The organism is Ktedonobacter sp. SOSP1-52 (assembly GCF_016587395.1).
Window position 1 is genome coordinate 1 of the sequence record NZ_BNJH01000002.1, and the last position, 57671, is coordinate 57671.

Sequence of the window (57671 nt, forward strand, 5' to 3'; positions counted from 1 at the left end):
CATCCGTAGAAGACCGTTTTCGCTTTATCGAGCATCACCGGGAGCAATTTGAGGTTCGGATCATGTGTAGTGCTCGCGGTTTCGGTCGGCGGGTTCTACGCCTGGATGAAGCGCCCTCCCTCGCAGAGGGAGCGAGAAGATGGCGAAATCACCAAAGAGATCGTGAAAATCTATTTTCAGCATCAGGGGCGCTACGGCAGTCCACGCATTCATGAGCAACTGCGCGATGAAGGCATCCATGTGGGCCGCAAACGGGTTGTGCGTCTCATGAAGCAAGCCCAGCTTGCTGCCCATCACACGACCCATCGGGTGTTGACCACGCGTGCTGATCCTGCTGCCACGCCAGCCGAAAATGTGCTTGAGCGTGTCTTTGAGGCGGAGCGCCCGAACGAAAAATGGGTCGCCGATGTGACGTACATTGGGCTGGATGTATTTGGCAGCCGTCTTGGATCTCTACTCGCGGCGCATTGTTGGCTGGGCCATGGCAGCCAAGCAAGATGAAGCCTTGGTAGAGCAAGCCATGGTAATGGCGATCACTCATCGCAAGCCAGAGGCCGGATTGCTTCACCATTCAGATCGTGGCTGTCAGTATACCAGCCATGCCTATCAGACGTTTCTGCAAGACCACGGGATTCGTGTGAGCATGAGTCGCAAAGGCAACTGCTGGGATAACGCCGTGATGGAACGGTTCTTCGGAACGCTCAAGCGAGAATGTACATCACGAGCACACTTTGCAACCCATGAAGAGGCCCGTACTGCCCTCTTTGAATACATTGAGGCATACTACAATCGGGTGCGCAAACATTCCACCCTGGGCTATCTCAGCCCCATTCAGTTTGAACTAATCAAAAGTTGACTTTTCACTTTATTTGAACTAATCAAAAGTTGACTTTTCACTTTAGATGATCATTCAAAGTGGGACAATAACACAAGACATCAAGGTGTTCTAACGACGGGGGCATCACTGGCACCACCCCTCCTGCCTCCCAGCGCCGCATCGGGGCCTCTCCTATCCCCTCCTGCACCTGCGTGTGATAGCGCAGAGCGCAACCAGGTCCGAAATATCGCGTCAAATTCCTCTAGCGTCAGACACGCCCCTGGTCTGCTCTGCCTGTCACTCTCCGCCTGCAACCGCCAATCCACCCCTCGCGTGCATATCCGGGCAGATCCACTAACAACTCTTGTTCCACCGTCCGAAAAAAAACGCTCGATTTTTCCTCGCCCTCGGGGTCGCCCCTGCTGGGAATAAAGCAACTCAATCTTCAGATCAACCGCCAGGGCTTGCACATGATTCGACGTAAAGTCACTGCCATGATCACTCTACAGGCTCTCGGGGATCCCGCAGATGGGCCAACGCTCATCACACGCGCGACCAAATCGCTCCCCGTAACGCCAACGCCGTTTGCGCGGCTGATAACCCTCCCCAACGAGAGCCGATATCCGGTAATACAACGACTCTAGTCGTCAAGCACGATCGTCAGATACGGTTTGCACGCTCTTCCACGCTCGTTCACCAGCCAGATAGGCAATCGACAATGATCCACCTGCCACAGCTCATTGGCTCGACTCGCGCGCAAAACGAACCAGCACCTCAAACTGCTCTCGATACGCCTTCGCTCCCTCATGTGCCAGCGTCTCCAAGGCTGGCGACAACCTCCTCACGATTCGATACACGCGGATCATAGCTCGGCTCCTTCCATCCCTGCTCCCTGGCCACACGACACACCTTTCGATACACACTCGTCAGCTGCGGACGTGGTCGGCTCAGATATAACCCCTCGATCAGCTCGATCTCCTCCTTTGACAAATCACGACTGTGCCCACGATCTGCTCGTTCCTCTCGCGCCAGGCCCACCAATCCCTGCTCTCGGTAGCGCTTGATCCACCGCTGCACCGTCGAGGACGACACTCCATGCGCTCGCGCCACCTCCGCTTGCGACACCCCTTCTTCCACGCATGGCCGAATCTTCGCAAACCGCTCCAATGCGCGGCTCCCGTTGCCTTTCACTCAACTGCGCACTCGTCTTCGCCTGAGTTCTCATCGGCTTCCTTTCCCTTTCCTTTCTCTCCTGGGTGCTGGCACAAGATAAAAAAAAAGAGCCATTCCTGTCAATGGCTCTAGGACTTCCTAGCATCTCCCTCGCAAAAAATTCATTCAATTATTTCGCAAATCTCATACCATATCTTCCCCTCGGTAGGACTTCATGATATTGTTGGCGAATGAGCAGAAGCTATGCAACAGCTACTTGCTTGACAGAAGCGAGCAGCTCTGCAAAACGAGAGGTTGGCGTGGTTGCCAGCTTCGCTTCTGCAATCCAATGACAAGCCCGAAGCATGTTGATGGAGGTCGCTGTTAGAAACGCCTGGAGATTGAGTTTTTTCATGCCAATGTATCGGGATCTGCGTATCTCACAGGTACGTACACTTTGAGCAACGGTTCCTTCAATGCCTGCTCGCGCTGCATACAACGCCCGGAATTCAGCGGTTTTCTGACGTTTTCGAGCCTGCTGAAGTGCCACATAGCTGGCTTCATCTGGTCGCAAAATGAGCACTTTGGCTGCGGTTGACGAGCACTTCTCATGAAGTGTGCAAACCCGACAAAGGGGAAGGGGAAACCGGATACGCAGACTTGGCTTTCCATGTCGATCAGGGATATGTCCCCAATCTCGGCTTGTCTGCCCAGCCGGACACAGGACCTGTTTGGCCTTCCAATCAATGTGGAAGTGGCTATGATCAAAACGCCCAGCTTCTTTTGAGGCCCAACTGGTATCAGGAAGAACCGGCCCAACCAGATCAACCTGGTGGCGATGCTGACTCGTGGCAAGCAGTTCGGCGTCCACATAGCCTTTATCGACCAGGTGCTGGCTGGGGAGAAGTTGCTTGCCAGCCAAGCGTTCATGAAGATTTTCCATGACGTCTCCATCTGGGAGCGTGGATGCTGTCGTGGTAACTTCGAGCACAAAATGAGGCTGATCAGCGTCACATCCTTCGGTAAAATGCACTTTGTAGCCAACCCATCCTGTCTGCTTCTTCTTGCTGTATCGCGCCTCCACATCATATGGCGATTGGATCAAGAGCGCTGCTGGGGGAAGCTCCTGATCTTTTCTCCAAGGCGTTCCCTGCTCACTCGCGTGATACTGCTGGATCCAAATCCTTCGCAGAATCTCTACTGCTGGGAGTTCTTGTAACCAGGCATGGGTTGTGCTGCCCCAGATGCTCTCCAGGAGCATTCGGCCGTCAGCTCCAATCTGCTCTGCGAGCTCTTGACGCGCTTTCTCGTCCTTTGGTAAACGAAAGTCGCTAAAGCGCGATCTGTATCGTTTTTCCCATTCAGGTTGAACACGCTCAAGAAGCCAATCGGGAGCTACTTCTGCCAGGATATTGAGGACATGGCGCATGGCTTCTCCAACACCTTCAAGACGGTTCACAGCTCGAATAGCTGCCAGAACATGCGTTGAATCCGTGCGTTGTTTGCCTCGCGCTTTGATCCAGCCTCGTTCTCGGAATTGAGATAACATGAGATCAAAAAGACGGCGCTCAGCTTGATTAGCCAGGAGACGACCACGAAATTCACTCAACACGGAAAAATCAAATCCTGGATCCTTGATTTCCAAGCGGAAGCGCGTATTTCCAATCAATGCGCGTTTTCACTGCATCCGCTGCTTGCCGATCCGTTAACCCCTCTGCGTATTGCATCACCATCGCCAAAGCGAGCCGCCAAGGGGATTCCGCTGGTTGTCCTTTTGCTGGAAACAGGTCCAAGAAATCTTCATCCTGAAAAAACGTTCCTAATGCATCTCGCATATGAATACATGTATTTCCCTTGGGCAAAATGGCGCGTGCTATCTGTACGGTTTCTTCTGGGATTGGCGGGATCGCTTGTGGATGTAGTGACATGGGTTCTCTCCTGAATGCTTGTCTTTTTTGTGCTCCTTTAGTATCTCATATTTTGCTCCATATCAATTCGCCAACAATATCTTAGTGGGGAGCTACCTTCCCCTCTCTCACGATGCGTTTTCTTTGCTTCTCTTTTTTGCACGCTTTTTGCTCGATGCTCTCTGTCTTTCCCTCCCCTACCCTCCTCCTTCACTCCCTGATCTGCCTCTCCCCTTTAACGACTATAAGAAATGGTCCGCCCAAATACGTCGCACATAGTCCCTTCTTTTTACATACAAATTTACAAGTTGAGAAAAAGGACGAAAGAGAGCCCCCCATGACAGAGCAACAGCCCTTCAAATGGCGTCACTTCGAGGCCGAAATCATCCTTGTCTGTGTGAGATGGTATTTGCGGTACGCCCTCAGTTACCGCGACCTCGAAGAACTCATGCGAGAACGAGGACTCTCCGTAGATCACACCACCATTTACCGTTGGGTGCAACGCTCTGCTCCTGAGCTTGAGAAGCGCTGTCGGTCTCATCTCAAAAGGATGACCGACTCGTGGCACGAAACGGCTGGTGAAACCGGGATTGGGCTTCTTTTCGTTTCAAACGGCCTGGAACACATTACAGGGCTATGAGAGTATGTACATGATTCGTAAGGGACAGATCCACGGGATAAAAAAAGGAACCTCACTGGACAGATTTCCTTCATTGCCAGCCTGTTTGGACTCATCGCCTAAGCACGACAAGAAACGAGACTGCACACCCATCGTCTTCCCTCGTGAATCTTTGCAACACAGCCATATTTTGCGACAAGCATTCTGCGACGCGTTGGCGCATGCACTTTCCTCACGCTTTCCCAGCCCGCTGCCAGCTCGCTGATGGCTTAGTGTACAAAAAGCACAAAATGATGCGATGACCCCAGGTAGGCAAGAAACACAAGCTATTTTCTAAGCTTTTGCCTGATTGAGGAAGACGCGGGGCTCATCGTTGGTCAGGAACTTGTACCAGCGATGGCGGAAGCGCACCTGGGGACCATCAGCGGGAACATGGGCTTCCATGCGGAGCGCATCGGGAATGGGGCGTGGATGCTGGCTCTCGACAACGCGCTGATCCTCTTTGAGAACACGACTGCTATAGCGTGAAAAGATTCTGTTCATGCCTGGAATCTTGGCAAAGTTGCGGCCCGCGAGGCCAAAGATTGCCGTGACCTCTTTATCAATGGGGGTAAAAGTCACATAGTTGATGAGCTTACTCTTTCCTGGGCGTGAAGGTGTCAGAATCCAGTGCTGAGGAAAGATATAATCCAGGCGCCCGCCTCCGTTGATAATGGTGATCTGGTCGCCCTTGACATCAAAATCGATGTCGACCTCAGGCCGCGAGTTTTTGCCGATAGTTTTGTTATGCACGATAGGTACATGCGCAACGTCGAGCACGCTCTCGACGACGCGGGTCAGATGGGCTTCCCATACGGCTTCATAAGGCGACATTATGATATCAGGGTCCTCACACTCGGGAAAGATGGTGAGTTCGGGGAGCGCTGCTATCTCTTGCTTGGGCATGGGATAGACCCAGACGAGGCCTACGCGCTCTTGCACTGGATAGGCTGTGGTATTGGCGAAAGATGGAATGAGGCGATTGGGGTGTGCGGGAACGTCTGTACACTCGCCATCGCGATTAAAGCGCCAGGCATGGTAGGCGCAACGCAGGCCATCAGACTCACAGGTACCCAGCGAGAGGTCCGCGCCGCGATGGGGACAGAAGGCATGTACCGCGCCCAGGTTTCCCTGCTTATCGCGGAAAAGCACAATCTCGCGCCCGATCACACGCCGCCTGATGGGCTTATTCTTGAGGTCCTTTGACCAGGCAACTGCATACCATTGACAGGGAAAGACGACCTCGTCCTCCGCGTTGCTCGCTCGATACTCCAAATTCAGGCTCATATTCACTCTTCTCTCTCTTCTTTTACTTATCGCTAGATAAGTAACTACTATTACAGTAGAGATGCCCTACCCCCCCATCCGGGTACTTTTATTTAACCTGTAGTGTCAAATTAATGATCGCGAGAATGGTGAAGATAACAGGCTGAATGACCATAGCTGCACCCAGGTTGCACACTGCGTTCGATATAGCCGCATCCGTCATGGCAATGATTTCGCCGGAGTAGGCCCACTCTTTGACCCGAGGAAAACGCGGCACAAGGAAGGCTATGACCGCCAGTAGCTTCCACACGCCCATAATTGGGGCAAAATGAGCGAGGCTGTCATAGCCCGCAAAGTAATTGATGAGTTTATCTCGAATAGAGCAAGAGAAAAGTGCTGTATCCCGCCTCCCTCTTGCTTTTGCAGATGATCCATGCTAGACTGACTCGTAGGAGAAAAGTCGTCACAGAACATTCCTTCTCTTACGAGTGAATTGAACTCTATCTTTCCACTTTCCGCGACCAGGGCTACAGTGTGAGTCATCGCAGTCGCGTGAAATCGGTCTTGAGTGGCTTCTGCCAGTGGCTCATAGAGGAGAAAGAGGCCATCCGCCGCAATCCCACTCGTGGTATCAAGATGCCAACTCAGCAGATTCTGGCTCCCCGGATTCTCGAACCTGATCAGAGGTTTGTCCTGCGCACCCTGGTAGACCAGGATGAAGACCTGCGAGGAAAAGCCATCTTTGCGCTTGGCTACTGGGCTGGATGCCGGGTGAGCGATGTAGCTCACCTGTTGATGGAGCATACGCATGTTGGACCCAAGATCGGGTGGCTGCGAGTGGGACACAAAGGGGCGAAGTTTCGCGAGATCGATCTCCTCAATGAGGTGCGTAAACCACTTCACGACTACTTGACTCATGGAGGTCGAGATCGGGAGAGTCCTTACGTCTTCACCTCCCAACGCTCGCCCCAATTGACCGAGGCAGGTATTCACCATTGGTTTCGTGCCCTCAAGCGAAACGCCACCAAAGAGCAATGGGAATTGATTGCGGATGTGACGTTTCATGATCTGCGCCACGACTTTGCCCATAGAGCCCGTGAGGCGGGATGGTCGCTAGAAGAGCTGGCCTACTACCTGGGCCATGTGACCGTGAAGGGGACGCCTGCCATTGCCACCACAGTACGCTATACTCAAGTCAGCCAAGCACATGTCAAGGAAAAGCTGAAACTCTTGAAGGGATAGCAAATTCTCATAGAGAAGAAACGACTGAAGAGAAGGAAATCATCACTACCGTTATGTCTCTCGATTTTGTCATCGCGGGTACCAAATTTGCTGCGCCAACTTCTTTGCATGCCCTCATTCGTCGGCAACGGTTACATGAGGTGCTCACGACGGGTCTTCAGTATCCTTTGACGCTGGTCTCGGCTCCTGCTGGCTATGGAAAAACCAGCCTCTTGTCTGAGTGGTTCTTGACCACTCGGGCTCACAGGTCCTGCGCCTGGGTCTCGCTGGATTCCTCTGATGATGAGGTCAATCGGTTCTGGCTGTGCGTGTTCCTGGCCCTGCACCGTTGTGCTCCTGATCTGATGACCCCTCTCCTCTCCCTGCTGCAGAAGCAACACATGCCTCCTGTGCAGGACCTGCTCTCCCTGCTGATCAATCGGCTGCTGGAAGAACCGGAGGCTCGCTACGTGCTCGTCATTGATGACTATCACCTGATAACTGCACCTGCTATCCATCGAAGTCTGGCCTCTCTGATCGAGCGGCTCCCCCACAGCTCTGCCTGTATCTTTCGACCCGTGTGGATCCCCCATTGCCTCTGCATCGGCTGCGGGCTCGTGGGCAGCTGCTGGAAGTGCGGGCGCACCACCTGCAATGCACGCCTTCTGAAGCCAGCGCCTTTCTCCAGGAGGTGATGGGACTTGTACTGACCAACGAAGAGGTCGAAGCGATCACGCAGCGTACCGAGGGCTGGTTGGTCGGATTGCAGCTGATCGCACTCTCGTTACAGGGTCAGGCCCGTCTCTCTGATGTGTTGACACGTGCCTCTGGCAACCAGCGCTACATTCTGGACTATCTCACCGAAGAAGTGCTCAGGCAACAACCAGAACGGCTCCAGACGTTTTTGTTGATCAGCAGCCTGCTGGACCAGTTCTGTGTTCCTCTCTGTGATGCGCTGTGGGAAGAGAGCCAGAGCCAACAGATGCTGGAGCACCTGCAACGTCTGCACCTGTTCGTGGTGGCATTGGACGCAGAAGGAACCTGGTACAGATATCATCACTTATTTGCAGAAGCCTTACGCCGTCGCCTCCATCAGTCCACTTCGCAGGAGCAGATCAAGGCCCTATATGGGAAGGCCAGCGCCTGGTACGCCGAGCAAGGGCTGCCGCATGAAGCCATGCACTATGCGGTGCGCAGCCGTGATTGGCACCATGTCATCGCGCTGCTTGGGCGCTTTATCCGCGACCTGCAGGGGCGACCAGGCGAGATCCACATGATGGAGCAGTGGATCGAGCAATTACCCGCTGACCTGTTTTCTCAGGACCCCCGCCTCGGACTGTTTGCTGCCTGGTTGTGGTACAGTTGGGGGGATTTTCGGGCCGCTGAGGAATGGTTGGACCGGACAGAAAGCGCGCTCGCTCAGATGCCAGAGGGGAACACACGTGGGCAGCTCTTCGCAGAAACACTCGCCTTCCGAGCCGCGATCAAAGGGGCCTATGGGAATGTGCAGGAGATCATCGCGCTGTCCGAACAAGCAAAGCAAGTGCTTGACGATGACAATAGCTATGTTCGTGCTCTTCTGCACGATGCTCAGGCGCTCGCATTTCTGGCTCGCGGCGAGGTCAGCGCGGCATGGCAAGCCCTCCAGGAGGCCATTGCTGCCTATAAGCAATCGGGTGTGATGGTCGTCGCATCCTGTTTGTCCTGTATCGCTTCGTCCTATCTGCTCATGCTGGGACAGTTGAAGCAAGCTGAGCAGGCACTCGCCCTCCTCGCATTGGAACACTGGGAGCTGCCGCTCGCACGGGGAGTGCTGGCTGCCTCTCAGGCGGCGCTGTTGTACGAACAGAATCAGCTGGAACAAGCGTTTGATCAGGCGCAACAAGCCGTGCATCTGCTGGAGCAAGCGGGTTCCATGCTGCTTGTTGATCGAGCCTATGTGGTCCTGATGCAGATCTTCCTGGCGCGCCAGCAGTTCGATGAAGCTTCAGAGACCCTGCAGCGCTTACTCACCCTTCCTGCCTACCGTGACAATCGCTATGCCCAGACCTGGCGCCTCGCCGGTCTGCAGGTTCGGCTCTGGCTGTCCACGGGCAAACAGGACATCGCCGTGCAGTGGAGGATGCGTGCTCAACAACAGGTGCCCCTCCAATCGGTGTTTGCTCAGGAGCGAGAGGCGGTAGCAGGGGCGCGGGTCCTGCTAGCCGAACGGAGAAGCGAAGAGGCGCACCAACTGCTCGCTCCCTGGCTGCCCTGGGCACGGGTAGCAGAGCGCCGGGTGCAGGTGTTAGAAATGTGCCTGCTGGAGGCGCTCGCCTATCAGCAGATGCAGCAAGAACAACAAGCGTTGCAGGCGCTCGAAGAGGCCCTCTTGATCGGGGAACCGGAAGGTTATCTGCGTCACTTTCTCGATGAAGGTCCCCAGCTTGTGCCTCTTCTGAAACGCAGCCTGGAGCAGCAGCGCAGGCCCTATGTGGATCGCTTGCTCGAAGCGTTTCTGCATGAAGAGAAAAGCATGCATGAGAAGAGCGGCTCGCCCTCTGCCGCTCACCATCAAGCGCTCATTGATCCGCTCACTCCTCGTGAACAAGAGGTGCTGGAGTGGCTTTCGCAGGGAGCCTCCAATCAGGAGATCTCGCAAGCCCTGGTGATCGCTCCAAACACCGTCAAGCGGCACGTACAGGCCATCTTAGCCAAGTTGGGTGTACGCAATCGCACGCAGGCCCTCGCACGCGCGCAACAGCTTGATCTCCTTCCCCACAAAGCCGACTGAAGCACCGATGCCTCCGTCATCGTGGAAGAGTCCAGCAGAAATAGTCCCAAAGGGTCATACTCCTCCCTCAGCAAAAATGACTCCAAATGATCACGCTTTTTTGTGAAACCCGCATTATACTGTCATTGTCGCCGACAAGAGGCAATGTTTCCTCGGCTGAAGCCGAAAGGAAATACAGAGGCAATAATGCATATGGACAAGGAGAAATCAATGACTTTCTCATCATCGAAGCGTGTCTGGTTGATTACGGGTTGTTCAAGCGGATTTGGACAGGCTTTTGCCCAGGCCGTGATTGCACATGGAGATCACCTGATCGCTACTGCCCGTCATGTCGAGCAGATCGAGGCTCTGACAGGTGCGCAGCCAGACCAAGTGCGAGCGCTCGAACTCGATGTCACGAACGCGCGACAGGCCCAGGAGACCGTGAAAGCCGCGCTGGACACTTTTGGGCATATTGATGTTCTTGTGAACAATGCTGGCTATGGACTCTTTGGGGCTTTTGAGGAACTCTCGGAGGCACAAATTCGCCAGCAAATGGAGGTGAATCTGTTGGGGGCAATGAACGTGACGCGGGCAGTCCTGCCGTCTCTGCGCGCTCAGGGTTGGGGACATCTGGTGCAAATAAGTTCACTGGGAGGGCTTGCTGGCTTCGCTGGAAACTCTGCCTATAGTGCCAGTAAGTTCGCTCTGGAAGGGTGGTCGGAGGTGATTTCCAGGGAACTCGCGCCATTTGGCATCAAAGTGACAATTGTTGAGCCTGGTGGTTTTCGTACCGAGTGGGCTGGTCGTTCTATGATCAAGGCGGCGCCGCTAGCAGCATATGATGTAGTGATGACAGAACGACGTGAGGGCATGGAGCAGGCGAATGGGAGGCAGCCTGGCGACCCTGCTCGTGCGGCCCAGGCTATCATCGCAGTGGTTGAGTCGGAGCACCCTCCCTTGCGGCTTCCTCTGGGGACCGACGCCGTCACGATCATTCGGCAGCATCTGCAGCAACAACTGAGCGATCTTGATCGCTGGGAGTCCTTATCGTGTTCTACCGATTTTCCTCGCCACTGAGAGGGTTCAGCACAAACCCCTCTTGCACCTGTCGCGCGAGGAGGGAAGAGAAGCACAAAGGAACGAGAGGAGGCAGAAGCAATACACAACCATATCATTGTCTCAGGGGTTCGCACCTCGTGATGGTCATCGTTGCAACGAGAGAAAGTGGAAATTGTTTCACACGATAAGGGACTTTTTGGAAAGGAAAAGAAGGAACCTATGCCACAGACAGATCAACCTTTGAACCAGGACATTATCAGAGATTTTCGTGAGAACAATGGGCACATCAGAGGCACATCCCCATTGAGTAAACCCTTTAAGGGCGTGCCGCTTTTGCTGCTTCATACCAGGGGCGCACACAGTGGATTGGAACGGGTAAACCCCGTGGCCTACCTTGCCGATGAAAACCGTTTGTTTGTCTTTGCCTCTGATGGTGGAGGACCAAAGCATCCTGCCTGGTTTTGCAATGTACTGGCGCATCCCGAGGAAGTGAGCGTCGAACTGGGAACAGAGACCTTTGCGGTACGGACAAAGATTCTTGAAGGCGAGGAACGAGAGACCTTTTTTCAGAAAATGTCCGCCCTCTTCCCTGTTTTCCTTGAGTACCAACAGAAAGCGTATCCGCGCTTGATCCCAGTGGTCGAGTTGATTCGCCAAACAGGAGAGCTACTATGAACCAATCACTCGAACTGCACGTCATTTTTGGAACCGGCCCGGTCGGGATCTCGCTCGCTGAAGAACTGCTTACTCGAGGCAAACGGGTCCGTCTCGTCAATCGAAGCGGAAAGGGGGAGATCCCTACTGGGGCAGAGCTGGTTGCTGGTGATGCCTCCAGACTCGACATTGTTCAGGAACGCAGCCGAGGAGCGGCGGTCATCTACAATGCCACCCATGCCCCTTACGAGCAATGGCCAGAGATTCTTCCCCGCTTACAGGAAAATATGATCGAGGGAGCGGCCTCTGCGGGAGCGAAGCTGGTGGTGATCGATACGCTCTACCTGTATGGAGAAACGCACGGGCAACCGATGACAGAAGCCACGTCTTACGCGGCAACGTCGCGCAAAGGTCGCCTGCGTGCGGAATTGGCCTGGGGCTACCTGCAAGCCCATCGCACAGGCAAGGTCCACGTGACCATCGGGCGGGCGGCTGATTTCTTTGGGCCGCGTGTCCTCAATTCGGCGCTGGGCCAGTATGTCTTTCCGACAGCACTCTCTGGTCAGCCAGCCTTGACGCTTGGCAATATTGATCTTCCTCATAGTTACAGCTATATGCCTGATATCGCGAAAGGCCTAGCTGTGCTCGGAGAACGAGAGGAAGCACTGGGACGAGAGTGGCACCTACCCGTACCACCCATCATCACAACACGCGAGGTCCTTCAACACATCGGCAAGGAGCTTGGGCTTGGGCAACTTCCTCAGATCTTCACTGTTTCAACAATAGAACAGGCCAAGGCAGCCAACATCTTTGATGAGACCTTTGCCTGCGAGTACGAAGAACTGTTCTATCAATATATAGAACCCCAGATCGTAGATAGCAGCACCATTGAGCAAGCCTTCGGTTTGCAGGCCACACCATGGGAGGAATCGCTTCGGAACACCATTCGCTGGTATCAAGAGCGAAATCGTTCATAACCCGGTAATCCCTTCCATACGGATCTGCTACTTGCATACACGGCTACCATCCTTGAAGAGGATCGGATACATGATGACGCTGCTTCATATATATGTACGTCCACTCGTAGGGTCCACCGGAATTTGAACATCGACACAGAATTGCATGTTTTGTCCTACGTAGGAGCTATAGCAATGCTTTACACGATAGTATTTGTTCTGCACATTCTCTCAGTGGTTGCTGTCTTTGCCAGCCTCGCCCTGGACTGGCTTGCTACCGCTGGTCTGCGCCGCGCCGAGCGCGCACATGACGCGCGACCCTGGGTCTGGGCGCTGCAGGTCTCTGCGGCCTTCGGCCCCTGGGCACGGATCGCAGTCCTGGGCTTCGGGCTCTTCCTGGCGTTCGACGCCTGGTCCTGGCAGGGCTGGATTATCGTGGCGCTGGCATCCTGGCTCGCACTGGTCTTGCTCGGTGGGGGGGCCTTCACCGGGCGGACCCTGCGGCAAATGGTTGCGCTGGTCAACACGGAGGAGGCTGACGCTGCCGCCCCCTTTGCGAGCCAGGTGCGTGTACCGTGGATGTGGGTACTAGTCTTGACGCGTCTGGGGCTCGCGGTCGGCCTTGTTTGCGATATGACTCTCAAGCCCTCGCCGGTCATTGGTGCGATCATGGTGCTTGTGGGTGCAGGAGTGGGACTGGCGCTGAGCCAGTGGCTCTCGGACGCATCATATCGAGCGCATGGTCGAGAGTCCTCTGACCCAAGGAATACTGATGGGCAAGTTCCAACCCAGTGATATGGAGAAGGATAGAGAAAAATGAGTGAAGCAATTGGATTTATCGGACTTGGCAACCTGGGTTTCCCAATGGCTAGCAATCTGCTCAATGCCGGGTATGGGTTCTGGGTGTACAACCGCACTAAGAGCAAAGCCTGGCCGCTGGTTGAGAAGGGCGCGCACCTGGCAGCCCGACCCGTTGACGCGGTAACGAGAGGGGGGATTGTCGCGACCATTGTGTGGGATGACGCGGCATTGGAAAGCGTCGTCATGAGCAACGGTTTTTTAGAGCAACTGGGACCAGGTGGGATACATCTTTCGATGAGCACGGTGCTGCCTGAGACGGCGAGGAAGCTGGCGGCACTGCACGCACAATGTGGCTCTAGCTATGTCGCGGCGCCTATCTTTGGTGGATCAGAGGCGGCTGTCGCTCGCCAACTCTGGATTCCCATTGCCGGTCCGCAACAAGCTAAAGAACGCGTCCGACCGCTGCTTGAGGCGATGGGGGGAATGGGCATCTTCGATTTTGGCGAAGAGGTTGGTGCGGCAAATATTGTCAAGCTCGTCGGAAATTTCATGATCATATCGGCTCGACACACGATGGGTGAAGCACTTGTGATGGCTGAGAAAAACGGAGTCGATCCAAAAGCGGTGATGGATATGCTGGCAGACCCATCATCCCCATTATTGCCTTCTCCCATCTATCGGAACTATGGCAAGAGGTTCGCCGAGCGATTTGTATCCTCTCACGGGAACTCGGTCTCGCTGAAGGATGCGGTCCTCTTCCAGAAGACAGCGCAACAGGTGGAGTCGCCCACGCCCATCGCCGGTCTTTTGCTCGATCTTTTGAGCGGCGCTGAAGGAAGAGGGTAGATATCATAGCAGGTTTTGTGGAATGAGTTTGAGTAAACCCATTCCACAAAACCTGCTATGATATCCGTACGCCACCATACCACCCCGACGGAAGCCACCATCCGAGGATGAACGTCGGTCGAGAGGCAGCTGGAGTGAACCCAATTTTGCGGTTGCCTAAGCGACAGGGTCGCCCCTGCCGCATTCCAGTGATCGCTCTGCAACACTGAAAAGAACGATGGAAAAAAGCAGATCATTATAGACAAGAAGACACCTTCTTGAAGAACGGAGGAGCGTCGTATGATGAGCGAACCCTTTACCATTCAAGTGGCTGAAGATATCCTGATTGATCTCAGGCAGAGGTTAGCCAGCACGCGCTGGCCTGATGAACTTCCTGATGCGGATTGGGACTATGGAACCCGCCTGTCGTATTTGCAGAAACTCGTCAGATACTGGCACGACAGCTATGATTGGCGAGCCCAGGAACGTTTGCTCAATACCTTCCCTCAATTAAAAACGGAAATTGACGGTATCCAGTTGCACTTTCTTCACGTGAAGGGGAAAGGAACCCACCCCCTCCCACTACTCATCTCACACGGCTGGCCTGGGTCCTTCTTCGAGATGTACAAGATTATTGGCCCTCTGACCGATCCTGAAAGATTTGGTGGAGATCCCGCTGATACCTTCGACGTCGTTGTGCCTTCGCTTCCTGGCTATGGCTTCTCGGGCCCGACGAACGTGCGCGGTGTCTCTGTCGCACGTATTGCAGAGGTCTTTGCCTCACTCATGCAAGACCTGGGCTACGAACGCTTTGCCGCGCAGGGGGGTGACTGGGGCAGCGCTATCAGCTCCGTGTTAGGGAGATCCTACCCCGACAAAGTCGTTGGCATTCACCTGAATTTTCTGTCATCGCGCTTAAACTATCAGCAGGAAGATGCCACAAACGAAGAAGAAAGGCGCTGGCGCGAACGGCTCGCACGATTTAGTACTGAAGGGTCCGGTTACTCTCGTATTCAAGGAACACGTCCCCAAACGCTGGCGTATGGCTTGAATGATTCCCCGGTCGGCCTGGCAGGCTGGATCATTGAGAAGTTTCGCGCCTGGAGCGATTGTCAAGGTGACATCGAGAGCGTCTTCACGAAAGATGAACTCCTCACCAATGTCATGATCTATTGGGTTACTCAGACCATCAACTCCTCGACTCGTCTCTACTACGAGACCTCTCACCAGGGCGAACTCCTTACTGGGCGAGTTGAGGTTCCAACCGCCGTTGCAGTTTTCCCGGAAGAAATCGCTATGCCACCACGTTCGCTTGCTCAACAACACTACAATATCCAACGTTGGACACAGATGAAAGCGGGAGGACACTTTGCCGCACTGGAGCAGCCACAGACATTGGTCGAGGACATACGAGCCTTCTTCCGCCCACTGAGAAACTAAACTATTCACCAGCAACAATAACGCTTCGGTCTGCCAGGCATGTGGCAGGTCGTAATCTACTAACAAAAGACCTTTACACCTGTGAAAGGATTGACTTGAATGTCTCTCAGCACCGCATTTGAACATCACACTGCTCAGGTCGGCGATGTCACTATTCATTACGTTCGCATGGGCGATGGCGCACCCTTGGTCTTGCTCCATGGTTGGCCTCAGACATGGTTTGCGTGGCGACACATGATTCCTATACTTGCACAACACTATACGGTGATTGCTCCTGACTTACGTGGCTTGGGTGATTCATAGAAGCCCGTAAATGGCTATGACAAGCGCACCATTGCTGAAGATGTGTATCAGCTTACTCTTCAGCTCGGCTTCGAGCACATACTGCTCGTTGGACACGATTGGGGTGGATCTATTGCCTATGCCTACGCTGCGGGACATCGTGATGGTGTTCAGCGACTCGCGATTGTTGAAAGTCTTGTCCGCAGCGGTGATCCTGTGCGTGATGCAGCTCTAGGAAATGATGCCTGGTTTGCGACGTTTCACCGTATTCCAAATTTGCCTGAAACGTTGATAAGTGGACGCGAACGCGTGTACCTCTCATGGTTTTACGAAAACCTTCCTGCCGTGAAAGGTGCAATTACTGAAGCTGACATCGACGAATACGTGCGCACCTACTCAGATCCTAGAGCCTTGCGTGCTGGATTTGAACTGTATCAAGCGCTTCCAACGGATCTCAAGAATAATGCCATGAGTGCCCAAAATCCGCTACACATTCCCGTGCTTGCACTTGGTGGCGACAAGAGTTTGGGACCCAAGACGCGCCAGGCGCTCGAAGTCCTCGCAACGGACGTACGCGGGGGTATCATAAAGAATTGCGGTCACTTTGTCCCAGAGGAGTATCCTGATCTCCTAGCTAGTCAGCTTCTAGATTTTTTTTGTAGAGGAGAAATAACATGAGCATCATGAACGCTATATGCGTTCATTCCTTCGGCAGACCAGAGGTTCTTTCCTACGAAGACGTTCCGCGACCCGAGGCTGGCCCTTCAGAGGTCCTTCTTCGCATTACCAGTGCAGGCATCAACCCCGTCGATTGGAAGAATTGAGCGCGTCTTTCCTCTACATCAGGAGCCTGCCAGGCCTGTGGCAGGAGTTAAGTTTCCTCGACTTTAGCGTGAAGACCAGAATGCCACAGCCCGGGGACGGTCGAAAGGCTTCAGACGTGCGAGCGTAACCGCGAGGGTCGCGGTTACGCTCGCACAGAGGTTATGTTGCAAGAAGTAAGCAGATCTGCTAAATTTGAGAGAAAAGAGCAAAAGAGGGCCTCGTTATGACAGATCAGCATCCATTCAAATGGCGTCACTTCCAATCCGACATGATTCTCCTGTGCGTACGATGGTACCTCCGCTCTGCTTTGAGCTACCGGGACTTGGAAGAAATGATGGCTGAGCGGGGGCTTTCGGTCGACCACACGACGATCTATCGTTGGGTCCAAAGCTATGCCCCGGAGCTGAATAAGCGATGCCAACGGCATCTCAAGCCTTCCAATGACTCCTGGCGGGTCGATGAAACGTACATCAAAGTCAAGAAGGAATGGATCTCTCTCTATCGAGCTGTTGACTCGCAGGGCAATACACTCGACTTCGTACTAAGTTCGACCAGGGATGGGGAAGCCGCCAAGCGCTTCTTGCTGAAAACACTTGCGGCCCCTCATTGCAGCGAACCACGCATCATCAACGTGGACAAAAACGCCGCCTATCCCAAAGCCTTTGCTGCGTTGAAAGCAGAAAGGTACCCTCCTGAACACTGCGCATTACGGCAGGTCAAGTATCTCAATAATCTGATTGAACAAGACCATCGCTTCATCAAACGGTTGGTGAAGCCGGGGATGGGTTTCTTCTCGTTCGAGACGGCCTGGCGAACACTGCAAGGATTCGAGATGATGAACATGCTGCGAAAAGGACAGCTACAAGGGGTAAACAAAGGAGATGTGAAAGGTCTGGTTGCCTTGGTTACCAGGCTCTTTGGAGAGGTTGCCTAAACAGAACAAAGGGAGACATTCTCTGCTCATCTTATTTTCTTCATCATTCTTGCAACACAACCGAGAAAAGGCTCCCCGGCTCTCTGGAGCAATCTTTTGCTGTGTTTTTCCACCGAAAGTGACCGAGACCCCTAAAAAGTGTTCAACATTCATCGAAATTACCACCATATCCCGGAAACGCCTGTTAAAGCGGTACGCCCTGGTTGCCCCTGTCTCGAGGGAATAGAGAGATTCAACCATGCGTACCGCCGAGGTGGTGCCTACTAGGAAACCGTCTTGACGTCTCTTAGCGCATCCTTCCAATATTTATCGTAGTAGAGGCCGTCCTTTTTGGATTTGGCGAGCTGCTTACTATCGATGCTGGTCGTAAAGCCGTTGAATTGCTGGCGCAGGTTAATGACGTTGATCAGGCCCTGCGTATCGAGCTCTTCATTCACGCTTTCGCCAGTTTGCGCGTTAAAGGCATCTACCAGGATATCGTTGGCGACCTGGGGTGAGACATTGAAAACACTGGCGATATCTCCGATGAGCGTATCGTGATTCGCCGGGTCAAGGGCGTAGCGCTGGGCGCGGATCATGGCACGAAGAAAGGCCTCGATTACCTCGGGATGCGCCTGTGCGTACGTACGTGTCGAAGCCAGGCTCGTACCCTGGTAGGGATTGACATAGTTTGAGAGCGTATCCAGAATCTTGAGGTGAGGCTGATAGGTGCTTAACACAGTAAAGGGGCTCGAAAGGAGCGTCGCGTAGACCGGGCCAGAGGTGTTCTGTCCGGCCAGGAGTTGCTGGTAACGCAGCGCGACACCGCCCACGGGCTGGAATGAATAATCGCCGTTTGCCAAGGAAAGTCCATGCTCAAGCAATATCTTCTCCAAGGCGTAGGCAAAACCACTATCTGGAGCATCAACTATGATGGATTTTCCGCGTAAGTCTTCAATGCTATTGATGCCATTACTGGTATTGGCGACGAGGTCAAGACCAGTGCCTCTATCAAACGACGAGAAAAGTTGTAGAGGTAGCTGCTGGTTGACGTAGCGATTCACCACGTTATCGCTGGCAGTGGAAATCAGGTCGTAGTTGCCAGCCAGCAGATCGTTAAACTGCTGCACCGAACCGGTGACCTGGTTATAGCAGATGCTTAAGCCCTCCTGAGCAAAGTAGCCCTGGCGCTGGGCGACGATAAAGGAAATACTTTGACTAAAGGCGCCATACTGAATGCCACTGCAGGGAGGTGTGCCAGTATCAGCATGGGCCGATTGTCCGGGGAATAGAAGGGTACCTCCAAGAAATGCCAGCGCGAAGCAGAGCGCCAGTTTCAAGCAGAGACGAGACACGTTTGTCTTGTGGCGTAGAGAAAAGTGTGGAGTCATCGATGTTTGTGCTACATCCTACTGCTTTTGTGACAAGAGTAGGACATATCCTTTCTGGTTAATTTTTTGTGCTACAGGAGATAAACGTGTGCTTAATGGATTTTTTTTCTATGAAAGTGGTATTGTCAACGTAGAGGAGTAATAGAAGAGCTTTTTAGAAAAGAAGAGCCAAGGGGAGGGAAAGAAGCTGAGGGGAGGGAGGAAGTAGTAAATAGGGATGCATTGGGATCGCCAGCAAGTTAATCCCATGCTGGCGTTGCGGACCACCCTGTGCAGTGAGCGATGGACCTAGGATTGGCATGTCGTCAGAGCCGCATGGCGCACTTGCCGCCTCCAGCGTTTGCGGACTCGCAGTCAAAGGGCACTGCGCAGAGCCTCTCTGCGCCTGCAGCACACCTTCTGGCGCCTTCCCCTTCCGTTCATCTTGGCTTGTTTCTGGCTTGTTTCCCCTCACCTCCCCACCCCCAACGGCTCTCAAAGGACGGACCGAGGGACAGAAGCGCTGGGGACGGCAGACTTTTTCCGGCGAGCTCTTCAAGAGGTACTGTAAAGTATTTTGTGTAGAGGTCATACTGAATAGAGAGAGCAGTAGCAGCAGAAAGGAATCATCCCATGACCATACGCAAAGAGATACTTGACGAACTTCTCAAGGATTACGCTGACCCCAAGGATATTCTCGCCGAAGGTGGTCTCCTCAAGCAACTGACCAAAGCCGTCATTGAGCGCTGCTTGGAGACGGAACTTGAGCAGCATCTGGGCTATGCCAAATACGCTCCCAAAGCCGAAGGAAGCAGCAATGCTCGCAACGGGAAAAGCCGGAAACTGCTCCAAAGCGAGCAAGGACCTGTTGAGATCAGTGTTCCTCGTGACCGAGAAGGCAGCTTTGAACCCCAGCTCGTGAGAAAGCATCAGAGCCGTTTGGAAGGTCTCGAGCAGAAGATCCTCACCCTCTATGCTCACGGACAAACCACCCGTGATATTCAGGCCCAATTGCAGGAGATGTATGGAGTGGAGGTCTCACCCACCTTGATCGCCAATGTGACCGATGCCGTCATCGATGAGGTGCATCAATGGCAAACCCGTCCTCTTGATGCTCTCTATCCCATCGTCTACGTCGATTGTCTGGTCGTCAAGGTCCGTGAGAGCCAACGGGTGATCAACAAAGCCTTGTATCTGGTGCTCGGCATCACGATGCAAGGACAGAAAGACCTTTTGGGGATGTGGATCTCACAGACAGAGGGCGCCAAATTCTGGCTCTCCGTGTTTACAGAACTGCACAATCGAGGGCTCAAAGATATCTTCATTGCCTGTGTTGATGGCCTCACCGGTCTGCCAGAGGCCATCGAAACGGTCTTTCCTCGTACCCAGGTGCAACTGTGCATGGTCCATTTGGTGCGCAATTCCTTGCGTTTTGTTGCCTACAAGCACAGCCGAGAGGTAGCCGCTGACCTGCGGGCGATCTACACGGCGAGTACCCAAATGGAAGCTGAGTTCAACCTGGAACTCTTCGCTGAGAAATGGGATCAGCAGTATCCTACCATCAGTGCCTCTTGGAGAGCACACTGGACCAACGTGATCCCGCTCTTTGCCTTTCCCGAAGACATTCGCAAGATCATCTACACGACCAATGCCATTGAATCACTCAATATGACCCTGCGCAAAATGACGCGCAATCGCCGTATTTTCCCTTCGGATGAGTCCGTGTTCAAGATCATGTACCTGGCTGTCCAAACCGTCTCCAAGAAATGGACCATGCCGCTGCGTGATTGGAAAGCCGCCCTCAACCGCTTTGCCATCGAATTCGCTGATCGTTTTCCTACCAATTAGCTGAAAGTCCACAAAATACTTGACAGACCCCTTCAAGATGGACGCTATGCAAAAAAATGAACCGCACCCGAGTTTCACCGCACCCTTGATTTTTTCGCGATACTCAGGTATACTTTCTAGGTCAGCTTTTTTGAGAGACCATTTGGCTCTCTCTTTTTTTGTGCCCTCTTCCTCACAGTACATCTCATTGTGATCCCATCCATCATCATCCTAGCAACACTCTTCTCCATGTGGACATCGAAATACACACCTCTGGGACGTCTCACGTTGCGTGCACATCATCTCCGGCCATGCTCACCCGGTCCTCTTGCAGCGCAACAGCTTTTCCCCAGGGAAACGCCGTCGGCTCCTCCGCGATCGTGATCATCGCCAAATTCTCCTTCTAACCAGATTTCCTCTTTGGTGAGAATAGGATGCCGAATCTCCTTTATCTTTTTCAGATGGTCAGATATGCCCTCTGGTTTCTACTAACATTGCTTGCAAATAGACCATAAGAACGCAGAGTTTGGTGTTTTCCATTCCCTTCTCCTCCATATCTACCTTGGTAACCCTTCATTCATGAAACCAGTTATCTACATAAAAAAATATACAGTACAGTCAGCGCCTATGTTATGATTTGCATAATGATATTTGAAAGGATTTAATATCAATGACCTCTATCCACCCCATTCATGCTTTCCCTGCTCTCATGGCGCCCGATATAGCGCTGAAAGAACTTCAGACGCTCGCTTTTGCAGCCTAATATGGATAAAGTCTAGCTAAGTGGCCGCAGCGGCCAATTTATGCTTTCTGTCACACCTTTCTGCTGGCACAAGAGAAAAAAGAGCCATTGACAGGAATGGCTCTTTTTTCTCTTGTGCCAGCATCTACCCCGCAAAGAATTCTTTCACTTCTTTCGCACACCTCACACCACAGGTTCCCCTCTCTCACGAGGCGTTTTCTTTGCTGCTCTTTTTTGCACGCTTTTTGCTCGATACACGCTGTCTTTCCCTCCCCTACACTCCTCCTTCACCCCCTGATCTGCCTCTCCTCTTTCTTTCTTTAACGACTATAAGAAATAGTCCACCCAAATAATTCGCAAATAGTCCCTTCTTTTTACATACAAATTTACATATAAGCGGCCAGATTCCCCCTCTCTCCACTGAAAAATCGAGCAAATCATGACAAAATCCCTGCTTTTACCATGATCATGGGAGAAACATAGACTTTGTTACTGTTACTACAGGCAAACTACGGGGACTCCTCCCTCTCTTCCTAGCTTATGGCAGTAACATCTTCGGTTACTTTTACTACAATCAGAGGGGTCAAAAGTTACTGTTATTGTAACCCGTCATATCGTACGGACATCAGACAACACGGCGGCAAAAAAAGAGGAGGAGACGCCATGAGAACTCGAAGGGTTTTTAAGGCTATAGGAATTTGAGAGTGGATACAAACCAGGAGCAGGTTCTCTCTGGCTCGCATCCACTCTCCTCGCCGAGCAGGTCATGACTCTCCAACGGGTTGTTCGGCTCCTCGGCAATGTGGATCATCTCCGTGATGAGTTCGAGCTTTCGGTTAAAGGATGGAACCCAAGGAATGCGCCAGGATGCTCCACATTGAGACCGTGTTTTGGAATGCGCGGCGGTAATGCTGCATGGCCAAAAGAGCAAGATAGGAGAAGTTTTTGCTTTGTAAGATGGTAGAATATCTTGCATGCAATTGGGGAGCGGAAGACCTTTGTGTGCAAGACTGATAACGAGAGCAGACGACCCATGTTGGCAGAAACACAGTCGTTCCGTTCTGGGGGAGTTCTGCTTCAGTCTCTCGCGAGAAGGACTGGAGGAGCCTTTCGGCTCCCATGAAATTGGCAAGGAGAACCATTTATGAAATTTCTTCTTACCTCGGGTGGCATCACCAACACCAGTATCCATGACGCGCTGGTAGCGCTCCTGGGCAAACCGATCGCTGAGTGCAGCGCCCTGTACATTCCCACCGCGCTGCACGCCAACACCAATGGTTCGTCCATGGTCGCCCGCCTGATCCGCGGAGAGACCAACACCGCTCCATTCCCTGACGGATACACCTCCATGTGCGAATTGGGGTGGAAGTCGTTGGGCTTGCTGGAGCTCACCGCGTTGCCCAGTATCGGTGAAGAGCGTTGGCTCCCGCTGGTCCAGGAGACGGATGTCCTGCTGGTGGAAGGCGGCGATCCCATGTATCTGTGCTACTGGATGCGGCAATCCGGACTGGCCAATCTCTTGCCGGAGCTGCCGTGCGAGATGGTCTATGTGGGACTGAGCGCCGGGAGCATGGTGATGGCCCCCAGCATCGGGGAGGACTTCGTCCGCTGGAAGCCGCCCACTGGTGGCGATAGAACGCTGGGGCTGGTTGATTTTGCGATCTTTCCGCATCTGGATTACCCTTCTATGCCAGACAATTCCATGGCCAACGCTGAAAAATGGGCCGCCAGCATGCCGGTGCCGACATACTTGATTGACGATCAAACCGCCATACAAGTGGTTGATGGCGTCGTCAACGTCATCTCCGAGGGTCATTGGAAGCAGTCGACGCCCTAATGGGGTGTTTGGGAACGGGTTCGTTCTTGCGCCCCAAACGAGCGAGGAGCAACCGAATCCAAACGGCATACAAATCATACTTCTTCTACATGCATACGCATAAGAAGCACCTTCAGATGCTCAGCACCAGGGGAAAGAGAGCGTACTTCGTCGCGCCGCTCATCTTCTCTCCCCTCTTTCCGACAGACACAACACGCTGTTCGAGGGCCCACCAGCAGGCCCTCTCTTCAGCTCCTTCTCTGCTTTCTTCAGGCTTGTCCCCAGGGGAAAGCCGTCGGCTCCTCAGCAATGTGGATCATCTCCGTTATCGGTTCGGGCTTTCTTTCGGTTAGAAGTACATCCAAGGAAATGCGCCTGGATGCCTCTATCTTCTCAATATGGAGCATCCAGGCGCATTTCCTTGGAAAGAACTCAAAGATCTTGCTGCTCATCAATCTGCGCCCAAACTTCCTCTCCGCCAGGAGGAAGAGGATACTCTGGAATCTGAAGGGCATCGATGATAGACACGGCCTTCTGATTCATAGTAGGGTGAATCTCATAGAGATCATGATGGCGTCGTAGCCCTTCTGATCGCGCTTCAAGATATCTACCCAGAGCAAGGGGATCCCCACCAGCAAGCGCTAAAACTGCCCAGTGGTTAATGAACCAGCGATCCTCACTCCGCGCACAGGCCCGATTATGCATCATGATAGTCCACACTGCGCGACGCCAGCGTTCTCTTCTCGCCGCAGGGGTTTGAATGCCCACCAGATGAGAGTATGGCAGTTGCTCATAGGAAACCAGGGCCTCAGACATGCCGTGCTGCAAGCGATCTTGACGCACCAACTGATGAAGATACGCCACAGGATCAGTGACCCCGCTATGCTCCAATTCTTCCAAGAGGGTGAGCAGGGGAGATTCTCGCTTTTCCCGATCTTGTGCCTGGCGCACCAACAGTAACATCACCTCTTTCGGATCGGAAAGCTGCCAATCCATCTGCAACGATTCGACCATGCCAACAATGTCTAGCCAGAGTGAACGTGATCGGAGTAACAACCTCACCGTTTCATCAACCGTCCCCGTCGCCAACGTCGCCGTCAATAATTCCAATTGCACCTGCGTCTCAGGTTGAATGATTTTCCGCTCCTGCTCATACCGATCCCACTTCTCTTCGTCCATAAGGCGGTCCTTTCCTACGCTCTACAACATTCCCGCCGCAAGCATACACGAATCACAACCAGAATGCAAGTCATACTGCTTCTACATGTATACGCATAGCAAGCACGCCTTTAGCCAATCAACGCCAGTGAAGAGATGAGCGGAGTGATAAATCACTCCGCTCATCTCTTCACTGGCGTTCCAACAGCCACCACGCCCCACTTCCAGTGCCCATTCTAGCGCCCGCCACCAGCACATCCTCTCTTCTGAACCTTCTATTCTTGTTGGCTAATCGAAAAAGTGCGTGGAATGACATAAAATTTTCATACATCATCCTGCAACATTCGTTACGAATCTACTTGCCAACGTAATGGTTTTTCAAAATCACTGGAATAGTCAACTTTGATCTGTTGGCACGTCGCGTTGCTTCTTTTTGCTGCTTCTTTGTCAGACTCTTCCAGGTTTGCTCATACGGATAGCTGTCTTTTACTGGCTTCGTTTCTGCCATCGCGTTTTTCTCCTTTGCATCTTCAATTACAAAGTTAAATTGAAATTTTCACGCGATTCCACGCACTTTTTCGATTAGCCTTCTTGTTCAGGTTGAGCTTCTTCTGCCGGTTTGCCCCAGGGGAAGACCGTCGGCTCCTCGGCAATGTGGATCATCTCCGTGATGGGTTCAGGCTTCCTATTGAAGGAAGGTTTGATCCCCAGCCGATCATGATGGGCCTTGATCTCATCCGCATGCGTCTCGAGATAGGCATTGATAGCTTCCTTGCGGCCACCCACTAACTTCTGGATGGCGAGGGTCGTAATGTACCAGCGCTCTAACGGACGACGCGTTTCGTTCCACTGCATGAGCGTGTGCACAGCACGGCGATAGCGCTCATTGCCCGCTTCAGGGGCCTTCATCCCCGCAAGTTGAGAGGTTTTCATGGCTGCATAGCGTTCGCTATCATGTCGTCTCGCCTGACCGCGCAGGTGGCGTGCCTCCCGCTCTCCTGCTGCCAGGAGATAGGATAACAGATCGGAGGATCCCGTCTGGGCCATAGCTTCCCGGAACAAGGCCGCCGTCTCCGCTGGGAGATTGAGCTGCTCCAAGGAGAGCGAAACCTTCCCATCCTGTCGCACCACACTCCCCTGCATCTGGTCTCCCAGGTGTTCTTGCTTCTCATACGCAGCAAACGCTCGGCGCAAGAGTTCGTCATCTTTGACCTCACGCTTGACCTGGCGAGCGATCTCTTCCCGTAGATCATCACCCCAGGCTCGCGTCTGAATGGTCGGCTTGAACGTTGAATACCCCGTTTTGTTCTCTTTGGCCGCTTTTTTCCGACCTTTCTTCAGCACAGAGGTGGGATGAATCTGCTCCGGATGGGTGCTCTCCACCCATGTTTCATACTCCTTACGGAACTCATCGAGGACCGTCACGCCAGGCTGCCCTAACCGCACACCCTGGCGGCCGTCAATGTTACCATCTTTGTCGGCAATCTTATAATCCGCGTAATTGGCATGACTGGCATAATTGAGCCTGATCTGCTCCACCTCTTCAGGTGGGGTCCCCTCCTCCACTCGCGGCTCCAGCACAAAACGATGGCCCTGAATCTGCGCCATGTAGGTGATGTCGGCCACCGGCGGGGGCGCATACCAGAAACAGGCAATGCGAGCATACATCCCACGAAAGTTATGCACGCTGACTTTCTCGCGCGTGGCACGCACCAGTTCCTCCAGATCGCCGTAGCGCCGTTCCACCGCCTCGTTAACCGCCTTACCATACTTCTGACTGACCTGCTCAATCTCCAGGCCCGTACAGTCCACCAGGGAACGCAGCCGCTGGACAGTCTCCACCACCAGAAACGCTCGCACTAGCGTTGGGATTTCATAGCGTTCCGGTTCGCGCCCGCGCCCCTTCACCTGCCCCTCAAACCAGACGGTATAGGGCTCCTTCACACCAAACTCCCCTGTTTTGAGGATCTCGGCCAGGCGGCGACCAGTACACACCGCGATGCCAACGACCAGGTCTGCCCACTCAGGCGAAAACAACAGGGAGAGAGCCCGCTCCACCAGGGCATCAGGATCTTTGAGCAACACCTGCTGGGTCAACCGTTCCTGCGTCACCCCCTGGGTGCGTGCATTCATCTGCACCCATTCCCCCTCCGAGAGATTAAACACCCGCAGCCCGATATGTTCTCGCTCATGCGTCCGCGGATTCTCCCAGCTATTTTCCGCTGTCACTGGCAACAGACGGATCAAGTGCCGCACCTGCGTAATCGGTTTACGCAACGAGTCACCCGACAAACCCCTCTGTGTCTTCCACCACTCCAGTTCGCGCTCCCACAGCTCTCGCAACTGCGCTTCCTGCTCCACTATCGCACGACTCACCACTGGTTCCAAGACCTCGTTCCAGCGCCGCTGCACCCAGCCTAAGATCGCCGCCATCTGCCGACCTCCTTCTTCGCCATCAAGATGTTCTTTTTCTCTGCCAGTATAATATGTTCCTTCGTTACTGTCAAGCAGTAACGGTAGAAAGGTAGCTCGGAGAAAGAGGAAAGGAGATTTTATGACAAGACGAGAAGAATCTTTGTCACAGGGAGTTCAGGCAAACTTCTCGCCCAGGAGAGCCATACCATCGACCTCAATAGCTTGCCCGCGCAAGCGAGCCGACCTCGTCCACACGAGAAACGGCCTTCTACGAGCTCCCTTCTTCGTTTCTCGCCAGAAGTCTCCTTTTCCTTCCTCTTGCACACCACCATGACAACCACTCTGAGGCGGACGACAACGCATGATGAGAACTGATATCTCTCTTTTTTCTCCCTATTCATCGCTTCTTTGCCTCATGTTGGAGATCAACGAGCGCAAATTGAAGACGAGCAAGTTGCTGTTGACATTCTGCATAGGCCTGCTCCACCATCAAAAGACGCTCGACAAGATCAACCTTCGTTCTCGATAGATATCGAGAACGCACACGACTGATATCGCGATTTGGGTCGATAGATACAGAGGAAGCCGTTCTCTGCTTCCCTTTCGCCAAAGGATGTTTTCGTCGATGAGCCATTTGGTAGGAGAGACTATGCTCTCGATAATAGGCATAGGCGACTTCATTTCCCAAGATTCCCGCCTTTCTCACCCCTTTCCCCTGCGGATCAAACTCCACACTCAGACGACAAATCGCCTCAATCGTCACGGCGCGCCCTTCACGGACCAGTTGGTCCACCGTCGCTCTCACAACGTCGACCGTTCGCTGCTTTCTTGCTGCATGATAGGTTTTCAGCCACGGGCGTGGCGTGGCATGTTCAAGATTCAATTCGAAGGGTTGCTGCATAGTGCTCATCCTTTTGATACGCTTCAATCAGCTGCATTTCTTCCTTTTCGACGTGGCATCGCTGCAGTAAGGCTTGCATCTTCACCACTTCAGGGCCCAGTCCACGACGCTTCACTTGCTCAAGTCGAATCAGCGCCCACTGCTCCTGTTCCTCAATCTCCTCTCGACGCATCGGGTCAGGGACTTTGAAGACACATCCGGTACACGCAAATGAGACGGGACATTGTCCGTGGCAGGTACAATCACCTCCAGGAACTTTTGCCAACGTTCCCACCCGCTCTTTGGCCTCTTCATATTGCCGTTGCAATTCAGCAGGGGCACGCACAAACGCCTCATCCAACGATCCTAAATGCGTGGCAAAACGATCGAGGATCACATTCGCCGATGTCATCACCTGATGCCATGATGGAGCCGCATAATACCCAGTCACGCGAGTATTCTTCTGGTGCAACAGAACCGCTACAATATCGAGAGGAACCTGCTCGACATGATGGATATGCGTGGCAAACACATGCCGTAACAAGTGTGCCTTGAGCACGACAGCTTTCCCTTCAACCGTCTCAAACAGGTTGTGTTGCAAAGATGACGCCAATGTGATACGTTTGGGCTTATTTTCTGAAGAGAGGCCCTGTCATGGAAAATGCCAAACTGTTCAAATGGCGTCATGCGCGAAGCGGAGCTCATTTTGCTCTGTGTTCGTTGGTATCTTCGGTATGCTTTAAGCTACCGAGATCTCGAGGAGATGATGCGGGAGCGGGCCTATCCATCGACCATACGACCATCTATCGCTGGGTTCAGCACTCTGCTCCAGAATTGGAAAAACGCTGTCGGCTTCACCTGAAAGCCTGGAATGATTCGTGGAAAGTCGATGAGACGTACATCAAAGTCAAGAAAGTCTGGATGTACCTCTATCGCGCAGTGGATTCTGAAGGAAATACGCTCGAGTTTCTCCTGAGCCCAACGCGGGATGCCGAGGCTGCCAAAGGCTTCTTCCTCAAAGCCTTGCAACGCACAACGTGTTCTCCCCCTCAAGACCGTTTGCCCCTGGAGCTCATGAAAGATCCCTCGGCAGAGGATGCGGTTCAACCCACCGCTTCTGCTCGTTTTGAGGTCCGCAGAATGATCCCAAGAGTGATCAATGTCGATAAGAACGCAGCCTATCCCAAAGCGATTGCTGGGCTTAAAGCAGCCGGAGTGCTGCCTGAACACGTGGAACTGCGGCAAGTGAAATACCTCAACAATCTGATCGAGCAAGACCACCGGTTCATCAAACGCTTGACCAAGCCAGGAATGGGCTGTTTCTCCTTCGAAACAGCCTGGCGAACCGTACAAGGCTTCGAGGTGATGAATATGCTGAGGAAGGGGCAGGTACAAGGGGTGGTAAAAGGAGATGTCGGAGGGCAGGTCGCGTTGGTTGCCACACTGTTTGGAGTGGCCGTGTAAGAACGATTGTGATGAACAATCACGTCCAGTTTCTTCCTTTGCGATTTCTTGCAACACAACCCTTTTCAAAGCCCTATTTCTACTGCACAATCACTGTCAAGTTCATACGAACATGAATGGTGCAGTAGAGTTGGAAGGTGCCAGCACTGTTAAATGGGCCGATTGTAGCTGAACTGTTACCGGCCACAGACAGGTTATCGACGGTTGGAGCACCAGGCTCTTTTGTAGCTCTGGACGTTCCATTCTCCCATGTGCCATTGGCAATAGTATGAGGGGTCAGAGTATCAGCAACCAGAGTAATATGCTCGCCTTTTTTAATAGTAATGGAAGATTGAACAAAATTGATATCGTTCATATGGACCTGATTACTAGCTGTGCCAGATTGGACGGGAGCGGAGTTACAGGCAATCAACAACAAAGTTGCAATACCATAAAGAGTTAGGAGGGTAGCTGCTCTTTTTATCACCAATGTTCTCCTTACAAACACCTTCGACTAGTGTGCAAAAGCTTGAGCGTTCCAGCAGAAAAACAGACCAGATCCGTTAGTGCACGGACTGCGGTTCAGTAACAGGACTGGTACCGCGCTGTTTAAGCACCGCGTAACGAGCACTCATCGTTCCGGCCAGAGCCATGGCACCAATACCAACCAGCATATGTGCAGTACGTATCAGCCAGTGTAGATCACCAATAAGCAGAGTAAATTGCGTAACACCAAAGATCGGTACCAACAGGGCATACACAATGCCAACAATCCCCCAGACTCTCATGCCTCTAGTCATGAGGGCGAGAATGCTCATGACCAGTAACGTCAGAGCGAGGACCAGACCAAACAGCATATGAATGCCAGTCACATTCATCTGAGCAATCCAGGATAATAAACCAAGGAGTAGCGCGCCTAAACCAGCGATACCGATAATGATCTGAATAATCCGTGTTGTGCGCATGACAAAAAACCTCCTGATAGTCATAGCAGTTGAAGAGTGAGGCGTTTTTTTCTTTTGCTCGCAGTATGCTCTACTTACCGTTCAAGCGCGCTACGACAGGGGCAAAATTCTCTAGTTGGCCATCGAATACTTGAATATAAGAAAATCCATAACGCTCCCGATGAGCGAGAAGGTGCTCAATCGCCTGATCTGTAGTCATCGTCCTCATAGGCATACACATACCAGGAGGGGAGAAAACAGGAGCGGAATTGTCACTAAGAGAGATCTCATAAGCAGGTTGAGCCAATTCAATGTGAGAAAAACGCTCTCCGGCGGCCTCACGTATCCAGGCTATTTTTTCCTCCATCGGCACATCTGTGGGATCAACACCCTGCGGCCCCATTCTCACAGCTGGAGCGATAATATCAGCTTCGCGGGCGGCGATCGTGAGCATACGTTTGCCAGCGGTGCCCATCAGGATGGGAGGATGTGGCTGCCGGACCGCCATTGGCAGCGTCTTCATGCCGGTAACGGTGTAGTACTTGCCGGAAAAGTTTACTTCTTCAGCAGTGAAGTATTGTTTGATAAGGGCAAGAGCTTCTTCCAGGCGGCCAACACGTGTACCGGCGTTCTCGAAGGTCAGGCCCATCTGCTCATATTCGCCCCCACTGACTCCTGCACCCAGGCCGAGTTCAAAACGTCCACCCGAGAAAGCGTCCAGGGTAGCGACGGCCTTCGCCAGAAGCAGTGGGTGACGATAATCGTTAGAGAAGACATAACTGCCAACATGTAATGTGGTTGTTGCTGCAACGGCCATAGTCAGGGCCGGAAAGATAGCAAAACCACCCATGGAGGGACGATCAGGCATCAACAAAGTGGCATAGCCAAGCTCCTCAATTCGTCGAGCCTGAGCCATCCAGGATCGTTCAGACATCAGGCCGCTGCTCTGCACACCAAAGCGAAATGGTTTATGCATGGTACTTTCCTTATGAATGTTCAATGGGCACTTTGTTTTTCTGTATCTGGAACAACAGTGTAGCGGATAGAGATGACTGAACTATGAACATTCTTGCCCTTTTTTGTCATCAATTTGTCATCTCACTGCTAATCGTGAGAACCACATTTCTGAGTCAAGACCAGAGGTCACTTCTGGCGAGATCCGCCCTTTTTTGGCAGCGCAGCGAGAAAAAAACAAAAAAGTATGGCCCTGATAGACCACATTCTTATCCTGGTTTTTGTCTTTTGCGAGGCCTGTGCAGTGGAAAACGAATGATGCCCTTGCTTGGGGAGAGTGAATGAGTTCTTCAACAGTCAGGACATCTACCCAAAGGTGCCTCCAGAACGTATTTACATATTTTAGGTCAGATGAGAGGCGGCTTTTCCAGCGACATTTGTACCATTAATCACTCTTCGCCCCACTTGTATAGCTTTCCGTCATCGTCACTTCAGCGCGGTAGCGACTTAGTGTCCATCTCATCCAGGAAAGGGAAGAGAGAACGTGGAGGAAAGGGGTAGAATCAGCACAGAAACTGGTTTCGAGACTCCTGTTGAGAGATAATTACCTCTGCGACGCATTGCCTCATGGAAAAATCTTACTTTGAGAGAAGGGGATGCCTCATGAGAAATCTTACTTTGCACACGTGTTTGCGAGTCGTTGACTCACGAAAGATAGGTCATTGACTCAGCGAATATCTTACCTTCTAACCCATCTGCTGACAAGCTCGAATGCAAAAATACCAGGGAGCCCGAGGGACGAGGTCCCTCAGCGAGGTCTAGGAGTGGGACTCTCGTCACAGTGAAGAGCGCGAAACTGCTCAGCGAGGGTTATTGTCAAGTTATTGTATGGGGAAGAGCGTCGTTCTGAGGAAAAGCTTGTTGGGAGAGCAATGGCAGGGAAGAAACTAGAAAAATGGGCTTGCTATACAACCCTATCTCTAGCGGTGATATCGTTCCAAGTCTCAAAGCGCTCCTGCATGAGGGTACGATAATCTGAAGCACAGAGGCGATGTCTTCTTGGTCGAAAATGGTCAGAGATTGGCCCAAAGGCCGAGAGAAATCGTTGCGCATGGCCAGGAGATGTGAACCGTCGCATCGTCCGCTCTCGTTGTCGAGTGGGTTGGTGAGAATTTTCCGCTCGATTGTTCAAGCCTTTGTGCTGTCGGTGTTCGATACTAGACAGAATTTCCCTCTTGGCAGCGGCGTAACTCGCAAGCTTGTCAGTAATGATCACACGAGGCACATACTCCAGCCCTTTGAGAAGCTTGCGGAAGAACTTTTTGGAGACCTTTTTATCGCGTCGAGACTGCACCAAAATATCGAGCACGTTGCCATGCTGATCCACCGCGCGCCACAAATAGCTTCGCTTGCCATTGATCGTCAAAAACACCTCATCCAGATGCCACTTGTCTCCCGGTCTCGAGCGTCGATGCTTCAACTCATTGGCGTACGTTTGGCCGAATGTGAGACACCACTGACGAATGGTTTCGTAGGTGAGCACAACCCCACGCTCTGCCATGAGCTCTTCAACATCACGGAAACTGAGCGAAAAACGGAAATATAACCATACGCAATGACTGATAACAGTGGGTGGAAAGCGGTATCCCTTGTAAGGAGAAGCTGAGCTGTTCTTTTTCATAAGGCGTATTGTATCATATTGCCCAGCTTTCAAGCAGGCTTCCAGTCAAGTTGACAATACCATCACTAGAGAGCGACGTGAGAAGGAAACTCTCATGCGTCGTTCGGAGGAGGGCGGTTGGAAAAGGATCTGTAAAGGTACCTCGCCGGCCGCCTATCCTACTGCAAGCCAGGTTCGGGGAGGGGTGGTTGGAGACGTGCCTGAAAGGGTAACGCGCCAGCCACCTACTCTACGAAAAGTGAACAAGCTCAAACTCATCAAGAGAATGGGCTACGGGAGAGCTGGCTTCCTTTTACTCCGCCAGCGCGTTCTCTATGCTTTGTAGTAGGAAGGAATATTGAACATGGAAACCTCTCCTCTTTCTCCAAACAAGCAACCTAAATCACCAAGAGTGAGACAGATCCCACGGGATACGCAACGAGCTGACAGCAAGCTAGCAGCATAAAAAGAAAAGAGACATCTAATGAGAGGGAAACAAACCATACTCTCACAAGGAGGTCTCTCTGAGTATGATACCCAACCCGAGCATAGAGGTCCAAACCTCTCCCGTAGATCGTCCCTCGGTGCCAGCGTGGTTCGCCGAAGTCGTCATCCTGTCCCAGCACCTCACAACGAAAGGGATTCTAGAAGCCTTCGCCCATCAAGTCCAATTGGTGCGCGGACGCTTCGGCAGCTATGAACCAATTGATTTTCTCGCGCTCCTGTTCGGGTACGCGATGAGTGGAGAACGAACGTTATCGGCTTTCTTTGAGCGAGTCACTCCCTTTGGGTCAGCCTTCATGGCCCTGTTTGAGCGTGCGAACCTTCCCCATCGTGCCACGCTCAGCCGTTTTCTGGCGAGTGTCGATCGTCCCTGCTTGGAAGTGTTTCGCCAGCTCTTCGAGCAATACGGCTTCACTGAAGGGTGGACCTCGGAGACGATCGGCGGTATTTGGGATCGACAGAGCCGCCGCTACATCGTCTTTGATGTCGATGCGACACGTCAGGCAGCACGGCAGCGAGCGTTGCCCTGTGATCCAAGCTTGCCTCCCCCTCGACGCCGACTCGATGCGGTCTGCGCGCCAGGCTACACCGGACGAAAACGAGGTGAGGTCGTCCGCACACGCACCGTCGCGCTTCAGATGCATACTCGTCAATGGATCGGCACCTTTGCAGGCCGGGGCAATGGTGACTATCAAGCAGAGCTCGCTTCAGCGCTTCGGGCCATCACAACCTACCTGGAGCTCTTTGCGCTCACTGCACAGGTAGCTCTTGTTCGCCTCGACGGGCAATATGGGGATACAGTAGCCATTGCACAACTGATTGCAGCAGGCGTCCATCTGGTGACACGAGCGAGAGGGTATCGCGTCCTGGAGCACCCTCAGATCCAGCGCGTGCTCGCTCACCTACCAACCGCGAGGGTGACCAGAGTGAACAGTGATGAGGAGGTCGAGTTGTTTGATGGAGGCTGGTTGTCATTGGATGAGGGGGTACCTCAAACCCGCATCATTGTGGCTCGGCATCGTGCCCCCGCACCAGGCAAGAGGGTGTCGGTGGGCAAGTGCATCGGTGAGTGGGTGTATGAGGTCTTCATCACAACCCTGCCCATCGATGGATTCCTCGTCGCGCGATGTGCTCGATCTCTATCATGGGCGGGGAGCCTTTGAAGCGGTACTTGCGGATGAAGATGTCGAAGAAGATCCCGACCGCTGGTGTTCGTACACCGAGTGTGGACAAGAACTCTGGCAGATTGCGTGTCAATGGGTATGGAACCTCCGGCTCTCACTTGGACAGGCTATGCAAAAAGCTGAGCTACGCGAGATCGAGTGGGCATCTCCGAAAAAGACACCTCCTGTGCTTCTCACCATTGAAGAACCAGTTGAGGAGTATGGGCCGTGGGAGTGGGCCGCAGCATTCGGACGAGCCACTGGACGCTTCGGGGCTGATGCCTTTACGTTACAAGAGGATGGCAAGCTTCGCTGTCCAGCGGGAGCAAGCTTGTGGTTGAGCGAAGTGCGCCAAGAAAATGCGTTCACTCAGCGTGCCGTCTATCTCGCGTATCAGACCGACTGTCAGCGCTGTTCTCTGCGAGAACAATGCCTGGCGAAAGGTGCCAAAGGCAATCGTGCTCGACGGGTCAGCGCTGTCCGTCGCCTCTTGCCCCCACCTGCTTTGGCTGCGTGTGAGCAAACGCCTGTCCTTCTCGGACCAATACGATGGGTGGATGTCGCAGGTCGAGCGCTTCGCCGCACCTGGACGACCCATTGGCGTCGTCAACACACCGAGATCATCGCGCTTGTTGAGTGTCCTGAGAAGGTTTTCCCACCACCACGTCCCCCTCGTGAAGTGCGTTCGCATTACCGCTGGAGGTGGTCCGACCGGCTCGCCTGTAATGCCTGGTGGGGACCACCGCAACGGCGTGTTTCCGTGGCAGGCGTCCCCACCTTTCTCGCTATCAAGTAATACAGGAGGAACTGGCGAACAAACAGGCGATTTGAGCGAGGTGTCATTGCTCCTCTGAGCTTGTCATGAGGGCCGAGAGTCCCTGTCTGCTTTCAACAATCTCTTCCATTCCTTCATTGCTCGTTTGCTGCAAGCTCGTTGCGTATCCCGTGGGGAGATCCACCTAGTAGGTTATTTACCACGTACTGAACAGCTTACCGCTGTTCTGACGCAGCATTCGCACGATAGAGTAGGCTACCGGACTTCCAATTGCTGCTGTATAAAAGCCAGTTTCTCGGGATTGCGGATGATCCAGATCTTATGCATCTGCTCGTTTCCAGTGAAGGTGAGCAGGAAAAAGAGATGCACATCTGCCCAGAGGTTCTGTCAGAACTGAAATAACCAAAGTCTACAGGAAAATAGACGTTCCTTCACCATGATCATGGGGCTTATGAAGCCACCCGCATCAGGAGTTGCAGAGCAGCAAATCTTTCACAGAACAACCGTCGTTGCTCAGGAAGGGACAGTACTTCTCCCATAGTGGGACGCATACGAAAGTAGTTACGTACTTCATCAAAAGCACGACAAAAACGTGCCGCTGATTCAAAATTCCCAAAGCCATGCATCGGATAGTACCGCTGTTTCACTCCTCGATGGTCTTGCTCCAACAGATTGTTAAGATATTTGTTTGTCCGATGCTGCACACCGTTCCCAAGGATCTCACGTACGGCTCGTGGGTAGGAAGCATGCCCATCCGTTATCACGCGCTCTGGGGCATGACCAACGACGGAGAGAGCCTGTTTGAAAAAGCGCTGAGCAGCTTCCATATCGCGTTTCTCGCTAAGGCGTGAGTCCACGAGGTTGCCATCAGCATCAATGGCGCGATAGAGGTAGCACCACTTTCCATGCACTTTGATGTATGCCTCATCCACATACCAGGATTTCCCAGCTTGTCCTCGTCGTTTTGTCCGCAGTTGGTCTGTCACCAGGGACGCAAACCGGGCTTCCCAGTCCCGAACGGTTTCATGGGTGAACACAATGCTCCGCTCCATGAACATCTCAGCCAAGTCACGCAAGCTCAATTTGTAGCGTAAACGCCAAAGGACGACCAGCAGAACCACATCAGTGGGATATTCTAGGAAATTGAACGGCGTTCCAGTACGCTCGTTGAAGCGATGCTTGCAAGCAGAGCAACGGAACACGCGATAGCCGAGTGTGGTCTTCTGGGTTTGTTCTTTGGCAGTGGCTGAGGCGCAATGTGGGCAGTTCATGAAACACTCCTTCTCAGATACGTTGTTCTCCTCAGCATACCTTGCAAACGGTCGCCAAGCAAGCCTTGCTCTGAATTCTGACAGAACCCTTGCTCTTACCCTCCTGCATTATGGCTCACTCAGGTCCCCCCGTCTTCCAATTACCATTCACTATAGTGATGAAATTGCGTACTTAGCCCTTAAGGGGATCAAACCGAAAGCACTTGAAGGCAACATCCCTTTTTGGCTCTAAGTGAGGGTCGCTTGCGCCAGGTGCGGGAGAAATCTCATATTGAGGTAGAGAACCTGGAGCTGGCATTGCGCAGTCGCCAGATATCTTTCTTCCATTACCTATTCTTCGGCTTCAATTGGTTCGTCAACAAGGAGCGCCTCATGAACTTCAGCGAGGCACTCCTTTTTCTTGATGAGATATGTGTCCGGCATTTTTACTCCCCATTTTCCCGTGAAGAATTGTGGAGGCAGTGCGAGCGATCCATCGACAATTCCTTTCCATCACTTCCACCCTCATGCAAAGACAGCTCTTCCTTCTCTTGCTCTCTTTTCCTCCCCAGGATTGCATATCGAGGCATTCTATGATACAGTAACTATGAAAAGAGGCATTCGCCCAACGCACGAATGCCTGCCCCAGGCGTCAAAGAAGCAGGCGCCATTCTTCAAGGGGACAGTTATATAGACCCTCAAAAATACACGGGCAGCGAGAGAAACGGATTACTCCCTTCTCTCGCCAGCCCCGCACCATCTACGGCTGATCATCATACAACTGATCATGTCGAGCATCCCTTTTGCTCTTCACCCTTCTCCTTCTTGCCTCGAAAGACTGCCGTGAAAACATGCTTGCCTATGCCCCCGCCCCACATGCTCTGTGAGATCAGCAATCACCTTTGGGCTACTGGCCCACCGTAAAATATGCTCCTCATGCTCAAATAAGCGGTCGCGGAACAACACGCCACAGGGCCGTCGTTTCCCATACTTTTGGAAGAGCGGCCGCGATAAGGCGGCTTGGACACTCGCTCCATTGAGATCAGAAGCTACCACACACAACGCGACGTCTCGCCTGGGCAGTAAGAGCGAGAGATCATAAAGATGCAGCAAGGACAGCGTCATCTCTTCAGGGGTCTGCGCGATGCGATAGGCTGCCACCAGTTCCGTTTTGCGCACCCACAACAGATCTATTTCTCCCAGTTCGTGCTGTCCCATCAGCAACGTCACCTGTGGCAAGGACTCCAGGCTCAAATCACCCAGGCGCTCATCGTGCCACATCTGGGCACGGTCCATCGGAGCCATCCAGACATCACAGCCCACTTTGTGCCCCAGTTTGGCTAACAACCATTGCAGATGGATACGCGAGGACAGGCGACCTTCACTCACACACCGGTCTCCACCTCGCTGCCACACACACGTTGGGGAGGACAGTTCATGCTTCTCATGGCATCTAAAGCACTCGTCCCACGATGCTCCTTGTTGCTGGTTCCCTTCCCTTTGCTCATCCAGCCAGCAACAGAACTGTTCCGCCTCCCATGACGAAAGGTTCAACGCCTGCATCAAAGCCAGAAACCGCTCACGCAGCAGAAAATAGGTGTCAATGGAGGTGCTCTCCGCTTTCCTCTCGGCTTCCTCCGCGACGAGCACACGACGCACCGGGCCCGAGAACAGGGGCCAGCGCTCCGGAGCCTGAATATGCCACCACGCACTCAGAAAAAACGGCATGCGCCCTGGCTGCAGTTGCTGTCGCGTCGCCTGCCGACTCACAATCCATCCCTCTAACCAATGCATCAGCGAGGACATCCGCTGACGCCCCTCCTAGTCCTCATCCGGCGTTGCTTTCCCCACGGGCAATATGGCGCGGAACAGCGTAGCGAGACGTTCTTGCTGCAGAGCATGTTTGACCAAGGTATGCAGCACCAGTCCCTCGACCCCACGAGGCCCAAAGAGACTCCACGCCTCGTGGATCTGGTGTTGAAAGCGATTGTTAAATGCCTGTAGGCTCAGCTCCTCGTCCAGAAAGTGCCGGAGCAAGGATCGCATCGCCTGCTCAGCAGCGCGTCGCTCTGCCAGGCAATTCTGCTGCTGCTCTCTCCAGTGATGATCTCGTTGATAGACCTCATAGCGGTGTTTCCACCCATCCATTTGACCCCAGCTCCACGCGTTCGTCGGTCTCTTTCTTGTCATACCACTCCTCTTCCCTTTCCACTCCTATACTCTGTACCTGGGCGCTTCGCTTGTCTCTGCTCATAAAAAAAGAACGCTTCTCGTCAAGAGACACATCCCGCCCTCTTCACTTGAGCAGGTCCCGCCTGTTTTTCACGCAGTATAGCATACAATGAACCTTTTTTAAATGGTTCAACTCTGTCCCATTTAAGGCGCTTCAACTCAAACCATTTTTCAGAAATAGCTTCTCTCCACTACACTAGGCTCATGCATGATGACTTTCCTTCCCTTCCAGTGTGCTGGCTATTTAGCATATCCGTTCCAAAATCTCTGACTCATGCCAAGAAACGAGAGGCAGAAAAAGCACGGAAAGGGTTTATCTCAAGTGGATACACTCCATCGTCAGCACGCCAGACCTCTGCGATGAGGCAAGAGGACGTGTTCTCTTTGCTCAATGAGGCAAAGGGTCAGACTGCACAGAAACACATTCGTACATCTTCTCTTTTCTCTGGTTTTTGGCTATTTAGGCGGCCCTCCGGTAGTCATGGTGTAACCCACCCAATATGGGAATGGCGATCACCCGGTTTGGGGGCTTCAGAAGAGAAGCAGACGGAACCGATGGCACCGGAATGCGTTGCCCCAGCCCTTGATGGGGTCGAGCCTGGTTGAAGTAGACCGTATAGGCATTGAGGAGCCGATGGAGTTGCTTCTCATGGAAGATCAGGGAATGATCCAAGCATTCTCGCCTCACACTTCCCAGAAAGCGTTCACACACAGCATTGGCACGCGGCGTTCGGTATGGTGTGCGAAGCACCTTGATCCCACTCGTTGCGGCCACGCGAGCAAAATTCGGCCCGAATTTGCGATCATTATCCCTGATCAGATACTTGGGTGTTTGCCCATACGGAGTCGCTTCGCGCAGTTGTTGCGCGACCCAGGGATCGGTCGGCGATCGCGTCACGTTCACATGGATCACCTGGCGCGACTGGAGTTCGATGATGAAAAAAGCAAAAAGTGGGCGGAAGAAGAGATCAGTCACCTGTAAGAAATCACAGGCCCACACGCCTGCCGCGTGATTGCGCAAGAACGTTTTCCAACTCTGCCCATTCGGTCGTCTCCGGCGAACGGGCCTCATATATTTCTGGATGGTTCGTTTGCTCACGCGAATATCCAACTTGAGCAGTTCTCCCCGAATACGCTCCGCTCCCCAAAGTCGATTCTTCGCTGCCATTTCCTTGATCAAGCAGATCGTCTCAGGTGAGAGCTTCGACGTTCTCGCGCATGCCTTCGTTTTGCGCTTCCAGAACAGACGGAAGAGCTCACGATGCCAGCGCAGGAGCGTCTCTGGCTGGACCAGGAAGAGTGCCTGTTTCCAGGTTCGGGCCATCCTGGCAAGAAGTACCAGGAGAAGCCGGTCCGTCTTCCGGTAGGTCGGTCGCTTGACCTGTCGACGGAGAATGATCAGTTGCTGCCGTAAGAGCGCATTTTCCGCCAGCAGTTCCAATTTCCCTTTGGTCAGATCGGCAAGCGTACCGGGCACAAGGGAGGTTGCCGATGGTTTGACCCAACAGAGAACGCGTTCGAGAAATGTTTGGAAGTTGAAAGACATGCATCGTTTGACCGAGGAAAATACCCACCACACAAATAGAACCTCTTCTTTGTAAAAATGGCATATGGTTGGAGTGCATACACAGAATGGGCAGTGTTGATTGTACACGCATCTCACATGCTTGGCAAGAAAGCTCATTCCATTGTCCATAACAGGCTGATTTCCCGAACAGATGTCCCAAGTAGCCAGCACAGTCATTTCGAGACCGAGATCATTTTGCTCTGTGTGCGCTGGTATCTCAGAGACGATTTAAGCTATCGCGACCTGGAAGAGATGTTGTTGGAGCGAGGTTTGCACGTCGACCACACCACCATCTTCCGTTGGGTCCAGCGCTATGCGCCAGAGTTGGAGAAGCGCTGTCGCCCTCATCTCGCGGCCACCAATGACTCCTGGCGAGAAGAACGACGAAACTCCATTCTTTGTGTTCCTCTTTGTTTTTTTGCAACACAACCGCTCAAAGCATACCGCAGGTACCAGCGAACGCAGAGCAGAATGATCTCGGCGACGCCCCCAATGCTGAAACGGATAGTACCTCTGTTGCTTTTCTTTCCATCTTCTGTCAGAAAGGTGAGAATACCAAAGAGACGAAGATCAAAAGAGGAGGTATTGATGCCAACCATTACACTTCAGGACGCCTCGCTACAGGGTCAGCAACAGTCACCCTGGCAGATGGATATATTCGAGGAACAGAGCACGCTGCGCGAAATTCTGCGGAGCCGGATCTATCAAGAAGTGAGCGAATATAACGCGCAAAAACGTAGCCAGTCGCTCTGTCTGATCACTCCCAGGCCTGTTGAACCCCAACAGGCTGATGCGGCCCCACCTGTAGACTGGCAAATCCATTATGAGCAGGCCATAGCGGCGTTTATGAAAAAACGCTATCTTGTGTTGATCAATGGGCGACAGATGACGAAACTTGATGCATCCATTCATCTCACCAATCAGACGACCATTACATTTTTGAAATTAATTCCCCTTATTGGAGGATAACGATGTCAATAAGCGAGCAAGAGCAGCGGCTGCCGATCCTGGCGCCCTTGCTCAACCGTATCGGCAGTAGCGCCAATCAGCCTCAAGCAGAGGATGCGCAGGCCGTGTTTGCTGCCTACCGTCAGGAAATGGGAGATTTCACACAACCTTCGTACCAGGACTGGGACCATCCTGCCCTTGATCTGCTCCTGCAAGAGACAAATAACCAGTTAAAAGTGCAACTGGTGCGCGTGACCCTGCAAGAAATCGACCTGACGTTTGAAAGTGCAGACTGGGAGGATACTCCCTTCCGGCAGGCAATGCAGCTACTGAAGAGAGTGGGGAGAGAACCCCTCACGTATAGCAGTGACGACGTGCGGGGGCTGCTCCAGGATATCCTGAAGCTTCTTTCTAGAGAAGGGTACAAAGGTCATCATCATGCAAATGCAACCAATGAACTTGTGTTCGATCTGCTGTTGCGCCTGGAACCGTTGCTCAGACAGCAAGAGTTTTTTGCGCGATGTCAGAAGGAATTGACCTCTTTGCATGCTCTGGCAGCACACTGGGGCGGTTATTATCCCTATCAGGAGGCCTATCGCGCTCGCATGATGCTGGGCAATCTGTTGTTTGCCGATAATCCGCCCGGTCTGGCCTCGCTTTTGCGTGCATATGGCAGAGGCGAGGGACCATCTCTGCAAGAGCAGGCCCAAATCTGTCTGGCGACCTATCATCAGGAACTGGACACCTATAATAATACCTCATTGCATCCGGTGACAGAAATGCTGCTTCAGGAGGCCTATCCACGTTTAAAGGTGCAACTTATCCAGGAGACTTTGCAGGAGGCCTATGCCTGGTATGAGCCTTCTCAGCAGATGTCTCTCCCCTTTTTTCAGGCCGTTTGCTTGTTAGATGTTCTCTGCACCTCGGATTTGCCGTATGACCATGAAGATGTGCGTGCTATCCTTGGCTCCTTGAGTCGTATCCTCCTGCTGCACGGAGGATATCATAAGTTTAAAGGGTATTACAGGGGATCGAAAGGGTATTACAGGGGATCGGACGAACATACGCTGTATACTCTCTTCAAAGCCGTGACTTCCCGGTTCACGTCGGCAGAACTGCTGGCCCTGTTTGAGAAAGAAATCAGCCAGCTCTATGAAGCTGTTTCCCAATGTGGGTGGTCCAGGCCCTCCGATTGGGAAAATATGATACGGCTTGAGTTACGGCGTGCGCTTTTTCCTGGGAGCGCAGGGCCATTGCTGGATGTGTTGCAGGCTGCTCCCGCCCCATTTGAGAGTGAGCGTGAACTTCAGATGGTCCTTGCTGCCTATCATCAGGATCTGGCCTGTGGTACGCCTGGAGAGATCGAGCCTGCGGTCCTCAAGCTCCTCAAGCAGAAACTGACGCCGCAGGCAACGATACGGCTACTCTCTCTCCTGATCCAGGAAGCATACAATCGCCAGACAATGCCTGATGCCTCCCAACAATCTCACCGGGATGAACAGGCACATTTGCTCTTCAGGACGCTGTGCAAAAAAACGTTGCCCTTCAGCCCAGAGGATATTCATACCATGTTGCAGGGTATGATAACGAGCACGCTCTTCACTAACGGGAACCGGCTCTGGCGCATCTCCCCTCTGCTGATCGATGTTTTTGCTTTCTACTTTGATCAGCCCGAAGTGGTTGAGACCTGTTATCCTGATCTGGAAGCCATCCGCAAGCTGCTTGAAGCAGAGGAACAACCCATTGGCGACGCCGCTCATGATCGTCGATTTCGGCTGACGTTGCAGAGCCTGCTTTTGAAGCGCGACTACCCGTTCGACTCTCCACTCCTTCCTGACGCGTGGGCGCTGCCGATTCTCGCGGAACTCAAGGCTCTCTCGACCGAGGAGCGTGATCACTGGCTGGCGCTTTTACACCACTGTGTACGAGCCACCTCTGTCGCTCCTACCACCCGCTGGCAACAGGAGGCGCAAGGTCTGGTTGCGGCCCTGGAGAGCGCTACCTTCACCAACACTCTCTATCGCTGGATCAGCTTCTTCACGCACACAAAAGGGGAACGCATGGATGGGAACAACTCGGATATTCTGCGTGGACTCCTCTGGCTCTCCATCGGGAGTAGTGACCGCGCTCAGGCCGCGCTGCTGGCCGATGTGGCAATCGAAGGCTATCACAAAATGCCAGGAGTGGGACCACGCTGCCCCAAGGCGGGGGATGCGGCGGTCATCAGCCTGGAAGGGATGCGAGGGCGGGATGCTATCGCGCAGCTAGAACGCGTCCGCCGGGCGGTCAAACAGGCTTCCTATCAGCAAAGAATCGGGAAAGCGCTTGACGCCGTGGCGCAACGCGAACAGATGACGCGCCTGGATCTGGAAGAGTTAATGATCCCCACATTCGAGCTTGAAGATGCCCAACTCCACATCGCAGTGGAGAACTGGAACGCCCATCTCACGGTGAGCGGGAGAGGAGTGCAACAGCGCTGGTTGGACCCCGCAGGAGAGCCGCAAAAGAACCTGCCAGCGGCGATGAAGCGCACCGCAAAAGAGCAACTGACGGCCCTGACCCGGCTAGTCAAGGATATCGAGCACCTGGTGACCGATCAGCGCACTCGCTTGGAGCGCCTGTTTCTCCATGAGCGGCACTGGACCCTGCAAGACTGGCGTGAGCGCTACCTGGAGCATCCCCTGCTCAGTGTGCTGGCCCGTCATCTGATCTGGCAGGTCAGCAACGGCTCACAGAGCTGGCAGATGATCTGGTATCAAGGAGCGCTGGTTGATCCTGACACGCAGCCGGTGGCGCTCCCAGAGGAGGCGGTGGTCTCGCTCTGGCACCCCCTGATGAGTACGCGCGAGGAGGTTCAGCGCTGGTGCGTCTGGCTGGAAACGCAGCGCATCACGCAACCATTCAAGCAGGCGCACCGCGAAATCTACCCGCTCACGGATGCGGAACGGGTCAGCGGCGATCACTCACGACGTTTTGCTGGACACTACATTCGTCAACATCAACTCAATGCCCTGGCGCGGGCGCGTGGCTGGACCTTTTCCTTGCACAGCAACTTCCAAGGGTCCATCAGCGATGATCCGGTGAGGCTGGACCTGCCGCATCTGGGTATACGAGCAGAATTTGAGGTCAACATGGTGGAGGGGGAGTTCGAGATCCCTCGCTGCCTCATCACCTCGCAGGTCCGTTTTTGGCGACTGGGGACGGAAAACCCCGATGGCTATGGCATGCAACGCCAGCCGCTGGAACAGGTGCCACCGCTGGTCTTTTCTGAGGTGATGCGCGACATTGATCTGTTTGTCAGCGTGACCAGCCTGGGGGCTGACCCCAATGGCTACAACGGCGCTGAAGAGGGAGCGCTGCAAGACTACTGGCGGCTCTACAATCAAGACGAACTCTCGCTCTCCGCGCAGGGAAGGAAACAGATTCTGGAGCGGCTGGTCCCAATGCTGGAGATTGGGGAACGCTGTACTTTTGAGGAGCGGTATCTCCGTGTCCGAGGGGATCTCTGCACCTATCGTATTCATCTGGGATCGGGCAACATTATGATGGAACCAGGGGATCAATACCTCTGCATTGTGTATGATACAAAGGTACGCGAGGCGACCGAGGGTCAGTTCTTCCTACCCTTTGAGGGGGATATGCTCCTGGCGCTCATTCTTTCCAAAGCCCTGCTGCTGGCAGACGATACACATATCAAGGATAAATCCATTCTCAGTCAGATTCATTCCAGGCGACGGAACTGAAAGCACATCACAGAGGAGCCATACACTGCGCCGGTCCACGTGTCAGGCGGTTTCCAGCGGGTCGGCACAGTGTACGGCGTTTCTCTCTTTGTGCAAAATACGAGAAGAAGCGCCGAGAATCGTTGGAGTCAGCACTCTCTGCCCACGCTGAGGGTGAGCTAAGATCAGACTTATGAAATTACTCTGATGAAATTGGCGGCAAGAGGGTGATCACTGCTGGGTGTGGGGAAGATTTGAGCGGTTGATAATGACCCTCTCGATGACGGCGATGCAGCTCTGGATCATATAAGGTCGGAGCAGGAGGGTCCTGACCGTTGGGAACTTTACTCAAGACCTCTGCATCCAGCTTGAGAAGAGCATACATCGTCTCAATCATTTGACCTGCGACCCGGCCAAAGACGCGGAGGCGACCAACCCGCACCCCGCGTCGCTCATCGTAGGGATATTTTGCCTGGACGAGGCGCTCATAGAGCTGGGCCCATTGGCTGTCTTGTTTGATGACATGAGCCACCACCAAAAACATCATCTGTTTGATGGTTCGCAAACCTCCTCGCGTTTGGCCGGTCCAATCAAGCGTCTTGCCAGATTGGGCGACGGTTGGTGCCCAGCCAAAGTACGATTTAAGTGATCCTGCATTAGGAAAATTCTCAATATTTCCAATCGTCGCCATGATCGTAGCAACCTGGATTGGGCCAATCCCCATCGAGGCAAGGATCTTTCCTTCGCGAGCCTGTTCCACAATCAATTTAATCTCATGTTCTAACTGCTCAATATGTTCCTGATGGAGACGAAGCTCTTTGATGAGCTGTGTCTGCTCTAACACCAGGCCACGCTGACGAATAAGATCCCTGACTCCGATGCTCCGAGCCGCCAAGTGCTGTAATTCCGCCAATTTGGCATCGCTGAGGACGTATGCTTTCCCCCGAATTTCGAGAAGAGAACCCATACTGGCGGTGGCGAGGGCAGCCGGGGTAGGGAATCGTTCCCGAAGCGTTAGCGCGGTTAGGCTATTGGGGTTTTTGAGCACTTTGGTCATTTCTGGGAACAATTCGTCACAAATTGCGATGAGCTTGTTCTTCCGTCGAGTTGCTTCGCCGACCAGTTCGTAGCGGTGACGGATCAGCCCTTTGAGCTGGGCAGCGGCAGGGGTTGCAGGGATGGTACGCCGCACGAGTTGCGTCTTATCGGCGAGCTGAATCCCCAAAGCCAACTGATTGTAGAGATGGTTTGCCAGACCAAGCGCATCGCGTTTATCCGTTTTCATCATCCCTTTGGGACGTTCCTGAACGTGCATGACATACACGGCAATATCGAACTCCTGTAAATATTGGAGTAAGGCTCGGTGATAGTGTCCTGTTTTTTCCATCAGAACCGTACAGTGCTCAAGCGGTGCAAGCGTCTGCATACGTTCAATTAGGATGCGGAAGCCTTCTCGCGAGTTCTCAAAGGCAAGAGCCGGACAGCCTTCAAAGCGTTGGTGACGCTGGAGAAGGGTCGAAGAGACGAAACCTGCTACATGTTTGCTTTTTCCTACGTCAATACCAACAAATACTGGCTCCTGCAAAAGTTGCGGAATAGCTTGAAGGGCAGATCGCTTGGTCATGGTTCCATCCTCTCACCGTGAAGGAACACGCACTACCAACCAGTATGTGGGTGGATAGGCAAGAAACCGTGGAGGCACTCTTCCCATCGACAGGCCAGGGATTCCGCTGCTGGTTCCCACAGACTTATCAGGGCTTTGTGATGCCTCCCCCACCGATCTTAAAGGGGTCTGTCCCCACCTAGCGAAAAGGAGTCTGCGGTTTCTCTCTTGAGGAAGCTACTCTCAAGTCGCCTACCCATTCTCAATGGTACCTGAGAGTTTATTCAAGAGCAAGGTGTTCGCCTGTCCTAGCGAAAATGGTAACTCATATACTAATTGTCAGGAGAGAAGAGAGAGGGCAAAAGTTCATCTCTTCTCGACGATGGAACCAACAGGAGAGCCTTTGTGGTAACATGCGGCCTGTTGACCCCAACGGTGACCGCCTTGAATAGACGGCTCCCTGTCTCCATCAGGACGGCAAACGACCATTGGGCTTGTTGCAGCGTCTCTCGCAGATGAGATGACTGCCGATCCAGCGTGAGTTCTCGCTTCTCCTGAAAGGGCAGGCTTCCTGTTGCGACCATCTGGGTGGATTTTGTCTGCATGCGAGAACCAACTCCATGAGAAAGGAGAAGGGCGATCATGTCCAAGAGCAACGTTGTCCCGACGCCGCCAGAACCAACATCTCTTCGGTATGTGGTTGGCATCGACATTGGCAGTCAAACCTGCGCCATGTGCTGTTTGACCCCCGAGAAACGGCAGGTTTTCAAACCAACCACCTTTGCTAATACGAGAGAGGGGTTTGACTGGCTCTTTGAGAAACTCGCGAGCCTCAAGAGCGATCCCTCTTCGATGCTCGTTGGATTGGAGGCGACCTCGCGCTACGCAGAAAACCTTTCGCAGGCCCTGCTCAAGGCTGGATACCGCCTGTGTCTGTTGCATCCAGCTCAGGTCCATGCCTTTGCGCAGCAGCGAGGCCTGCGTGCCAAAACGGATCAACTGGATGCAGGGACCATCGCACGCGTCTTGCTCAGCGGGGAAGCCCGCTTTGGCTACTTGCCTGATGAGCAGATTGGAACCTACCGCGAACTGCTTCGCTTGCAACAACAACTGAGCGAGGATGTAGTCCGCTACAAAAACGAGCTGCATGCGCTTCTGGTCGTGTTGTTCCCTGAGTTTGTGCAGGTGTTTGCCGACCCCACACGCCCCACCGCTCTGGCAGTCCTGAAGCGCTATCCCAGTGCCCAGGCAGTCGTGGGAGCTGGAATCGAGCCGCTGTCTCGTCTCTTGCATGAGTTGGCGCCTCACCATTATGGTCACCAGACGGCTCAAGCCCTTGTGGCATTGGCGCAGACCTCGATTGCCAGCGAGGTGGCGGTGATGGCACGCTCGAAAAGCCTCTCGATTGTATGTGATCAACTGGAGCATACGCTCCTCAATCTGGCTCAGCTTGAGCAAGAAATTGAGCAGTTGCTGAGCAACGATCCCCAGGCAAAACGCTTGCTCGCTGTTGCCGAGTTTGGACCACTGACCGTTGCGGTGCTGCGAGCCGAATTGGGGGACGTGCAGCGCTTTGCCCATATGGATCAAGTTGTGGCCTACGTTGGCTTGGATATCCAGGTCAAGCAGAGCGGGAAATGGAAAGGACAGCGCAAGCTCTCCAAACGGGGGAGCGGACGAGTTCGTCGCTTGCTCTACTTGGCTGCCTTGCGCTCGCTACATGAGAAACACTCTCCCTTCAAGGACTACTATCAGCGTCTCGTGGATCATGGCCTGAAAAAAGGGACAGCTTTGGTTGCCGTGATGCGAAAAATGATTATCGTAGTTGTTCACCTGCTCAAGACGCAAGATCTCTACGATGCGAACAAGGTTGGCATCCAATGGGTGAGCTAGCCGCGCGGCTAGCTCACCCATTGGATGCGCCCCCCACCCCAAGGGAACGCGGTGGGGTTGCACCTGGAAAGCTTCCAGGCGCTAGGAGGAGATTGTGTCTTTTTTCCAAAACAGATCTTCTCCCGTCAAACGAGAACAAATTCCCGCCCCCAAAAGGGGGCTTGACAAATGTTATGGCTTCTATTCAGAAGGGCTAGACGATTGCCTGAAACGCAGGCGATCTGCTAGAGTAAGTGTATGAACCGGAATGAAGAACTCGCACGTCTGCGCCAGGAAAATCGAGCCTGCGCCAAGCGTTGGCTGGCAAAGACGAGCAACTCAAGTGGCTCGACCAGGAGAAACGCCCGTTGAGCGAAGCCCTTCAGGAAACGCTCCAGGCAGTTGCCCAGTTGCGTGAACGGGTCAAAACCCTGAAGGAACAGCGGGCCAAAGACAGCCACAACAGTTATCTGCCTCCCTCTTTCGACTGTTTCGGTCAGCGGACGAAACGTTTGCGCCAACCGAGCGGCAAAAAATAAGGAGGGCAGCCAGGCCCTCAGGGCCACAGCTTGAAGAGAGAAGGAGTATCAAGCCTGTCATGAAGACCTCTCCTGTCCCGTTGGCGACCCTGCTGGCCGACCTGTCCGATCCGAGCAGCCAGGTGCGCCGGCAAGCGATCACGAACATCATGCGTCGGCGCAAGGAGCGAGGGCTGGCGTTTGATTCGTTGCTGACCTTGCTCAACGATCCAGATTACCAGGTGTGCAAAGCCGCCATCAAAGCGCTGGAAACCCTGGACGATGCCCGCGCGCTTCCCGGCTTGCAAGTGCTCCTCACCGACTCGCACCAGAGAGCGCAGGTGCGCCTGCTCGCGCTCCGCGCTCTGCTGCACGTGGATCACCGTCAATCTCTGCTTCATCTGCTCACTGCCCTGTCTGACCCAGGTGTCCTTGTCCGCCGGGAGGCCATCAATGTGCTGAGCAATCAGGGCGATCGCCGCGCGATCCCTGCTCTGATCGCCGCGTTGGGGGATGCGGATGGGGATGTCCGTGCGAACGCAGCCTCCGTGCTGGGGCAGCTGGGGGATACCCGCGCGGTCTCTGCCCTGATCGCTGCGCTGGGCGATGCAGAGATGTTCGTTCGTACGCGTGCGGCTGGTGCCCTGGGCCCTCTCGGTGATGCCCGCGCTGTTGAACCCTTGCTCGCCCTGTTGGGCGATGCACATTGGCAAGTTCGTGCAAACGCAGCCAGAGCCCTGGGTAGCTTGAAGGATGCTCATGCCGTTGATCCCCTGATCGCCCTGTTGGGTGATACAGATGGGGGAGTTCGTGCGAGCGCCGCCACTGCCCTGGGCCAGCTTGGCGATGTCCGCGCCGTCGAACCCTTGCTCGCCCTGTTGGGCGATGCACATTGGCAAGTTCGTGCGAGCGCCGCCACTGCCCTGGGCCAGCTTGGCGATGTCCGCGCCGTTGAGCTCTTACGCGCCCTCTTGTCCGATCCGGATGCCGACGTAGCCCAGCAGGCAAGGGTAGCCCTGGCGCAGGTGGAGCGTTCGAGGTAGCAAACACTTCCAACAAAAATCAATCTTGCCCCGCTTGAGAGGCGAATAGCCAGAGGTCCTGAACAGTTACCGAAAATGGTATCTATTCAGTAGGGTGGCGTAAAAGACCCATTTGATGCAACTTCTGGCGTATTTGTGACCTTGCCCTGCTCAAGAGAGAAGAGGCGGGCACAGTTTACATCTTCTGCGTTACCCATCTGAATAGTTACCGAAAATGTGCAGTAAAGCAATTTGTTATATTGGCGTGGTGGCTGGAGCCGGAAGGCAACCCGGCTCCAGCTCGTTTGGGGTGACGGTTGTGAGGAAGAGGGGGTCCCAACATTTTTACCTCATAGGCATTAAGTTAAGAGCCAATCGAGACCATCGAGAAGCAACTGAGCCAAGCAGGGTTCAGTTGAGCGAGGATTGACCCGACAGCCCGACTGCATCATTCGAGAGAGTTGGTCGACCAGCAGGCGCAAACGGCAGAAGCCACAGAGCACTTCCAACCCTTGGAGGGCTAGAGATCGCACCACCGCGGAGGCTTTCACCAAACTGCGCCAAGGATCCTGCCAACATCCAAACAAGAGGAGCCAATGTTGGACCACAACTGCCATCAGTTTGGCATACAGCTCACACAACGCTCGCCAGGGATGTTGCGATCGCCACTCATCAATGTGCCCCTGACTTTTCCAAAGCTTGAAGAGCAGCTCAATGGTACAATCACAAACGACAGTGCGACACGAAGTTGTACGGAATGAGTGAGACGAACGTCTCCAGGCAGGTGTCCATGCCTGTCTCCACCCCTCTCTGCGTCACTGGTAACAGTGAGGTGGAAAGCGAGGGAGAATGCCTAAGGAAACTTCAACCGCAAGAAGGAACCGGGCTAGGGGAAGATTGGACGGGCGAATGCGAATGAATCTCTGATGAGGCTGCGTCATGTGAGGTCATCGAAAGTGGTTGACACGATGATGATGGGAATATTGGAGAGCCGTGCTGTCAAACGGCTTTGAGGACACCCACTCCCCGCAGTATAGGAGACGCCCACCCCAATCGCATCTCAACCGTGCAGAACGTGGAAACCCCAATAAGGTCTCAAGAGACCATCACGTTCTTGAGTAAGCCAACCGCAAGGGACGCCGAACGCCTTAGTGGGAACAGGAAGGATCAAGAAGCGAAGGCTGCTCGCCGAAAGGCAACAGGAATGCATAACTGAGCAGATAGGGTCGGCAACGAAGATACCCACGCCGAAAGGCGGCTGACGTGATCCTGGTGCATCACCCAAAGAACGGTGTAAAGGAACTCATCAAGGGAAAAGTTAGATGCAAGCAGACACACGCTTAGCAAACGGAACCGAGAAGCAGACCGATTGGAACGCTATTGACTGGCGCAAAGCCAATCGGGCTGTTCGTAACCTGAGACAACGTATCTTTCGGGCAACACAAGAGGGAAACCTGAAGAAGGTCCGCTCGCTCCAAAAACTCATGCTGAAAAGCTACTCGAACCGGCTGGTAAGTGTCCGGCGAGTCACGCAGATGAACGCGGGAAAAAACACTCCTGGGGTAGACAAGCTGGTCATCAAAACACCAGCAGCCAGAGGGAGAATGGTCGATCTGCTCGCGCAGTACTCCTGTTGGAAAGCGAAACCAACACGGCGAACCTACATCCCAAAGGCAAATAACACGTCTAGGCCATTGGGAATACCCGTGGTAATGGACCGCTGCCTTCAGGCAATGGCCAAAAACGCCCTTGAACCAGCTTGGGAAGCCAAGTTTGAGGGCGCGAGCTACGGATTTCGCCCAGGTCGAAGCTGTCACGATGCTATTGAAAAGATCTACGGACTGGCTCGACCCAATAAAACCAAGAAGTGGATACTTGATGCCGATATAAAAGGGGCATTTGACGCAATCTCCCACGAATATCTCCTGAAAACCATTGGCCCGGTCCCTGGAAAGGAACTGATCAAGCAATGGCTGAAAGCAGGATATATCGAAAAAGAGGTCTTCCATGCAACGGAGCAAGGTACACCTCAAGGCGGTGTTGTTTCCCCCCTGCTTCTTAACGTCGCGCTTCATGGGATGGAAACAGCCCTCGGCATCAAGTACAACTGTCGCGGAGAGCTCATTGGGACACGAGCAGTAGTAAGATACGCCGATGATGCGCGTCTGTTTCTGTGAAACCAGGGAAGATGCCGAGCGCGCGCAAGGCATCCTGACGGACTGGCTGAAAGAACGTGGCTTGACTCTCTCTGAGGAAAAGACACGAATTGTTCACCTGACCGAAGGATTTGACTTCCTTGGCTTCAACGTTCGCCTGTATCCAACGCCGCATGAGATTGACCCGGAATTGGAGAGGACTCGAACGTGGAAGTTGAGTCAGGGGAGAGACGTGAAAAACGTTAAAACGTTCTATTTATCTTAAAATAAGAAGCACCAACGTTAAAGCGTAACGTAACGTTTACACATAAACATTATGTGACAATTGATGTTATTTGTCAAGTGTGAGTTTCTTTGCTTCTTCCTGTTTTTCAAAGGTAACTGGGCTAAGATAGCCCAGAGCCGAGTGTCTTCGTTTTCGGTTATAATAGACCTCGATGTACTCAAAAATAGCGATCTTCGCCTCATATCGACTTAAAGAGGGAAAAGGAGCATCACATTCTTCCTTGAGTGTCCCGCAAAAACTTTCGATCATCGCGTTATCATAATAATCTCCTTTTTTACTCATGTTGATCTGAATATGATGCTGGCACAGCAAGGCTTGATACGCCAGGCTCGCATATTCGCTGCCACGGTCGGAGTGATGGATCAGGTCAGCTTCAGGCTGGCGTCGGGAAAGCGCGAGATGAAGTGCGGCTTTTGCTAACTCTGCATCATGATGCTCACCCATCGACCATCCGACAATTTTTCGTAAAAATGCATCTATTACCCCTGCAAGATAGAGCCATCCCTCGCGTGTCTCGATAGAGGTAATATCTGACATCCACTTCTTATTCGGTGCAGAAGCTGCAAAATCACGTTGGAGGAGATTGGGTGCAATCGGCAACGCATGATCGCTGTCCGTTGTTCGGACTTTTCGCTTCTTTTTCCTAGCACTCAGCTCCTTCTCTCGCATAATTCGTGCAACTCGTTTTCTTCCACAAGAAATCCCGTCCTCCTTCAAATCAGCATGGATGCGAGGACTTCCATAATGGCCCCTATGAGAATGATACGCATCTTCAATGCGCTCCGCAAGTCGTTCATCTTCTCGCTTTCTTTGGCACTTTCCTCTTTTACGCCAGTTAGAGTATCCATTTTCTGATACTTCTAATACATGACACATGCGAACAATAGGAAAGAGATAGCGATGCTCATCAATGAACTGAAATTTTACGGATGGGGTTGCGCAAAGATGCTTACCGCTTTTTTTAATATATCCCTTTCTTGCCGTAATATTTCTAGTTCACGCTTTAGATTTCTAATTTCCTCTTCTGGTGGTGTTTGATGCCCCTTTCCAGGAAAAGCTTCCTCACCTCGTTCACCAAATTCTTTACACCATTTGCTTAAAGCACTGTCAGATATGCCGAGATCTCTCGCTATTTGTGTTTTACTTTTTCCACTGGTTTGAACAAACTGAACAGCCTGCTGCTTGAATTCTCTCGTATAAGTCGGTTGAGATTTGCCCATGAAACCCTCCTGGTTGTATTGTAGCAATTTTCTCTTCCCCGACTCCCCAATTCCGGGTCAATCTCAACTTACAAATGGTCGTTGCATCTCTGCTCACCAGAAGGTATCCTGAATGCAAGAGGGAGAAGCAAGAAGGAGATACCGATGAAGACACCTGATCAGCACAATTTCGCCAGAAACCTCAACACTTCTGCCCGGCCTACAGTGGTAGACCGAGCCACTTGGCAGGCCGAACTGAACACGCTGCGGGTACGGGAAAAGGCACACACCCGTGCCGGGGATGCGATTGCGGCAGCTCGCCGACGGCTGCCGATGGTGGAAGTAGACCCCTCCATCCAGCTTGTCGGCGCGCACGGACCGGTCCCGCTGCTGGAGGTCTTTGAGGCGCGATCGCTTCTGATCGCCTACTTTCACATGTGGCACTTCGGTCAACCTGCCGAAGGCCAGTGCGAGGGCTGCACCTTCTCCACCACCCACATCAGCGAGCTGTCCTATCTCCATTCTCGCGACGTCACCTACGCCACGTTCTGTGAGGGACCGTACGAGGAGAGCTCGCGCTATCGCGATTTCATGGGCTGGACCATGCCCTGGTACTCGGTGCCGCAGGACTCCGTGGACCCGCTGATCGCAGGCCGGCACTTCGGCATCCTGGTCAGCTATCTCCGAGACGGTGACCAGGTCTTCGAGACCTACTGGACCACTGGCCGCGGCAATGAAGTGATGGCACCGTCGTTTGGACTGTTAGACATGACAGTGTATGGTCGGCAGGAGACCTGGGAGAACTCGCCTGCTGGCTGGCCACAACGATGGGGAGAAAACACCAGCGAACCCAACTCCTTCCGTATAAGTGGACGCCCCATCTCCCAATGGTCCCGGCTTGCCGCCGGACGCTCCGACGACCTGGGCACCGGGGCTACCGCCACTGCCCCACACGGCTGCCAAAACGAGCTGTGACACGCGCGGGAAAGCAACGAGCTGATGCACCGCCGAAGTTGCCCTCCAGCTCGTTGCACCCTCTTGGGTCTCACTTTTCCAAGGTTTTTGCTACTCAGCTTTTACAGCGTAACAGAAAAATGAAGGGTCTCTTTCCTACTTCCTCATTTACAAAAACGATTTGCAACCATTCGCTTGTGGAGCGGCTTGATCCGTTACCAATGGTTGTGCTGCTCAAGATTGAGGGCAACTGCTCATGTTCCTCCGAAAATCCTCCCCCCCTTTAGAGGGCCAGAAACGCATAGGGAACCAGAGGAAGCAGAAGCAGGGCGCCAATGCTCCTTGTGAAGGAACTGTTGGATAGTGGAAGAGCATCTTAAGAGCTAAGCCACCTCCTTTGGCGTTAAGGTGACGGTGTAGCCAAGTTGTTCAAGGCGATGGATATGGTGCCATTCGAGGTGAGATTTCTGGATCTGATCAAAGTACTCACGTCCCAGCTCGTTATAGGGCTTTTTCGTGAGTAACATATGATAGATGATGACCAACAATTTCCGTTCCAGCGCGACAACAGCCTTTTTCTTTCCTCGGCGACGGGCAATGCGCTGATAGAAAGCGGCGAGATAGGTGTCTTTGGTGTGAGAGGCTGCCCAAGCCACTTCCCCTAAGAGCGCTTGCAGATGCGTATCTCCCTGCATTGTCCGTCCGCCCAGGCGCTTGCCTGCGCTTACTTTGCTGCCAGGACAAACACCCGCCCAGGACGTGAGGTGTTTGGCGGAAGGAAAGCGCGACATATCCGTGCCAATCTCTGCCAGGATCCCCGCAGCCGCTGTGGCTTGCAACCCAGGGATGCTCTCAAGCAGGGTCATCGCTTCCTCATAAGGAAGCAAGCGTTGCTCGACTTCGTCTTCAACCTGGCCGATGGAATACTCCAGAAAGTCAATGTGGGCCAGAATCTGTTGCAGCAAAAAACGGTGATGAGGCTGGACACGTCCGATCAGCGCCTGCCGCAGGTCTGGAAGTTTCGCTCGAAGCCGCCCACGGGCCAGGCCAGCTAAGACGTCGGCATCCTGCTCTCCCTGGATCACGGCTTCCAGCATATCACGTCCACTTTTGCCCATTACATCGGCGGCCACTGCCGCCAACTTGATGTTGGCTCCCTCCAACAGCTTCTGGAGCCGATTGATCTCCTGGCTGCGTTCCTGCACTAAGGTCTTGCGATGCCGCGTCAGATCCCGCAACTCCCGGATCGGCTTGGGGGGGAATGAAGCTCGCTCGCAGCAAACCATGGCGCAATAAATCTGCCAACCATTCGCTATCCTTTACATCCGTCTTGCGTCCAGGCACGGATGCGCATATGCTGGGCATTGACTAGGATGATCTCTCGTTCTTCTTCCAAAATGTTAAAAATTGAATGCCAGAACACGCCTGTGCTTTCCATGGCGACCACCGTGACCTCCAGCTCATGCAACCACTCATCGAGCCTCAAGAGATCACTGGTCATGGTGGCAAAGGTGCGTGTCTCGCATCTCGCACATGCCCATTCGCTTGTGTGATCAAGGTCGTGGTCACGGCCGTCTTCTGATGTACGTCGATGGCAGCGCAGCGCTCATAGACCACTTGCATAACCAACCTCCTTGGAATACACTTTGCCTCTCTTACGCGAATGATGGGCGCTGGGTGCGAAAAACGGACAAGTCGGGTAAGAGGCCGGTTCTTCGTTTCCGAAGAGTGCCAACCTCTCCCCACCGAACCAGGACTTGCGGGTTTCCCAGCGTCCGGCTCTCCAAGAGTCGCTACGCTCATTGTTTCAGTATGGGACATACGAGAGTTCGGATAACTTGAGGCTATCGTATTCTCCTCGGTGAATTTTCCGATGGCATGTCTCACAGACAGGGATCTGCTTTCGGTTCAACATGCGTAGGATGCGGTTAAAACCGGTTGCTTCCCTTTTGTTGGATAGCTTCCGTATATGTCGAACATGGTGCATGACAATTTGTCTCAGTGTCTCTCCACAGATGCAGCATGGCCGCCCAAGCTTGGAGCGCGTTCTCATTCGTGTTGCAATCTGGATGCGGTCGATATCGGGAGATATTCCAGTTTGGAACGCCTCCCGCTTTTTGGCCCAGTCCTGATTGTAGTAAAATGAGATGGTTCGATCCTCTTTTCCCTCTTTGCCTTTCATGACATAGGTCGGTTGCTTCCCAAAGCGTTTGAAGACCTGAGGGGTGGTGATTTTGAATTTGCGCGCTAGCGTCATGGCGAGCGAGAAACGAAGAATGTACTGAATTCGGCCAAGTTGTCGCCAGTTGTCCGTAAATCGATAAAAATTCTGGATACCACGGTTCACGCCGTTGTAGAGAGAGATTATCTGATCTACGTCTAAGTAGGCCCAACCTGATCGTGGGATGGGTTTGCCCTCTTTCGTACAGAAGCCTCTCTCGCTTAATCTCTTCAAGAGTTTCGGCATCGGGGCTTTCATGACGGTTTCCCAGCCAGTGGAGCGACGTTTGACTCGTTTCCCCGTGTTGGTGGCTGACAGAGTCACCTTCGCTACACCGCTATTTCCCATTTTGAGGATGGTTCCGAGGAAGAAGGCTTCTTCGGTTCTCGCATTGGTGATGCGTGTTTTTTCCTCATTCAGGGTGAGTTTGAGATGGTCGTGCAGGAAGATTTTCACTTCCTGTTTGATTTCTTCAGCTAGGGCGCGGCTCCCACTCATTCCGATGATCCAATCGTCGGCGTATCTCAGGTATTTGATCCGAATAAATTCTGGATCATTCACGTTTGTGGAGGGTAAAGCTCTCATTTTTTGGACGAGTGCCTTGAACTCCCTGGTTTTTGTCTTCCCCTGGGCTACCAGTTTTGCTTTCGCTTTCGAGAGCCTCTGGTACGCCAGATTTCGGCCTTTGCTCTCCCCCTTTTCCCGTTTCTGACGTAGCTCTTCCACGAACTCATCAAGTTCATGTAAATACGCATTCGCGAGTATTGGGCTGAGAATTCCTCCTTGCGGAGAACCGATCAGACTATCCTTTCTTGCTCCATGAAGGTCCATATATCCTGCATTCAGCAGTTTCCAGATCAAGTTGAGAAATCGTTGATCCTGAATCTTCTGTTTGAGGATAGTCACAAGGGTTCCATGATGGATTTCGTCGAAGCAAGC

Annotated in this window: 52 protein-coding genes and 6 pseudogenes (1 of these 58 running past the window's edge); 32 read left to right on the forward strand and 26 right to left on the reverse strand. The window is 53.2% G+C overall.

Translation table 11 applies throughout. The annotated features are described in order from the left end of the window. The first annotated feature begins 48 nt into the window (after window positions 1–48). The 3 genes from JMJ16_RS15620 to JMJ16_RS15630 all read left to right on the forward strand — a co-directional run bounded on the left by JMJ16_RS15620 (window position 49) and on the right by JMJ16_RS15630 (window position 1461). Window positions 49–501, forward strand: coding sequence for an IS3 family transposase (locus JMJ16_RS15620; protein WP_201382923.1), 453 nt, complete (start codon window positions 49–51; stop codon window positions 499–501). Further along, window positions 482–856 (forward strand): IS3 family transposase, encoded by a 375-nt coding sequence (locus JMJ16_RS15625; RefSeq protein ID WP_236601590.1) that lies wholly within the window; start codon window positions 482–484, stop codon window positions 854–856. Before JMJ16_RS15620 ends, JMJ16_RS15625 begins: the two co-directional genes overlap by 20 nt. Window positions 857–1287: 431 nt before the next feature. Beyond that, window positions 1288–1461 (forward strand): hypothetical protein, encoded by a 174-nt coding sequence (locus JMJ16_RS15630; protein ID WP_201382927.1) that lies wholly within the window; start codon window positions 1288–1290, stop codon window positions 1459–1461. 160 nt (window positions 1462–1621) lie between these two features. Here JMJ16_RS15630 and JMJ16_RS15635 read toward each other — a convergent pair whose 3' ends face one another. Together JMJ16_RS15635 and JMJ16_RS15640 are read right to left on the reverse strand one after the other, a co-directional pair. Next, window positions 1622–2008, reverse strand: a complete 387-nt coding sequence (locus JMJ16_RS15635; protein ID WP_255553216.1) for a helix-turn-helix domain-containing protein — start codon at window positions 2006–2008, stop codon at window positions 1622–1624. A 223-nt stretch (window positions 2009–2231) separates the two neighbouring features. Continuing rightward, window positions 2232–3897 (reverse strand): annotated as a pseudogene (locus tag JMJ16_RS15640) (IS1182 family transposase). A 316-nt stretch (window positions 3898–4213) separates the two neighbouring features. On the opposite strand from JMJ16_RS15640, the pseudogene JMJ16_RS54365 reads away from it, so the two are divergent. After that, window positions 4214–4441: pseudogene (locus JMJ16_RS54365) on the forward strand (IS6 family transposase); the annotation flags it as partial. 387 nt (window positions 4442–4828) lie between these two features. Here the strand turns inward: JMJ16_RS54365 and JMJ16_RS15650 are convergent. After that, window positions 4829–5821: an aromatic ring-hydroxylating dioxygenase subunit alpha gene (locus tag JMJ16_RS15650; protein WP_201382931.1), complete on the reverse strand. Its 993-nt coding sequence runs from the start codon at window positions 5819–5821 to the stop codon at window positions 4829–4831. 88 nt (window positions 5822–5909) lie between these two features. After that, window positions 5910–6179: a DoxX family protein gene (locus JMJ16_RS57115; protein WP_374229069.1), complete on the reverse strand. Its 270-nt coding sequence runs from the start codon at window positions 6177–6179 to the stop codon at window positions 5910–5912. Between the two features lie 155 nt (window positions 6180–6334). On the opposite strand from JMJ16_RS57115, the gene JMJ16_RS15660 reads away from it, so the two are divergent. The 12 genes and pseudogenes from JMJ16_RS15660 (at window position 6335) to JMJ16_RS15720 (ending at window position 17552) form a co-directional block, all read left to right on the forward strand. Continuing rightward, on the forward strand, window positions 6335–7042 hold the full coding sequence (locus JMJ16_RS15660) for a tyrosine-type recombinase/integrase (RefSeq protein ID WP_236601591.1): 708 nt from the start codon (window positions 6335–6337) through the stop codon (window positions 7040–7042). A gap of 53 nt (window positions 7043–7095) precedes the next feature. Continuing rightward, window positions 7096–7716, forward strand: a complete 621-nt coding sequence (locus tag JMJ16_RS15665) for a hypothetical protein (RefSeq protein WP_201382935.1) — start codon at window positions 7096–7098, stop codon at window positions 7714–7716. Further along, entirely contained in the window at window positions 7716–9794 is a 2079-nt protein-coding gene (locus tag JMJ16_RS15670; RefSeq protein WP_201382937.1) for a LuxR C-terminal-related transcriptional regulator, read from the forward strand. Before JMJ16_RS15665 ends, JMJ16_RS15670 begins: the two co-directional genes overlap by 1 nt. Before the next feature lie 210 nt (window positions 9795–10004). Then, entirely contained in the window at window positions 10005–10853 is an 849-nt protein-coding gene (locus tag JMJ16_RS15675; RefSeq protein ID WP_236601592.1) for an oxidoreductase, read from the forward strand. Window positions 10854–11054: 201 nt separating this feature from the next. Then, on the forward strand, window positions 11055–11510 hold the full coding sequence (locus JMJ16_RS15680; protein WP_201382941.1) for a nitroreductase/quinone reductase family protein: 456 nt from the start codon (window positions 11055–11057) through the stop codon (window positions 11508–11510). Continuing rightward, window positions 11507–12466, forward strand: a complete 960-nt coding sequence (locus tag JMJ16_RS15685) for an NAD-dependent epimerase/dehydratase family protein (RefSeq protein ID WP_201382943.1) — start codon at window positions 11507–11509, stop codon at window positions 12464–12466. Before JMJ16_RS15680 ends, JMJ16_RS15685 begins: the two co-directional genes overlap by 4 nt. A 174-nt stretch (window positions 12467–12640) precedes the next feature. After that, window positions 12641–13240: a hypothetical protein gene (locus JMJ16_RS15690; protein ID WP_201382945.1), complete on the forward strand. Its 600-nt coding sequence runs from the start codon at window positions 12641–12643 to the stop codon at window positions 13238–13240. 21 nt (window positions 13241–13261) lie between these two features. Beyond that, window positions 13262–14092 (forward strand): NAD(P)-dependent oxidoreductase, encoded by an 831-nt coding sequence (locus JMJ16_RS15695; protein ID WP_201382947.1) that lies wholly within the window; start codon window positions 13262–13264, stop codon window positions 14090–14092. A 279-nt stretch (window positions 14093–14371) separates the two neighbouring features. Further along, complete coding sequence (locus tag JMJ16_RS15700; RefSeq protein ID WP_201382949.1) at window positions 14372–15511, forward strand: epoxide hydrolase family protein; 1140 nt, start codon at window positions 14372–14374, stop codon at window positions 15509–15511. Between the two features lie 99 nt (window positions 15512–15610). After that, a pseudogene (locus JMJ16_RS15710) lies at window positions 15611–16471 on the forward strand (alpha/beta fold hydrolase). Then, entirely contained in the window at window positions 16468–16617 is a 150-nt protein-coding gene (locus tag JMJ16_RS15715; protein ID WP_201382955.1) for a hypothetical protein, read from the forward strand. The pseudogene JMJ16_RS15710 and the gene JMJ16_RS15715 overlap by 4 nt, the downstream one beginning before the upstream one ends. 224 nt (window positions 16618–16841) lie before the next feature. Continuing rightward, entirely contained in the window at window positions 16842–17552 is a 711-nt protein-coding gene (locus JMJ16_RS15720; RefSeq protein ID WP_201382957.1) for an IS6 family transposase, read from the forward strand. A gap of 263 nt (window positions 17553–17815) precedes the next feature. On the opposite strand, the gene JMJ16_RS15725 is transcribed toward JMJ16_RS15720, so the two are convergent. Then, entirely contained in the window at window positions 17816–18886 is a 1071-nt protein-coding gene (locus tag JMJ16_RS15725; protein ID WP_201382959.1) for an ABC transporter substrate-binding protein, read from the reverse strand. A gap of 250 nt (window positions 18887–19136) precedes the next feature. On the opposite strand from JMJ16_RS15725, the pseudogene JMJ16_RS15730 reads away from it, so the two are divergent. The 3 genes and pseudogenes from JMJ16_RS15730 to JMJ16_RS15740 form a co-directional block, all read left to right on the forward strand. Next, window positions 19137–19473: pseudogene (locus JMJ16_RS15730) on the forward strand (ISKra4 family transposase); the annotation flags it as partial. A gap of 61 nt (window positions 19474–19534) precedes the next feature. Next, window positions 19535–20749, forward strand: coding sequence for an IS256 family transposase (locus JMJ16_RS15735; protein ID WP_201381603.1), 1215 nt, complete (start codon window positions 19535–19537; stop codon window positions 20747–20749). A gap of 1865 nt (window positions 20750–22614) precedes the next feature. After that, window positions 22615–23307, forward strand: coding sequence for a Type 1 glutamine amidotransferase-like domain-containing protein (locus JMJ16_RS15740; RefSeq protein WP_201382961.1), 693 nt, complete (start codon window positions 22615–22617; stop codon window positions 23305–23307). Between the two features lie 411 nt (window positions 23308–23718). Here the strand turns inward: JMJ16_RS15740 and JMJ16_RS15745 are convergent, their stop codons facing one another. The 5 genes from JMJ16_RS15745 to JMJ16_RS15765 all read right to left on the reverse strand — a co-directional run bounded on the left by JMJ16_RS15745 (window position 23719) and on the right by JMJ16_RS15765 (window position 28340). Further along, window positions 23719–24465 (reverse strand): hypothetical protein, encoded by a 747-nt coding sequence (locus JMJ16_RS15745; protein ID WP_201382963.1) that lies wholly within the window; start codon window positions 24463–24465, stop codon window positions 23719–23721. A gap of 334 nt (window positions 24466–24799) precedes the next feature. Next, complete coding sequence (locus tag JMJ16_RS15750; protein WP_201382965.1) at window positions 24800–24952, reverse strand: hypothetical protein; 153 nt, start codon at window positions 24950–24952, stop codon at window positions 24800–24802. Between the two features lie 74 nt (window positions 24953–25026). Beyond that, window positions 25027–26877: a protelomerase family protein gene (locus JMJ16_RS15755; RefSeq protein WP_201382967.1), complete on the reverse strand. Its 1851-nt coding sequence runs from the start codon at window positions 26875–26877 to the stop codon at window positions 25027–25029. Window positions 26878–27256: 379 nt separating this feature from the next. Next, complete coding sequence (locus JMJ16_RS15760) at window positions 27257–27760, reverse strand: hypothetical protein (protein ID WP_201382969.1); 504 nt, start codon at window positions 27758–27760, stop codon at window positions 27257–27259. After that, entirely contained in the window at window positions 27732–28340 is a 609-nt protein-coding gene (locus tag JMJ16_RS15765; RefSeq protein ID WP_201382971.1) for a hypothetical protein, read from the reverse strand. Before JMJ16_RS15765 ends, JMJ16_RS15760 begins: the two co-directional genes overlap by 29 nt. 53 nt (window positions 28341–28393) lie before the next feature. Here JMJ16_RS15765 and JMJ16_RS15770 point away from each other — a divergent pair. Then, window positions 28394–29203, forward strand: a pseudogene (locus tag JMJ16_RS15770) (IS6 family transposase). A 79-nt stretch (window positions 29204–29282) separates the two neighbouring features. Here the strand turns inward: JMJ16_RS15770 and JMJ16_RS15775 are convergent. From JMJ16_RS15775 to JMJ16_RS15790, 4 genes are all read right to left on the reverse strand, one after another. Then, a complete protein-coding gene (locus JMJ16_RS15775; RefSeq protein WP_201382973.1) occupies window positions 29283–29669 on the reverse strand; it encodes a plastocyanin/azurin family copper-binding protein in 387 nt (128 codons plus the stop codon). A 76-nt stretch (window positions 29670–29745) separates the two neighbouring features. Beyond that, the gene (locus tag JMJ16_RS15780; RefSeq protein WP_201382975.1) at window positions 29746–30147 is read right to left on the reverse strand and encodes a hypothetical protein; all 402 of its coding nucleotides are present in this window, start codon (window positions 30145–30147) and stop codon (window positions 29746–29748) included. Window positions 30148–30217: 70 nt separating this feature from the next. After that, entirely contained in the window at window positions 30218–31102 is an 885-nt protein-coding gene (locus tag JMJ16_RS15785) for a TIGR03621 family F420-dependent LLM class oxidoreductase (protein WP_201382977.1), read from the reverse strand. 942 nt (window positions 31103–32044) lie between these two features. Beyond that, window positions 32045–32761, reverse strand: a complete 717-nt coding sequence (locus JMJ16_RS15790; RefSeq protein ID WP_201382979.1) for an IS6 family transposase — start codon at window positions 32759–32761, stop codon at window positions 32045–32047. Window positions 32762–32855: 94 nt separating this feature from the next. On the opposite strand from JMJ16_RS15790, the gene JMJ16_RS15795 reads away from it, so the two are divergent. The 3 genes from JMJ16_RS15795 (at window position 32856) to JMJ16_RS15805 (ending at window position 35203) form a co-directional block, all read left to right on the forward strand. After that, on the forward strand, window positions 32856–33086 hold the full coding sequence (locus JMJ16_RS15795) for a hypothetical protein (RefSeq protein WP_201386201.1): 231 nt from the start codon (window positions 32856–32858) through the stop codon (window positions 33084–33086). A 184-nt stretch (window positions 33087–33270) separates the two neighbouring features. Further along, complete coding sequence (locus tag JMJ16_RS15800; RefSeq protein ID WP_236601126.1) at window positions 33271–34407, forward strand: hypothetical protein; 1137 nt, start codon at window positions 33271–33273, stop codon at window positions 34405–34407. After that, the gene (locus tag JMJ16_RS15805; protein WP_236601125.1) at window positions 34322–35203 is read left to right on the forward strand and encodes a transposase; all 882 of its coding nucleotides are present in this window, start codon (window positions 34322–34324) and stop codon (window positions 35201–35203) included. Before JMJ16_RS15800 ends, JMJ16_RS15805 begins: the two co-directional genes overlap by 86 nt. A 428-nt stretch (window positions 35204–35631) precedes the next feature. Here the strand turns inward: JMJ16_RS15805 and JMJ16_RS15810 are convergent, their stop codons facing one another. From JMJ16_RS15810 to JMJ16_RS15825, 4 genes are all read right to left on the reverse strand, one after another. Beyond that, a complete protein-coding gene (locus tag JMJ16_RS15810) occupies window positions 35632–36453 on the reverse strand; it encodes an IS6 family transposase (RefSeq protein WP_201382981.1) in 822 nt (273 codons plus the stop codon). A 789-nt stretch (window positions 36454–37242) separates the two neighbouring features. Beyond that, a complete protein-coding gene (locus JMJ16_RS15815) occupies window positions 37243–38238 on the reverse strand; it encodes a hypothetical protein (protein WP_201382983.1) in 996 nt (331 codons plus the stop codon). A gap of 15 nt (window positions 38239–38253) precedes the next feature. Then, entirely contained in the window at window positions 38254–38622 is a 369-nt protein-coding gene (locus JMJ16_RS15820) for a hypothetical protein (protein ID WP_201382985.1), read from the reverse strand. Window positions 38623–39124: 502 nt separating this feature from the next. Then, window positions 39125–40243, reverse strand: coding sequence for an integrase core domain-containing protein (locus JMJ16_RS15825; RefSeq protein ID WP_201382986.1), 1119 nt, complete (start codon window positions 40241–40243; stop codon window positions 39125–39127). A gap of 126 nt (window positions 40244–40369) precedes the next feature. On the opposite strand from JMJ16_RS15825, the pseudogene JMJ16_RS15830 reads away from it, so the two are divergent. From JMJ16_RS15830 to JMJ16_RS15840, 3 genes and pseudogenes are all read left to right on the forward strand, one after another. Next, a pseudogene (locus JMJ16_RS15830) lies at window positions 40370–40606 on the forward strand (IS6 family transposase); the annotation flags it as partial. Between the two features lie 213 nt (window positions 40607–40819). Further along, window positions 40820–41200, forward strand: coding sequence for a hypothetical protein (locus JMJ16_RS15835; protein WP_201386202.1), 381 nt, complete (start codon window positions 40820–40822; stop codon window positions 41198–41200). Between the two features lie 2 nt (window positions 41201–41202). Further along, entirely contained in the window at window positions 41203–44922 is a 3720-nt protein-coding gene (locus JMJ16_RS15840; protein ID WP_201382987.1) for a DUF4132 domain-containing protein, read from the forward strand. A gap of 178 nt (window positions 44923–45100) precedes the next feature. Here JMJ16_RS15840 and JMJ16_RS15845 read toward each other — a convergent pair whose 3' ends face one another. Both JMJ16_RS15845 and JMJ16_RS15850 read right to left on the reverse strand, forming a co-directional pair. Continuing rightward, on the reverse strand, window positions 45101–46525 hold the full coding sequence (locus JMJ16_RS15845; RefSeq protein ID WP_201382988.1) for an IS110 family transposase: 1425 nt from the start codon (window positions 46523–46525) through the stop codon (window positions 45101–45103). Window positions 46526–46836: 311 nt separating this feature from the next. Then, entirely contained in the window at window positions 46837–47109 is a 273-nt protein-coding gene (locus JMJ16_RS15850) for a hypothetical protein (protein ID WP_201382989.1), read from the reverse strand. A gap of 37 nt (window positions 47110–47146) precedes the next feature. Between JMJ16_RS15850 and JMJ16_RS15855 the strand changes: the two genes are divergently transcribed. The 3 genes from JMJ16_RS15855 (at window position 47147) to JMJ16_RS15865 (ending at window position 49937) form a co-directional block, all read left to right on the forward strand. Then, on the forward strand, window positions 47147–48397 hold the full coding sequence (locus JMJ16_RS15855; protein WP_201382990.1) for an IS110 family transposase: 1251 nt from the start codon (window positions 47147–47149) through the stop codon (window positions 48395–48397). 296 nt (window positions 48398–48693) lie between these two features. Then, window positions 48694–48915: a DUF6444 domain-containing protein gene (locus JMJ16_RS15860; RefSeq protein WP_201382992.1), complete on the forward strand. Its 222-nt coding sequence runs from the start codon at window positions 48694–48696 to the stop codon at window positions 48913–48915. A gap of 59 nt (window positions 48916–48974) precedes the next feature. Continuing rightward, window positions 48975–49937: a HEAT repeat domain-containing protein gene (locus JMJ16_RS15865; RefSeq protein ID WP_201382994.1), complete on the forward strand. Its 963-nt coding sequence runs from the start codon at window positions 48975–48977 to the stop codon at window positions 49935–49937. 338 nt (window positions 49938–50275) lie between these two features. On the opposite strand, the gene JMJ16_RS15870 is transcribed toward JMJ16_RS15865, so the two are convergent. Continuing rightward, window positions 50276–50470: a hypothetical protein gene (locus JMJ16_RS15870; protein ID WP_201382997.1), complete on the reverse strand. Its 195-nt coding sequence runs from the start codon at window positions 50468–50470 to the stop codon at window positions 50276–50278. Window positions 50471–51238: 768 nt separating this feature from the next. Between JMJ16_RS15870 and JMJ16_RS15875 the strand changes: the two genes are divergently transcribed. Next, the gene (locus JMJ16_RS15875; RefSeq protein ID WP_201382999.1) at window positions 51239–52093 is read left to right on the forward strand and encodes a reverse transcriptase N-terminal domain-containing protein; all 855 of its coding nucleotides are present in this window, start codon (window positions 51239–51241) and stop codon (window positions 52091–52093) included. Beyond that, on the forward strand, window positions 52071–52337 hold the full coding sequence (locus tag JMJ16_RS15880; RefSeq protein WP_201383001.1) for a reverse transcriptase domain-containing protein: 267 nt from the start codon (window positions 52071–52073) through the stop codon (window positions 52335–52337). The genes JMJ16_RS15875 and JMJ16_RS15880 overlap by 23 nt, the downstream gene beginning before the upstream one ends. Before the next feature lie 66 nt (window positions 52338–52403). Here JMJ16_RS15880 and JMJ16_RS15885 read toward each other — a convergent pair whose 3' ends face one another. Together JMJ16_RS15885 and JMJ16_RS15890 are read right to left on the reverse strand one after the other, a co-directional pair. Further along, window positions 52404–53345: an IS3 family transposase gene (locus JMJ16_RS15885; RefSeq protein WP_201386097.1), complete on the reverse strand. Its 942-nt coding sequence runs from the start codon at window positions 53343–53345 to the stop codon at window positions 52404–52406. Next, window positions 53282–53578 carry a transposase gene (locus JMJ16_RS15890; RefSeq protein ID WP_201383004.1) on the reverse strand — a complete coding sequence of 99 codons (297 nt, stop codon included), beginning with the start codon at window positions 53576–53578 and terminating at the stop codon, window positions 53282–53284. The genes JMJ16_RS15885 and JMJ16_RS15890 overlap by 64 nt, the downstream gene beginning before the upstream one ends. A gap of 144 nt (window positions 53579–53722) precedes the next feature. Here JMJ16_RS15890 and JMJ16_RS15895 point away from each other — a divergent pair, with 144 nt between their 5' ends. After that, entirely contained in the window at window positions 53723–54532 is an 810-nt protein-coding gene (locus JMJ16_RS15895; protein WP_201383005.1) for a DUF899 family protein, read from the forward strand. Between the two features lie 362 nt (window positions 54533–54894). On the opposite strand, the gene JMJ16_RS15900 is transcribed toward JMJ16_RS15895, so the two are convergent. The 3 genes from JMJ16_RS15900 to JMJ16_RS15905 form a co-directional block, all read right to left on the reverse strand. Next, on the reverse strand, window positions 54895–55749 hold the full coding sequence (locus JMJ16_RS15900; RefSeq protein WP_201383007.1) for an IS110 family transposase: 855 nt from the start codon (window positions 55747–55749) through the stop codon (window positions 54895–54897). A gap of 259 nt (window positions 55750–56008) precedes the next feature. Continuing rightward, the gene (locus tag JMJ16_RS56025) at window positions 56009–56134 is read right to left on the reverse strand and encodes a hypothetical protein (protein WP_255553218.1); all 126 of its coding nucleotides are present in this window, start codon (window positions 56132–56134) and stop codon (window positions 56009–56011) included. Between the two features lie 184 nt (window positions 56135–56318). Next, a protein-coding gene (locus tag JMJ16_RS15905) for a group II intron reverse transcriptase/maturase (RefSeq protein WP_201383010.1) crosses the window boundary here: on the reverse strand, window positions 56319–57671 show its 3' portion. 495 nt of this gene lie beyond the right edge of the window; only the last 1353 of its 1848 coding nucleotides appear in the window; the start codon falls outside the window, past its right edge; its stop codon occupies window positions 56319–56321.

Excerpts from the sequence above, each read along its gene's own strand:
- JMJ16_RS15630 (WP_201382927.1), top strand. The coding sequence starts at position 1,288 with ATGATTCGACGTAAAGTCACTGCCATGATCACTCTACAGGCTCTCGGG.
- JMJ16_RS15685 (WP_201382943.1), top strand. The coding sequence starts at position 11,507 with ATGAACCAATCACTCGAACTGCACGTCATTTTTGGAACCGGCCCGGTC.
- JMJ16_RS15790 (WP_201382979.1), bottom strand. The coding sequence starts at position 32,761 with ATGAAAAAGAACAGCTCAGCTTCTCCTTACAAGGGATACCGCTTTCCA.
- JMJ16_RS15795 (WP_201386201.1), top strand. The coding sequence starts at position 32,856 with ATGCGTCGTTCGGAGGAGGGCGGTTGGAAAAGGATCTGTAAAGGTACC.
- JMJ16_RS15675 (WP_236601592.1), top strand. The coding sequence starts at position 10,005 with ATGACTTTCTCATCATCGAAGCGTGTCTGGTTGATTACGGGTTGTTCA.
- JMJ16_RS15625 (WP_236601590.1), top strand. The coding sequence starts at position 482 with ATGGCAGCCAAGCAAGATGAAGCCTTGGTAGAGCAAGCCATGGTAATG.
- JMJ16_RS15880 (WP_201383001.1), top strand. The coding sequence starts at position 52,071 with ATGATGCGCGTCTGTTTCTGTGAAACCAGGGAAGATGCCGAGCGCGCG.
- JMJ16_RS15855 (WP_201382990.1), top strand. The coding sequence starts at position 47,147 with ATGTCCAAGAGCAACGTTGTCCCGACGCCGCCAGAACCAACATCTCTT.
- JMJ16_RS15850 (WP_201382989.1), bottom strand. The coding sequence starts at position 47,109 with ATGCAGACAAAATCCACCCAGATGGTCGCAACAGGAAGCCTGCCCTTT.
- JMJ16_RS15680 (WP_201382941.1), top strand. The coding sequence starts at position 11,055 with ATGCCACAGACAGATCAACCTTTGAACCAGGACATTATCAGAGATTTT.
- JMJ16_RS15810 (WP_201382981.1), bottom strand. The coding sequence starts at position 36,453 with ATGAACTGCCCACATTGCGCCTCAGCCACTGCCAAAGAACAAACCCAG.
- JMJ16_RS15715 (WP_201382955.1), top strand. The coding sequence starts at position 16,468 with ATGAGCATCATGAACGCTATATGCGTTCATTCCTTCGGCAGACCAGAG.
- JMJ16_RS15700 (WP_201382949.1), top strand. The coding sequence starts at position 14,372 with ATGATGAGCGAACCCTTTACCATTCAAGTGGCTGAAGATATCCTGATT.
- JMJ16_RS15840 (WP_201382987.1), top strand. The coding sequence starts at position 41,203 with ATGTCAATAAGCGAGCAAGAGCAGCGGCTGCCGATCCTGGCGCCCTTG.
- JMJ16_RS15695 (WP_201382947.1), top strand. The coding sequence starts at position 13,262 with ATGAGTGAAGCAATTGGATTTATCGGACTTGGCAACCTGGGTTTCCCA.
- JMJ16_RS15755 (WP_201382967.1), bottom strand. The coding sequence starts at position 26,877 with ATGGCGGCGATCTTAGGCTGGGTGCAGCGGCGCTGGAACGAGGTCTTG.
- JMJ16_RS15690 (WP_201382945.1), top strand. The coding sequence starts at position 12,641 with ATGCTTTACACGATAGTATTTGTTCTGCACATTCTCTCAGTGGTTGCT.
- JMJ16_RS15845 (WP_201382988.1), bottom strand. The coding sequence starts at position 46,525 with ATGACCAAGCGATCTGCCCTTCAAGCTATTCCGCAACTTTTGCAGGAG.
- JMJ16_RS15720 (WP_201382957.1), top strand. The coding sequence starts at position 16,842 with ATGACAGATCAGCATCCATTCAAATGGCGTCACTTCCAATCCGACATG.
- JMJ16_RS56025 (WP_255553218.1), bottom strand. The coding sequence starts at position 56,134 with ATGCAAGTGGTCTATGAGCGCTGCGCTGCCATCGACGTACATCAGAAG.
- JMJ16_RS15735 (WP_201381603.1), top strand. The coding sequence starts at position 19,535 with ATGACCATACGCAAAGAGATACTTGACGAACTTCTCAAGGATTACGCT.
- JMJ16_RS15800 (WP_236601126.1), top strand. The coding sequence starts at position 33,271 with ATGATACCCAACCCGAGCATAGAGGTCCAAACCTCTCCCGTAGATCGT.
- JMJ16_RS15835 (WP_201386202.1), top strand. The coding sequence starts at position 40,820 with ATGCCAACCATTACACTTCAGGACGCCTCGCTACAGGGTCAGCAACAG.
- JMJ16_RS15760 (WP_201382969.1), bottom strand. The coding sequence starts at position 27,760 with ATGCAGCAACCCTTCGAATTGAATCTTGAACATGCCACGCCACGCCCG.
- JMJ16_RS15745 (WP_201382963.1), bottom strand. The coding sequence starts at position 24,465 with ATGGACGAAGAGAAGTGGGATCGGTATGAGCAGGAGCGGAAAATCATT.
- JMJ16_RS15670 (WP_201382937.1), top strand. The coding sequence starts at position 7,716 with ATGGGACTTGTACTGACCAACGAAGAGGTCGAAGCGATCACGCAGCGT.
- JMJ16_RS15820 (WP_201382985.1), bottom strand. The coding sequence starts at position 38,622 with ATGACAAGAAAGAGACCGACGAACGCGTGGAGCTGGGGTCAAATGGAT.
- JMJ16_RS15740 (WP_201382961.1), top strand. The coding sequence starts at position 22,615 with ATGAAATTTCTTCTTACCTCGGGTGGCATCACCAACACCAGTATCCAT.
- JMJ16_RS15895 (WP_201383005.1), top strand. The coding sequence starts at position 53,723 with ATGAAGACACCTGATCAGCACAATTTCGCCAGAAACCTCAACACTTCT.
- JMJ16_RS15665 (WP_201382935.1), top strand. The coding sequence starts at position 7,096 with ATGTCTCTCGATTTTGTCATCGCGGGTACCAAATTTGCTGCGCCAACT.
- JMJ16_RS15805 (WP_236601125.1), top strand. The coding sequence starts at position 34,322 with ATGAGGTCTTCATCACAACCCTGCCCATCGATGGATTCCTCGTCGCGC.
- JMJ16_RS15815 (WP_201382983.1), bottom strand. The coding sequence starts at position 38,238 with ATGTCCTCGCTGATGCATTGGTTAGAGGGATGGATTGTGAGTCGGCAG.
- JMJ16_RS15750 (WP_201382965.1), bottom strand. The coding sequence starts at position 24,952 with ATGGCAGAAACGAAGCCAGTAAAAGACAGCTATCCGTATGAGCAAACC.
- JMJ16_RS15785 (WP_201382977.1), bottom strand. The coding sequence starts at position 31,102 with ATGCATAAACCATTTCGCTTTGGTGTGCAGAGCAGCGGCCTGATGTCT.
- JMJ16_RS15890 (WP_201383004.1), bottom strand. The coding sequence starts at position 53,578 with ATGGGCAAATCTCAACCGACTTATACGAGAGAATTCAAGCAGCAGGCT.
- JMJ16_RS15650 (WP_201382931.1), bottom strand. The coding sequence starts at position 5,821 with ATGAGCCTGAATTTGGAGTATCGAGCGAGCAACGCGGAGGACGAGGTC.
- JMJ16_RS15865 (WP_201382994.1), top strand. The coding sequence starts at position 48,975 with ATGAAGACCTCTCCTGTCCCGTTGGCGACCCTGCTGGCCGACCTGTCC.
- JMJ16_RS15780 (WP_201382975.1), bottom strand. The coding sequence starts at position 30,147 with ATGCGCACAACACGGATTATTCAGATCATTATCGGTATCGCTGGTTTA.
- JMJ16_RS15875 (WP_201382999.1), top strand. The coding sequence starts at position 51,239 with ATGCAAGCAGACACACGCTTAGCAAACGGAACCGAGAAGCAGACCGAT.